56 protein-coding genes and 5 pseudogenes (2 of these 61 only partly in view) are annotated in these 54,561 nt (G+C 69.5%); 28 read left to right on the forward strand and 33 right to left on the reverse strand.

Annotated elements, in window-relative coordinates; all coding sequences use genetic code 11:
- Nucleotides 1-400: pseudogene (locus C6A87_RS14610) on the reverse strand (endonuclease); it reaches 229 nt to the left of the window's first position.
- A 109-nt stretch (nt 401-509) separates the two neighbouring features.
- Entirely contained in the window at nt 510-2,852 is a 2,343-nt protein-coding gene (lon, locus tag C6A87_RS14615) for an endopeptidase La (RefSeq protein WP_311112937.1), read from the reverse strand.
- 96 nt (nt 2,853-2,948) lie between these two features.
- Here lon and C6A87_RS14620 point away from each other — a divergent pair, with 96 nt between their 5' ends.
- Nucleotides 2,949-3,710 (forward strand): SDR family oxidoreductase, encoded by a 762-nt coding sequence (locus C6A87_RS14620; RefSeq protein WP_311112938.1) that lies wholly within the window; start codon nt 2,949-2,951, stop codon nt 3,708-3,710.
- A 66-nt stretch (nt 3,711-3,776) separates the two neighbouring features.
- On the opposite strand, the gene C6A87_RS14625 is transcribed toward C6A87_RS14620, so the two are convergent.
- The 3 genes from C6A87_RS14625 to C6A87_RS14635 form a co-directional block, all read right to left on the reverse strand.
- Nucleotides 3,777-4,781 carry an alpha/beta hydrolase family protein gene (locus C6A87_RS14625; protein ID WP_311112939.1) on the reverse strand — a complete coding sequence of 335 codons (1,005 nt, stop codon included), beginning with the start codon at nt 4,779-4,781 and terminating at the stop codon, nt 3,777-3,779.
- 175 nt (nt 4,782-4,956) lie between these two features.
- Nucleotides 4,957-6,375, reverse strand: coding sequence for a mechanosensitive ion channel family protein (locus C6A87_RS14630; protein WP_311112940.1), 1,419 nt, complete (start codon nt 6,373-6,375; stop codon nt 4,957-4,959).
- Complete coding sequence (locus C6A87_RS14635) at nt 6,372-8,459, reverse strand: adenylate/guanylate cyclase domain-containing protein (RefSeq protein ID WP_311112941.1); 2,088 nt, start codon at nt 8,457-8,459, stop codon at nt 6,372-6,374. Before C6A87_RS14635 ends, C6A87_RS14630 begins: the two co-directional genes overlap by 4 nt.
- Before the next feature lie 125 nt (nt 8,460-8,584).
- Here C6A87_RS14635 and C6A87_RS14640 point away from each other — a divergent pair, with 125 nt between their 5' ends.
- Entirely contained in the window at nt 8,585-9,037 is a 453-nt protein-coding gene (locus C6A87_RS14640; protein WP_311112942.1) for a DUF1810 domain-containing protein, read from the forward strand.
- On the opposite strand, the gene C6A87_RS14645 is transcribed toward C6A87_RS14640, so the two are convergent.
- Genes C6A87_RS14645 through C6A87_RS14665 form a run of 5 tightly spaced genes read right to left on the reverse strand, consistent with a single transcriptional unit; the run spans nt 9,034 to nt 14,095 of the window.
- Entirely contained in the window at nt 9,034-10,359 is a 1,326-nt protein-coding gene (locus C6A87_RS14645; RefSeq protein WP_311112943.1) for an alpha-amylase family protein, read from the reverse strand. The genes C6A87_RS14640 and C6A87_RS14645 overlap by 4 nt on opposite strands.
- Nucleotides 10,356-10,835, reverse strand: coding sequence for a nucleoside deaminase (locus C6A87_RS14650; protein ID WP_311112944.1), 480 nt, complete (start codon nt 10,833-10,835; stop codon nt 10,356-10,358). Before C6A87_RS14650 ends, C6A87_RS14645 begins: the two co-directional genes overlap by 4 nt.
- Before the next feature lie 9 nt (nt 10,836-10,844).
- Nucleotides 10,845-12,518, reverse strand: a complete 1,674-nt coding sequence (locus C6A87_RS14655) for a tetratricopeptide repeat protein (protein WP_311112945.1) — start codon at nt 12,516-12,518, stop codon at nt 10,845-10,847.
- The gene (locus tag C6A87_RS14660) at nt 12,454-13,515 is read right to left on the reverse strand and encodes a hypothetical protein (protein ID WP_311112946.1); all 1,062 of its coding nucleotides are present in this window, start codon (nt 13,513-13,515) and stop codon (nt 12,454-12,456) included. Before C6A87_RS14660 ends, C6A87_RS14655 begins: the two co-directional genes overlap by 65 nt.
- Nucleotides 13,508-14,095 carry a TetR/AcrR family transcriptional regulator gene (locus C6A87_RS14665; RefSeq protein WP_311112947.1) on the reverse strand — a complete coding sequence of 196 codons (588 nt, stop codon included), beginning with the start codon at nt 14,093-14,095 and terminating at the stop codon, nt 13,508-13,510. The genes C6A87_RS14660 and C6A87_RS14665 overlap by 8 nt, the downstream gene beginning before the upstream one ends.
- 108 nt (nt 14,096-14,203) lie before the next feature.
- Between C6A87_RS14665 and C6A87_RS14670 the strand changes: the two genes are divergently transcribed.
- On the forward strand, nt 14,204-14,587 hold the full coding sequence (locus tag C6A87_RS14670; RefSeq protein ID WP_311112948.1) for a cupin domain-containing protein: 384 nt from the start codon (nt 14,204-14,206) through the stop codon (nt 14,585-14,587).
- A 216-nt stretch (nt 14,588-14,803) separates the two neighbouring features.
- On the opposite strand, the gene C6A87_RS14675 is transcribed toward C6A87_RS14670, so the two are convergent.
- On the reverse strand, nt 14,804-16,039 hold the full coding sequence (locus C6A87_RS14675; protein WP_311112949.1) for an FAD-dependent oxidoreductase: 1,236 nt from the start codon (nt 16,037-16,039) through the stop codon (nt 14,804-14,806).
- An 85-nt stretch (nt 16,040-16,124) separates the two neighbouring features.
- Between C6A87_RS14675 and C6A87_RS14680 the strand changes: the two genes are divergently transcribed.
- Complete coding sequence (locus C6A87_RS14680; RefSeq protein ID WP_311112950.1) at nt 16,125-16,688, forward strand: TetR/AcrR family transcriptional regulator; 564 nt, start codon at nt 16,125-16,127, stop codon at nt 16,686-16,688.
- 31 nt (nt 16,689-16,719) lie between these two features.
- Nucleotides 16,720-17,346: a PaaI family thioesterase gene (locus C6A87_RS14685; protein ID WP_311112951.1), complete on the forward strand. Its 627-nt coding sequence runs from the start codon at nt 16,720-16,722 to the stop codon at nt 17,344-17,346.
- On the opposite strand, the gene C6A87_RS14690 is transcribed toward C6A87_RS14685, so the two are convergent.
- The gene (locus C6A87_RS14690; protein ID WP_311112952.1) at nt 17,318-19,276 is read right to left on the reverse strand and encodes an FUSC family protein; all 1,959 of its coding nucleotides are present in this window, start codon (nt 19,274-19,276) and stop codon (nt 17,318-17,320) included. The two genes, C6A87_RS14685 and C6A87_RS14690, sit on opposite strands and share 29 nt — an antisense overlap.
- Nucleotides 19,277-19,357: 81 nt before the next feature.
- Here C6A87_RS14690 and C6A87_RS14695 point away from each other — a divergent pair, with 81 nt between their 5' ends.
- Together C6A87_RS14695 and C6A87_RS14700 are read left to right on the forward strand one after the other, a co-directional pair.
- Nucleotides 19,358-20,077, forward strand: a complete 720-nt coding sequence (locus C6A87_RS14695; protein WP_311112953.1) for an EthD domain-containing protein — start codon at nt 19,358-19,360, stop codon at nt 20,075-20,077.
- A complete protein-coding gene (locus tag C6A87_RS14700; RefSeq protein WP_311112954.1) occupies nt 20,074-20,832 on the forward strand; it encodes an enoyl-CoA hydratase-related protein in 759 nt (252 codons plus the stop codon). Before C6A87_RS14695 ends, C6A87_RS14700 begins: the two co-directional genes overlap by 4 nt.
- A 3-nt stretch (nt 20,833-20,835) precedes the next feature.
- Here the strand turns inward: C6A87_RS14700 and C6A87_RS14705 are convergent, their stop codons facing one another.
- On the reverse strand, nt 20,836-21,024 hold the full coding sequence (locus C6A87_RS14705; protein WP_311112955.1) for a (2Fe-2S)-binding protein: 189 nt from the start codon (nt 21,022-21,024) through the stop codon (nt 20,836-20,838).
- An 8-nt stretch (nt 21,025-21,032) separates the two neighbouring features.
- Nucleotides 21,033-21,665 (reverse strand): fatty-acid--CoA ligase, encoded by a 633-nt coding sequence (locus C6A87_RS14710; protein WP_311112956.1) that lies wholly within the window; start codon nt 21,663-21,665, stop codon nt 21,033-21,035.
- Nucleotides 21,666-21,905: 240 nt separating this feature from the next.
- Between C6A87_RS14710 and bfr the strand changes: the two genes are divergently transcribed.
- The 5 genes from bfr (at nt 21,906) to C6A87_RS14735 (ending at nt 25,952) form a co-directional block, all read left to right on the forward strand.
- Nucleotides 21,906-22,385 carry a bacterioferritin gene (bfr, locus tag C6A87_RS14715; RefSeq protein WP_311112957.1) on the forward strand — a complete coding sequence of 160 codons (480 nt, stop codon included), beginning with the start codon at nt 21,906-21,908 and terminating at the stop codon, nt 22,383-22,385.
- 107 nt (nt 22,386-22,492) lie between these two features.
- A complete protein-coding gene (locus C6A87_RS14720) occupies nt 22,493-24,559 on the forward strand; it encodes an MDR family MFS transporter (RefSeq protein ID WP_311112958.1) in 2,067 nt (688 codons plus the stop codon).
- Nucleotides 24,560-24,569: 10 nt separating this feature from the next.
- The gene (locus tag C6A87_RS14725; protein ID WP_311112959.1) at nt 24,570-25,052 is read left to right on the forward strand and encodes a carboxymuconolactone decarboxylase family protein; all 483 of its coding nucleotides are present in this window, start codon (nt 24,570-24,572) and stop codon (nt 25,050-25,052) included.
- Between the two features lie 55 nt (nt 25,053-25,107).
- On the forward strand, nt 25,108-25,464 hold the full coding sequence (locus C6A87_RS14730) for a metalloregulator ArsR/SmtB family transcription factor (protein WP_311112960.1): 357 nt from the start codon (nt 25,108-25,110) through the stop codon (nt 25,462-25,464).
- Between the two features lie 2 nt (nt 25,465-25,466).
- Complete coding sequence (locus C6A87_RS14735) at nt 25,467-25,952, forward strand: SRPBCC domain-containing protein (RefSeq protein ID WP_311112961.1); 486 nt, start codon at nt 25,467-25,469, stop codon at nt 25,950-25,952.
- 75 nt (nt 25,953-26,027) lie between these two features.
- On the opposite strand, the gene C6A87_RS14740 is transcribed toward C6A87_RS14735, so the two are convergent.
- From C6A87_RS14740 to C6A87_RS14750, 3 genes are read right to left on the reverse strand one after another with little or no spacing between them, the layout of a single operon-like run.
- Nucleotides 26,028-27,791, reverse strand: coding sequence for an amidohydrolase family protein (locus tag C6A87_RS14740; protein ID WP_311112962.1), 1,764 nt, complete (start codon nt 27,789-27,791; stop codon nt 26,028-26,030).
- A 10-nt stretch (nt 27,792-27,801) separates the two neighbouring features.
- Nucleotides 27,802-28,272 carry a nuclear transport factor 2 family protein gene (locus tag C6A87_RS14745; protein ID WP_311112963.1) on the reverse strand — a complete coding sequence of 157 codons (471 nt, stop codon included), beginning with the start codon at nt 28,270-28,272 and terminating at the stop codon, nt 27,802-27,804.
- Nucleotides 28,262-30,052, reverse strand: coding sequence for an amidohydrolase family protein (locus tag C6A87_RS14750; protein WP_311112964.1), 1,791 nt, complete (start codon nt 30,050-30,052; stop codon nt 28,262-28,264). The genes C6A87_RS14745 and C6A87_RS14750 overlap by 11 nt, the downstream gene beginning before the upstream one ends.
- Before the next feature lie 102 nt (nt 30,053-30,154).
- Here C6A87_RS14750 and C6A87_RS14755 point away from each other — a divergent pair.
- The 3 genes and pseudogenes from C6A87_RS14755 to C6A87_RS14765 all read left to right on the forward strand — a co-directional run bounded on the left by C6A87_RS14755 (nt 30,155) and on the right by C6A87_RS14765 (nt 32,122).
- Nucleotides 30,155-31,065, forward strand: a pseudogene (locus C6A87_RS14755) (dienelactone hydrolase family protein).
- 31 nt (nt 31,066-31,096) lie between these two features.
- Nucleotides 31,097-31,495, forward strand: a complete 399-nt coding sequence (locus tag C6A87_RS14760; RefSeq protein WP_311112965.1) for a hypothetical protein — start codon at nt 31,097-31,099, stop codon at nt 31,493-31,495.
- A 126-nt stretch (nt 31,496-31,621) separates the two neighbouring features.
- The gene (locus tag C6A87_RS14765) at nt 31,622-32,122 is read left to right on the forward strand and encodes a hypothetical protein (protein WP_311112966.1); all 501 of its coding nucleotides are present in this window, start codon (nt 31,622-31,624) and stop codon (nt 32,120-32,122) included.
- Here C6A87_RS14765 and C6A87_RS14770 read toward each other — a convergent pair.
- The 3 genes from C6A87_RS14770 to C6A87_RS14780 are packed head-to-tail and all read right to left on the reverse strand — an operon-like array spanning nt 32,119 to nt 34,066.
- The gene (locus C6A87_RS14770; RefSeq protein WP_311112967.1) at nt 32,119-33,414 is read right to left on the reverse strand and encodes a cytochrome P450; all 1,296 of its coding nucleotides are present in this window, start codon (nt 33,412-33,414) and stop codon (nt 32,119-32,121) included. The two genes, C6A87_RS14765 and C6A87_RS14770, sit on opposite strands and share 4 nt — an antisense overlap.
- 17 nt (nt 33,415-33,431) lie before the next feature.
- The gene (locus C6A87_RS14775) at nt 33,432-33,827 is read right to left on the reverse strand and encodes a hypothetical protein (RefSeq protein ID WP_311112968.1); all 396 of its coding nucleotides are present in this window, start codon (nt 33,825-33,827) and stop codon (nt 33,432-33,434) included.
- Nucleotides 33,828-33,862: 35 nt separating this feature from the next.
- Nucleotides 33,863-34,066: a hypothetical protein gene (locus C6A87_RS14780; protein WP_311112969.1), complete on the reverse strand. Its 204-nt coding sequence runs from the start codon at nt 34,064-34,066 to the stop codon at nt 33,863-33,865.
- 252 nt (nt 34,067-34,318) lie between these two features.
- On the opposite strand from C6A87_RS14780, the gene C6A87_RS14785 reads away from it, so the two are divergent.
- Complete coding sequence (locus C6A87_RS14785) at nt 34,319-35,206, forward strand: cyclopropane mycolic acid synthase family methyltransferase (RefSeq protein WP_311112970.1); 888 nt, start codon at nt 34,319-34,321, stop codon at nt 35,204-35,206.
- 7 nt (nt 35,207-35,213) lie between these two features.
- Here C6A87_RS14785 and speB read toward each other — a convergent pair whose 3' ends face one another.
- On the reverse strand, nt 35,214-36,206 hold the full coding sequence (speB, locus tag C6A87_RS14790; RefSeq protein WP_396837101.1) for an agmatinase: 993 nt from the start codon (nt 36,204-36,206) through the stop codon (nt 35,214-35,216).
- A gap of 266 nt (nt 36,207-36,472) precedes the next feature.
- Here speB and C6A87_RS14795 point away from each other — a divergent pair, with 266 nt between their 5' ends.
- From C6A87_RS14795 to C6A87_RS14805, 3 genes are all read left to right on the forward strand, one after another.
- Nucleotides 36,473-37,426, forward strand: coding sequence for a threonine/serine dehydratase (locus C6A87_RS14795; protein WP_311112972.1), 954 nt, complete (start codon nt 36,473-36,475; stop codon nt 37,424-37,426).
- A gap of 17 nt (nt 37,427-37,443) precedes the next feature.
- Nucleotides 37,444-38,058, forward strand: a complete 615-nt coding sequence (locus tag C6A87_RS14800) for a Pr6Pr family membrane protein (RefSeq protein WP_311112973.1) — start codon at nt 37,444-37,446, stop codon at nt 38,056-38,058.
- A gap of 116 nt (nt 38,059-38,174) precedes the next feature.
- Nucleotides 38,175-38,921: a L,D-transpeptidase gene (locus C6A87_RS14805; RefSeq protein ID WP_311117944.1), complete on the forward strand. Its 747-nt coding sequence runs from the start codon at nt 38,175-38,177 to the stop codon at nt 38,919-38,921.
- Between the two features lie 12 nt (nt 38,922-38,933).
- Here the strand turns inward: C6A87_RS14805 and C6A87_RS14810 are convergent, their stop codons facing one another.
- From C6A87_RS14810 to C6A87_RS14820, 3 genes and pseudogenes are all read right to left on the reverse strand, one after another.
- Nucleotides 38,934-39,359, reverse strand: coding sequence for a lipoprotein LpqH (locus C6A87_RS14810; RefSeq protein ID WP_311112974.1), 426 nt, complete (start codon nt 39,357-39,359; stop codon nt 38,934-38,936).
- A gap of 11 nt (nt 39,360-39,370) precedes the next feature.
- Nucleotides 39,371-40,012, reverse strand: coding sequence for a peroxidase-related enzyme (locus C6A87_RS14815; protein WP_311112975.1), 642 nt, complete (start codon nt 40,010-40,012; stop codon nt 39,371-39,373).
- A 70-nt stretch (nt 40,013-40,082) separates the two neighbouring features.
- Nucleotides 40,083-40,894: pseudogene (locus C6A87_RS14820) on the reverse strand (helix-turn-helix domain-containing protein).
- A gap of 72 nt (nt 40,895-40,966) precedes the next feature.
- Between C6A87_RS14820 and C6A87_RS14825 the strand changes: the two are divergent.
- Nucleotides 40,967-41,275, forward strand: coding sequence for a hypothetical protein (locus C6A87_RS14825; protein ID WP_311112976.1), 309 nt, complete (start codon nt 40,967-40,969; stop codon nt 41,273-41,275).
- Here the strand turns inward: C6A87_RS14825 and C6A87_RS14830 are convergent.
- Nucleotides 41,265-41,933: a TetR/AcrR family transcriptional regulator gene (locus tag C6A87_RS14830; RefSeq protein ID WP_311112977.1), complete on the reverse strand. Its 669-nt coding sequence runs from the start codon at nt 41,931-41,933 to the stop codon at nt 41,265-41,267. The genes C6A87_RS14825 and C6A87_RS14830 overlap by 11 nt on opposite strands.
- Before the next feature lie 30 nt (nt 41,934-41,963).
- Between C6A87_RS14830 and C6A87_RS14835 the strand changes: the two genes are divergently transcribed.
- Nucleotides 41,964-43,298, forward strand: a complete 1,335-nt coding sequence (locus tag C6A87_RS14835; protein ID WP_311112978.1) for an FAD-dependent oxidoreductase — start codon at nt 41,964-41,966, stop codon at nt 43,296-43,298.
- Here the strand turns inward: C6A87_RS14835 and C6A87_RS14840 are convergent.
- A complete protein-coding gene (locus C6A87_RS14840; RefSeq protein WP_311112979.1) occupies nt 43,295-44,551 on the reverse strand; it encodes a cytochrome P450 in 1,257 nt (418 codons plus the stop codon). The genes C6A87_RS14835 and C6A87_RS14840 overlap by 4 nt on opposite strands.
- A gap of 132 nt (nt 44,552-44,683) precedes the next feature.
- Here C6A87_RS14840 and C6A87_RS14845 point away from each other — a divergent pair, with 132 nt between their 5' ends.
- Complete coding sequence (locus C6A87_RS14845) at nt 44,684-45,193, forward strand: hypothetical protein (RefSeq protein ID WP_311112980.1); 510 nt, start codon at nt 44,684-44,686, stop codon at nt 45,191-45,193.
- Here the strand turns inward: C6A87_RS14845 and C6A87_RS14850 are convergent.
- The 4 genes and pseudogenes from C6A87_RS14850 to C6A87_RS14865 all read right to left on the reverse strand — a co-directional run.
- Nucleotides 45,193-45,327: pseudogene (locus C6A87_RS14850) on the reverse strand (hypothetical protein); the annotation flags it as partial. The gene C6A87_RS14845 and the pseudogene C6A87_RS14850 sit on opposite strands and share 1 nt — an antisense overlap.
- Complete coding sequence (locus C6A87_RS14855) at nt 45,284-45,901, reverse strand: TetR/AcrR family transcriptional regulator (RefSeq protein ID WP_311112981.1); 618 nt, start codon at nt 45,899-45,901, stop codon at nt 45,284-45,286. The gene C6A87_RS14855 and the pseudogene C6A87_RS14850, both read right to left, overlap by 44 nt.
- Nucleotides 45,902-45,970: 69 nt before the next feature.
- A pseudogene (locus tag C6A87_RS14860) lies at nt 45,971-47,100 on the reverse strand (nitronate monooxygenase).
- A 53-nt stretch (nt 47,101-47,153) separates the two neighbouring features.
- Nucleotides 47,154-47,918, reverse strand: a complete 765-nt coding sequence (locus C6A87_RS14865) for an HAD-IB family hydrolase (RefSeq protein WP_311112982.1) — start codon at nt 47,916-47,918, stop codon at nt 47,154-47,156.
- 204 nt (nt 47,919-48,122) lie between these two features.
- Here C6A87_RS14865 and C6A87_RS14870 point away from each other — a divergent pair, with 204 nt between their 5' ends.
- Together C6A87_RS14870 and C6A87_RS14875 are read left to right on the forward strand one after the other, a co-directional pair.
- A complete protein-coding gene (locus C6A87_RS14870; protein ID WP_311112983.1) occupies nt 48,123-48,506 on the forward strand; it encodes an STAS domain-containing protein in 384 nt (127 codons plus the stop codon).
- A 45-nt stretch (nt 48,507-48,551) separates the two neighbouring features.
- Nucleotides 48,552-48,998 carry an ATP-binding protein gene (locus tag C6A87_RS14875; protein WP_396836872.1) on the forward strand — a complete coding sequence of 149 codons (447 nt, stop codon included), beginning with the start codon at nt 48,552-48,554 and terminating at the stop codon, nt 48,996-48,998.
- Here the strand turns inward: C6A87_RS14875 and C6A87_RS14880 are convergent, their stop codons facing one another.
- On the reverse strand, nt 48,999-50,075 hold the full coding sequence (locus tag C6A87_RS14880; protein WP_311112985.1) for a diacylglycerol kinase: 1,077 nt from the start codon (nt 50,073-50,075) through the stop codon (nt 48,999-49,001). It lies immediately after the preceding gene.
- Between the two features lie 79 nt (nt 50,076-50,154).
- Here C6A87_RS14880 and C6A87_RS14885 point away from each other — a divergent pair, with 79 nt between their 5' ends.
- Genes C6A87_RS14885 through C6A87_RS14895 form a run of 3 tightly spaced genes read left to right on the forward strand, consistent with a single transcriptional unit; the run spans nt 50,155 to nt 52,493 of the window.
- Entirely contained in the window at nt 50,155-50,901 is a 747-nt protein-coding gene (locus C6A87_RS14885) for a glucose 1-dehydrogenase (RefSeq protein ID WP_311112986.1), read from the forward strand.
- A gap of 42 nt (nt 50,902-50,943) precedes the next feature.
- Nucleotides 50,944-52,212 carry a competence/damage-inducible protein A gene (locus C6A87_RS14890; protein ID WP_311112987.1) on the forward strand — a complete coding sequence of 423 codons (1,269 nt, stop codon included), beginning with the start codon at nt 50,944-50,946 and terminating at the stop codon, nt 52,210-52,212.
- Between the two features lie 56 nt (nt 52,213-52,268).
- Nucleotides 52,269-52,493 carry a hypothetical protein gene (locus C6A87_RS14895; protein WP_311112988.1) on the forward strand — a complete coding sequence of 75 codons (225 nt, stop codon included), beginning with the start codon at nt 52,269-52,271 and terminating at the stop codon, nt 52,491-52,493.
- A gap of 7 nt (nt 52,494-52,500) precedes the next feature.
- Here C6A87_RS14895 and C6A87_RS14900 read toward each other — a convergent pair whose 3' ends face one another.
- Together C6A87_RS14900 and C6A87_RS14905 are read right to left on the reverse strand one after the other, a co-directional pair.
- A complete protein-coding gene (locus C6A87_RS14900) occupies nt 52,501-53,421 on the reverse strand; it encodes an alpha/beta fold hydrolase (RefSeq protein WP_311112989.1) in 921 nt (306 codons plus the stop codon).
- A gap of 20 nt (nt 53,422-53,441) precedes the next feature.
- On the reverse strand, nt 53,442-54,305 hold the full coding sequence (locus C6A87_RS14905; RefSeq protein ID WP_311112990.1) for a hypothetical protein: 864 nt from the start codon (nt 54,303-54,305) through the stop codon (nt 53,442-53,444).
- Between the two features lie 143 nt (nt 54,306-54,448).
- On the opposite strand from C6A87_RS14905, the gene C6A87_RS14910 reads away from it, so the two are divergent.
- Nucleotides 54,449-54,561, forward strand: partial view of a hypothetical protein gene (locus C6A87_RS14910; protein ID WP_311112991.1) — the 5' portion only. It continues 406 nt past the right edge of the window; 113 of the gene's 519 nt are visible here — the first part of the coding sequence; it begins with the start codon at nt 54,449-54,451; its stop codon lies beyond the right edge, outside the window.

The following is a 54,561-nucleotide window of genomic DNA, read 5'->3' on the forward strand; positions in this document are numbered from 1 at the left end:
TTGAACTCCTTCAACAGTCGCGTGGCCGTGGCCACGTCCGCTCCGGCGCGGGTAGCCAGCGCCCGCAGGTCGCCGTCGTAGTCGTCGCGCACGGCGGTCGCGATATCGACGAGCCGGGTCGCCGAGCTCTCGTCGTAGCGGGCGTAGCCCGTCCGAACGCGGCGATCATGGTCTGCCGGTCGGCGTCGAGCACAGCGTCCGGCGTGCGCAGCTTCTCGCGGAACAATTCCTTCGCCGCGCGCGTCGCGACCGTCGCATCGATCGGCTTGCTGGCGAGCATGCACAGCACCAGAAGTTCGAACAGCGGCATCGGCTTGTCGGCCAGCGTGATACCGGCCTCTTCGGCAAAGGTCGTCCCTGCCTCGTCCAGCAGCCGGCGAGTGATGTCCTGATGAGTCATGCTGTTCGGCTACCCGGCACGCGCACCCTCATGCGCGAGCAGACACAAATTCGCACGAATCCAGGAGGAAACGTGCGAATTTGCGTCTGCTCGCGGTAAAGCCGCGGGGTCAGGCCGCAGCGGTCACCGCTTCGTCGGCAGGCTCCAGCGCCTGCGCGACGATCTCCGCCACGTCGGTCATCGGCCGGACGTCCAGCGTCTCCAGCACATCGGCGGGGACGTCGTCGAGGTCGGCCTCGTTGCGCTGCGGGATGAACACCGTCGACAGGCCGGCCCGCTGAGCGGCGAGCAGCTTCTGCTTGACGCCGCCGATGGGCAGCACCCGCCCGTTCAGCGTGACCTCACCGGTCATGCCGACATCGGAGCGCACCTGCCGTCCGGTGGCCATCGAGACCAGCGCGGTCACCATGGTCACCCCGGCCGACGGGCCGTCCTTGGGCACCGCACCCGCAGGCACGTGCACGTGGATGCGCCGGTCCAGCGACTTCGGGTCGACGCCGAGTTCGGCCGCGTGGGAACGGACGTAGGACAGCGCGATCTGCGCCGACTCCTTCATCACGTCGCCGAGCTGACCGGTGAGCTGCAATCCCGCGTCGCCGTCGGTGGAGCCGGCCTCGATGTAGAGGACGTCACCGCCGAGGCCCGTGACGGCCAGCCCGGTCGCCACGCCGGGCACCGCGGTGCGTTCGGCCGACTCGGGCATGAACCGCGGACGGCCCAGGTACTCGACCAGGTCCGGCTCATCGATGATGATCGGCGACGGGTCGGCGGCCAGTTTGGTGGTGGCCTTGCGCAACGCCTTGGCCAACAGCCGTTCGAACTGCCGCACACCGGGTTCACGGGTGTAATCCGCAGCGATCTTGCGCAGCGCCGCATCGGTCACTGTGACCTCGTCGGCGGTCAGCGCCGCGCGCTCGGACTGCCTGGGCAACAGGTAGTCCCGCGCGATCGCGACCTTGTCGTCGGCGGTGTAGCCGTCGAGCTGGATCAGCTCCATGCGGTCCAGCAGCGCCGACGGGATGTTCTCGACGACGTTGGCCGTGGCCAGGAACACCACATCGGACAGGTCGAGATCCAGCTCCAGGTAGTGGTCCCGGAAGGTGTGGTTCTGCGCCGGGTCAAGCACCTCGAGCAGCGCCGCCGACGGGTCGCCCCGGTAGTCGGAGCCGACCTTGTCGATCTCGTCCAGCAGCACAACGGGATTCATCGAACCGGCCTCGCCGATGGCACGCACGATCCGCCCGGGCAGCGCACCGACGTAGGTGCGGCGGTGGCCCCGGATCTCAGCCTCGTCGCGGACGCCGCCGAGCGCCACGCGCACGAACTTGCGGCCCAACGCACGGGCGACGGACTCACCCAGCGACGTCTTGCCGACGCCGGGGGGACCGGCCAGCACCATCACCGCGCCGGACCCGCGCCCGCCGACCACGGCCATGCCGCGCTGGGCGCGCCGCGCCCGGACGGCCAGGTACTCGACGATGCGGTCCTTGACGTCGTCCAGCCCGTGGTGATCGGCGTCGAGGATCTCCCGGGCGGACTTGAGGTCCGTCGAGTCCTCGGTCGTGACGTTCCACGGCAACTCCAGCACGGTGTCGAGCCAGGTGCGGATCCAGCCGCCCTCCGGGCTCTGCTCACTGGACCGCTCCAGCTTGCCGACCTCGCGCAGCGCGGCTTCGCGGACCTTCTCGGGCAGGTCGGCGGCCTCGATGCGGGACCGGTAGTCAGCATCTCCTTCCTGGCCGTCCGGACCCAACTCGCCGAGTTCCTTCCGGATCGCGGCCAGCTGCTGACGGAGCAGGAATTCCTTCTGCTGCTTGTCCATCCCGGCCCGGACGTCCTCGGCGATCTTGTCGGTCACCTCGACCTCGGCCAGGTGGTCGCCGGTCCAGTCGATCAGCCGGCGCAGTCGGCTGTCGACGCTCTCGGTCTCCAGCAGTTCGCGCCGCTGCACGTCGGTCAGGTACGACGCGTACCCGGCCGTGTCGGCCAGCGCGGACGGATCGGTGATCTTGTTGACCACGTCGACGATCTGCCAGGCCTCCCGGCGCTGCAGCATCGCCAGCACCAGTTTCTTGTACTCGGCGGCCAGCGCCCGGGTTTCCTCGGTGATGACGGGGTCGGCGACCTCGTCGACGAGGACCCACAGGGCCGCGCCGGGTCCGGTGGCGCCGGACCCGATGTGGGCGCGGCGCTCACCCTTGACGACGGCGGCCGAGCCACCGCCGGGAATGTGGCCGACCTGCACGATCGAGGACAGCACACCGTAGGTGGGGTAGCGGTCGTCGAGCCGCGGCGCGATGAGCAGCTTGCCGGCCTCACCGGTCGGCGCGGCGGTCTGGGCCGCTTCGACAGCGGCACGGGCGGCGTCGTCCAGTTCGATCGGGACGACCATGCCGGGCAGCACGATGGGTTCGCTGACGAACAACACCGGCACTTGCAGAGCTTCAGGCATCAAACCTCCAAAGTTGAACCTGATGCGCTCAACCTTGGCAAGGCGTGATTTGTTCCCGGGCGGAATAGCCGAGCCCGCGGCCGGGTCGTAGCCTGCATGACCCGACCCGAAACCCATCCCGACCCTCTGCACGACACGGTCGTGGCGATCACCGGCGCCAGCAGCGGCATCGGCGAGGCCACGGCACGGCTCCTCGGCCACCGCGGCGCGCGCCTCGTCCTGGGGGCCCGCCGGGCCGACCGCCTGGACGCGCTGGCCGCAGAACTCGGGGCGGCCGGCGTGCAGGTCACCGCGGTCGCCACCGACGTGACCCGCGCGGAGGACCTCGTGCGACTGGTCGGCGCCGCGGTGGACGGCTACGGGCGGCTCGACGTGCTGGTCAGCAATGCCGGCGTCGCCGCGATCGGACCCGTCTCCAGCGGGGACGTGACCGGCTGGGATGCCATGGTGGACGTGAACCTGCGCGGAGTGCTGCACGGATTCGCCGCGGCCACACCAGTTTTCCGGCGCCAGGGCCGCGGCCACTTCGTGACGACGGTGTCGACCGCGGGATTGAAGATCGTGCCGAGCCAGGGCGTCTACGCGGCGACCAAGAACGCGGTGCGCACCGTGATGGAGGCACTCCGGCAGGAGTCCACCGACGGCGTCATCCGCACGACGTCGATCTCGCCGGGCTTCGTGAACACCGAGCTGGACGGATCCATCACCGATCCCGAACTGCGCGACCGGATCCGGGCCGACATGGAGGCCTTCGGCCTGGATCCCGGCGCAGTCGCGCGGGCGATCGCATTCGTGATCGAGCAACCCCACGACGTGGAGATCGGCGACCTGACCATCCGGCCCACGCGGCAGGGCTGACCCCGACACGGCAGAGAGCCTGCCGCTCGGGGGAAACGGCAGGCTCTCTGGGTGTGGGGTGGGTCGCTAGACGGTCGCCTGAGCTCCCAGGACCCGCTGGATGTCGGGCTTCATCTGCTGCAGCTGCTGCCCCCAGTACCCCCAGCTGTGGGTGCCCGCGGCCGGGAAGTTGAAGACACCGTTGGTGCCGCCGGCTGCGATGTAGTTGTCACGGAAGGCGATGTTGGTGCGCAACGTGAACCCTTCGAGGAACTGCGCGGCCATCAGGTTCTGGCCCGGGGTTCCGGTGTCCAGCTCCGACGGGGTGCCGGTGCCGCAGTAGATCCAGACGCGGGTGTTGTTGGCGACCAGCTGGTTGATGTTGACCATCGGGTCGTTGCGCTTCCACGCCGGGTCCGAGGACGGGCCCCACATGCTCTCGGCGTTGAAGCCGCCTGCGTCGTTCATCGCCAGCCCGATCAGCATCGGCCACCAGCCCTCGGACGGGTTCAGGAAGCCCGACAGCGAGGAGGCGTAGATGAACTGCTGCGGGTGGTGGATCGCGTAGGTCAGCGCCGCGCTGCCCGCCATCGACAGGCCCACGACGGCGTTGCCGGTGCGGGACACACCGCGGTTGGCTTCAAGCCAGGTCGGCAGTTCCTGGGTCAGGAACGTCTCCCACTTGTAGGTGTAGTTCTGTCCATTGCCCCGCGACGGCTGGTACCAGTCGCTGTAGAAGCTGGACTGTCCGCCGACCGGCATGATCGTCGACAGGCCGGACTGGTAGAACCACTCGAACGCCGGGGTGTTGATGTCCCAGCCGTTGTAGTCGTCCTGGGCACGCAGACCGTCGAGCAGATAGACCGCATGAGGACCGCCGCCCTGGAATTGAACGCGGATGTCGCGGCCCATCGACGGCGAGAACACGTCGAGGTACTCGACAGGAAGACCGGGCCGGGAGAAAGCCCCGGCCGTTGCCGAACCCCCGGCGAAGCCGATCAGCCCGGGCAGCGCGACGGCGGCCGCAGCGGCAACGGCCACCCGGCGCATCGCCGCCTTTGCGGAACCCCGCCACTTCTCTGTGAACTTCATAACGGCAAACAACCCACCTTTCTCATCAACTCTTGTACATGCGCCGCAATGTGCCGTCGCTGTGCACTGGTAATGAAACACGTTGAGGCCGCGCCGTTGCCGCGTCGACACGGCGGTTCGACGTCGCGTTTGGCTAACGATAAGGACTCACCCCGGACTCGCAGGCGCAGATGTGTCAGTCCTGCGACTCCGCCATCAACCGACGTTCGTGCGCGCGCCGATCGGCGATCTCGGCCCCGATCACCTGCAACAGAATCGGCTTCCGGTGCACCAGGCGCTCGATCTCGTCGCGGCCGATCTCCAGCGCCGTGACCTCCTCCAGCGCCTGCGCGGTGGCCAGTACCGGTTCCCGGGTCAGCGTGGTCTGTCCCAGGAAGTCGCCACGCTCGAGCAGCCGCGACGGGATCACTTCGCCGTCTGGACCGGTCACGGAGAGCCTCACCCTGCCCTCGACGATGAACCTCATCCGGCTCGGGACCTGACCCGGCAGCTGGAGGCGTTCCCCGTTGCCGTACCGGACCAGACGCACCACGTCGGCGATCTCCTGCTGTTCGTCGTCTGTCAGCCGCAGCGTGGACGACACAGCCCGCATCGCCGACGCGATCCGGTCCGGCGTGCCGAAGTCGTCTGCGACACCGTTGAGGCGAAGTCCCTGCCGGCGCGCGGCATACCAGACCCAGCGCAGGAACATGCTTCTGACCGGCTCGTCCACCGCCGGTGTGTACAGCGGGATCGACGTCTCGTATTCGGCCGCACCGAGATAGAGCGTGGCGATCTGTCCGTCGGCGCGCAGTTCGGGCAGCGACGCCGCGACCGACGACAGCATCTCGCAGACATCATCGGGGGTGTCCGCGGCGTCGAAGGTGGTGACGACGGTCAGCCGGTGCTCTCCCACGGGCCGGCTGTAATTGGTGAACGACGCGCCGGCGAGTTCGGCGTTGGGCATCACCAGCAGGTTGCCGCCGGTGTCGATATGTGTTGCACGCCAGTTGACTTCCACCACGCGGCCGTGGGCGGACGGCAGGCCCGCCACGGTGGGGACGGTGATCCAGTCTCCGAGCCGGAAGGGTTGCTCGAACAGCAGCAGCAGACCCGAGATGATCTGACCGACCGAATTCTGCAGGGCCAGGCCGAGAACGATCGACGTGACGCCCAGTGCGGTGAACAGGCCCCCCACGTTGGCGCCCCATACATAAGCCATGATCACGGTGACGCCGACCGCGATCAGCGCGAAGCGCGCGACATCGAGGAAGATCGACGGAATCCGCCTGCGCCAGCTGTCTTCCGGCGCGCCCTGGATGAGCGTGGCGTTGAGCCCGGACAGCACCATCGTCAACAACACCACGCCGAACAGGGTGGCGACCAACCGCACCGACGTGGCCTCGTCGGAGATCTCCATCGCCTGTACCAACAACAGCAGCAACGCGCCCAGCGGCAGGATGTAGGTGCGCAGCAGTTGCACCGGACGGGCCAGCGCGCTGCCGCGCCGGCGCAACGCATTGTGCACCTCGGTCAGCACGACCAGCAGTACCGGGAACCCGACGGCGACCGCGACGGCCCATACCAACCAGGACGAGTTCAGTACGGTGCTCATCGCCGGTGGCCCTGTAACCGCCAGACCGTCTCGGCGCCGCGCTCTCCGACGACCTCGCCCGCGGCAACGAAGTCAAGGCTTTCCTGCATGACCTCGTGCACCCGTGAGGTGACATAGATGCCGGGCTGAGGTGAGCCGCGCTGCACCCGGTAGGCGACGTCGACCACCGAACCCCACATGTCGTAGGCCAACGTGGACCGCCCGACCAGCCCGCTGGCCGCAGTCCCGGTGTCGATGCCCGCGCGGAGCCGGAGGTCATGCCCGGACTCGGCGGCGTGCCGGTCGATGATGCGATCCATCTCGATCGCGAAATCGACCGTACGCCGGACGTTGTCCAGCCGTGGCACGCTCAACCCGCAGCTGGCCAGGTACCCGTCGTGCAGCGTCCGCACGTGGTCGACGCCGAGACTGTCTGCGGCAGCATCGAACTGCCGCGTCAGGTTGTTGACCACCACCATCAGTTCCTCGGAGGTCAACATGCGCGACAACTCGTCAAAGCCGATCATGTCGGCGAAGATCACCGTGACGTTCTTGTGGTCCTGGGCGATCGTCTCCTCCCCGTCGAGGTAGCGATGCATCACCGGTTCGGGCATCAGCGACAGCATCAGGCGTTCGTTCTCGGCGCGCTCCTCACTGAGCAGCTCGTCTTTGATCGACAAATTGCGACTCATGTCATTGAACGCTGTCGTCAGATCACCGAATTCGTCACGAGACAGCACCGGCAGGGCAAGGCGGTAGTCACCACCGCTGATCTGCTGGGCGCCGGCCTGCAGCCGCCGGATCGGGCGGACGAACAGCCGGGCCAGCAGCATCGCCGCCAGGGACACGGCGAAGATGATGAGCACCGTCGACAGCACCAGTGTCCTGGTGAACTGCGACACGGGGGCGAACGCTTCGTCGGTGTCGATCTTGGCCACGATCACCCAGTGCAGCCCCGGCAGGTCCACCGGCGAGTATGCCTGCAGCGCCTCGTGGCCGAGGTAGTCGTCCTCGATCGTCGTCCCGGTGTTGCCGCGTTGCGCCTCCACGACGGAGCGCGTGGTCACCGGCTGGACCAGCGTGGTGCCGCGGCGGTCGACGGATTCGTCGGCGACCTCCGGCGGGGTTCCGCCTTCGACGACATCGGCGAGGAACTTCTCGCGGTCCTCGCGGAACAGCCGAGAGTCCGAGCGCATCAGGTTGTCCGGTCCGACCAGGATGGTCTCACCGGTGTCGCCCATTCCGGTGTCACGCCACTGCCCCCGCGCCGTCATCAACTCGTTGATCCGCGAGATGGGGAACTGGACCGCCATCACGCCGTCGACCCGGTCCTTCAACCCGACGGGGGACAGGAACCACGCGGTGGGTTCCTCGGCGGGCAGATACCACCCGAAATCGGTGACGCCGACATAGTCGATCGAGTTCGACGCGATCGCCTTCTCGTAGGCTTCCGACAGCTCCCGGTTGCGATAGGGGCCGTTGACGATGTTGGTCCCGAGATCCGGGCCTTTGTAGGCGGAGTACACCACGTTGCCCTCGCGGTCGAGCAGCATCAGATCCTCGAAGTTGAAGCGGTGCACGATCTCGCGGAAGAACTCGTTGAATCTGGCATTGGCGGCCGACCACGCGCTGCCGTCTCGCGCGTCGTCGAAGGCGATGGCCTTCTCCCAGTTCTGGAACGGCGCGGTGTAGAGCGCCTGCAGATAGCGCTGGGGATTGGATTTCGGGATGAGCGCGCGGACGTCGACCCGGTTCCCGCTCTCGTCCAGGGTGGTGTTGGCGAACGTCCGGTCGTAGTAGCGGCGCAACGATGCCGCCTGCCCCGTGTTGATCGTCGCGTCGCCGAGCTGGCGGTAACCGTCACTGAATGCCGCGATCGCCTCGGTCGCGGTGGTGCCCCGCGAGTAGATCACCATCGAGTTCTTCAGGTCCGCGAACTGCGTCTCCAGCTGGCGCGACTGCGATTCGCGAATCTCGGTGAGGCGGTCGAACACCGATGCGCGCAGCGAGGACCGGCCCGACTGGTAACCGATGAAACCGACCACCGCTGCGGACAAGATGCTGGTCAACAGCAACATCAGCAGCAATTTGGACTGGATGCTCATTCGTGACAGGAGGTGGTATCGCCCGCGTCTTTTTCTCGGCGGGTGCTCAGACGTTCGCGATTTCCACGGCAGAATTGTCATCTAGGTCACACAGTAGCCCGCAGGCCGAGGAGGCAAACGCCGTCGTGAAAGCTCCGAATGATGACGATTCTTACGACCTGGACAGGTTCGTCCAGGCCCAGCAGCACGCCTATCCGGGCGCCTTGGCCGAACTCCGGGCCGGCGCCAAGCGTGGCCACTGGATCTGGTTCGTCTTCCCTCAGTTGCGCGGCCTGGGGCGCAGCGCGACAGCGCAGCGGTACGGCATCGCGTCAGCGGCCGAGGCGAAGGCGTATCTGGCGCATCCGGTGCTGGGTCCACGGTTGCACGAGTGCGCGCGGGCGCTGGCCGCGCACGCCGGCCGCACCATCACCGATATCGTGGGGCACCCCGACGATCTGAAGGTGCGCTCGTCGATGACGCTGTTCGTCCACGCCGGCGAGGACAGCGACGACACTGCCGACTTCCGCGACGTGCTGGCCGCGTTCTACGGCGGTGTGCAGGATCCCGCCACGCTGGAGCTGCTGGGCGAGGGCTAACGCGGCGCCAGGATCAGCCAGCCTCGGGGCGGCACCACGGTCTCGGTCACGACGTCGGAGGGCGGCGCGCCGGAACCGGCCACCACCTCGGCACGCTCGATGCCGAACTCCGGCAGCGACACCGGCAGCGGTGCGTCGTCGATGTTGAGGGCCACGACCAGCGTGTGGTCGCCGTGGCGTGCGGCATAGACGTATCCGGTGTTGGTGACCTGCAGCGCGGTGGTCCTGGCGGTGTGCAGCCAGGGATGTCTGCGCCGCAGGCCGATCAGGTACTGGTGGGTGCGGAACAGCTGGCGGCCGCGCTCGTCGACCCCGTCGAACGGGGCGCCGAACTCGGGGCGCACGGCGTCGTCGCCACCGAACCTCTCCTCCTTCACCCCGCGGTAGCCGACCTCGTCGCCGGCGTAGACGCTGGGAGTGCCGCCGGTGGTGAGCAGCAGCACCAGCGCGTGCTCGACGAGCGCGGGGTCGGTCAGCCGGCTCGCGATCCGGGTGACGTCGTGGTTGCCGACGAACGTCATCGGCACGAAGGTGTCGAGGAATTCGTCGTGCCGGGTCAGTGCCCAGTTCAGCTCGTGGAAGTTCGCGTCGTTGAGACTGCTCCAGATCGCCTTCCAGAGCTCGTACTGGGTGACCGAGTCAAAGCCCGCGTCGCGCACCTTGCCCTGGTAATCGCCGTGGATGACCTCGCCGACGAACCACGCCTGCGGGTGCCGCTCCCGCACCCGCGGCAGCACCCGGGCCCAGAACCGGTCGGGGACCGCGTAGGCGGCGTCGAGCCGCCATCCGTGCGCCCCCCGGTCCAGCCAGTGCGTCATCACGTCGACGGTGTAGTCGACGACCTCGGGATTGCCGTGGTTCAGCGTGATCAGGCCGTCGTGGCCCTCGAAGGTGGCGAACCCGTCGCCGCGGGGGCGGAACCAGCCCCGGTCACCGCCGGCCAGCGCGTCGCGGTAGCGCGGGAAATCGGCGCCGACGTGGTTGAACACCCCGTCGAGCAGGATCCGGAGGCCCCGCCTGTCCGCCTCGGCGACCAGGTGGTCGAAATCCTCGTCGGACCCGAGCCGGGGATCGATGCGGTAGTGGTCGACGGTGTCGTAGCCGTGAGTGCTCGAGGCGAACACCGGTCCGAGCGCGATCCCGGACGCGCCGAGCTCGATCACATAGTCGAGCCAGTCGACGATCCGGCGCAGCCGGTGCCCATCGGGCCCGGGCGCCGGGTCGGCGGGGTAGGCGCCGACGAATCCGAGCGGATAGATCTGCCACCAGATGACGTGCTCGACCCAGCCCGGCCCGACGACCTCGGGTTGCCGGTCCGTCACGGTCGAAAAGCTCTCGCGTACAACGCTTTCATCTCCTCGCTCAGCTCGTCTGCCGGTCCGTCCACCTGCACGCCGGGTGCCACCGCCCTGACCGGCAGGGGGGCGACCGGGGGCTCCGGTGCGGCCCATTCGCGCAGCCATCCCGTCAGCTGGTCCGCCGACGCGGCGTAGACGACGCGTCCCAGACCTACCCAGGCGTGCGCCGCGGCACACATCGGGCAGTGCTCGCCGGAGGTGTAGACGGTGCAGCGGGCCCGCTCCGCGGGGGTCAGGTGCCCGGCGGCCCAGCGGGCGATCGCGAACTCGGGATGCCGGGTGGCGTCACCGTCCTTGACCCGGTTGTGGTCCTCGAACCGGACGGTGCCGTGCTCGTCGAGCAGGAGCGAGCCGAACGGCTCGTCCCCACCGTCGAGTCCCTGACGGGCAAGGTCGACGCAACGGCGCAGGTACTCGAGGTCGTCATCGGTGACCGGCACAGCCGGAGTCTACGGTCGCGACTGCGACCGGCAGGCGCAGGACGCCTCGATCGGCACGTCCGCGCGCGCGGCGGCCAGCTCGAGCTGCCTGCCGATGATCGCGGCTTCGGCGGCGCGGCCGAGCCGGGTCAGGCATTCGTGGTATCCGTGCAGACTCCACACGTTGCCCGGATGCTGGCACGGTCGTGCCAGCGTCGGGTCCAGGCCGAGGTCGGCGGCGTACACCGCGGTGGCCTCCTCGACCCGGCCCTGCTCGAGCAGCAGCGCGCCGAGCGCGTGCCGGGTGGGCTGCATCCATCCCCACGGTTCGTCGTACGGGAGCCCGTCGTCGAGCTCGACGGCACGCCTCAGGTTGGCGAACGCGTCGTCGAATCGCCCGGCGCGGTAGTCGATCTCACCGTCGAGCATGGCCGCGGCGACCGCCAGGATGTCCCGGCTGGTGTTGTTGAACAGATACCGGCTCTCCGGTATGCGGGCGTAGGCCGCGGCGAACAGTTCGCGTTCTGCGGCGGCCTGATCGAGGTGTCCGCTCGCCGCGTGGGCCACCCCGCGCGCGTAGTGGATGGTGGCCGTGGTGGTGCAGTACAGCTGCTGGTCCCCGGGCAGCGGCGTGGCGATCAGCTCCGCCCAGCGGCCGAACCGGATCAGCACGTGCACCCGCATCGGCACGAACGCTTCCAGCCAGTCGGCCATCGGCGGCGATTCGATGGCCAGCAGATCCGGGGTCAGCTGGGCGGCCAGTTCGTCGGCGGCGTGCAGCGCGACGGTCGAATTGCCTTCGAACATCGCCGAATACACCACGAAGTGCAGGTTGTGGGCGCGGTACAGCGAGTAGAAGTTCAGCGGGCCGCGATCCTCGACGAAGCGTCGATCCACTTGCACCGCAGCCAGGTTCGCCGCCACCGAGTCGTGGTAGTTGCCGCACAGCACGTCGATGTGGCTGGGCATGTGCCGCAGGTGCCCGGCATCGGGCACCAGCCCGCGCAGCAGGTCCGCGGCGGGCAGGGCCTCCTGCGGGGTCGTCGACATCTCCATCGTGTGCAGGTAGAGGTGCAGTATCCCGGGGTGAGCCCGGCCCGCGTCCGTGGCCAGCGCGGCGTCGAGGATCTGTTTGGCCTCCACCACCCGGGATCCGGGCGCCGGGTCACCGGTACGGATGTCCCACAACGCCCACGCGGTGACGTTGACGAGTGCGTCGGCGGCCAATGCCGCCACGTCGATGTCGTCCGGATACGCCTGTGCCAGTGCCGACATCGCGTCGGCGTAGGCGGCGTGACCGGCCTGCAGCGCGTCGGTGTCGGCCGGGTCACCGGTGGGGAAGCGGGCGGTCAGCGCCGCGATCAGCGCTTGTTCGACGGCGTCGGCGCGACCGCGGGCGGCCAGTTCGAGTTCCATCCGGGCCCGCGCGAGGGAGGCCGCGAGGTCCGCCGGGTCGAACGCCTCCCAGCCCTTGTTGTAGTTGGGGCCGATCGCATAGGCCACACCCCAGCGGGCGAGCGCGAAATCCGGGTCGAGTTCGAGCGCTCGGTCGAAGCAGTGGATGGCTTCTTCGTGGTTGAACGCGTACGACCAGACCATGCCGCGGTCGAACCAGATCTGCGCGGCCTCCGACGGCGTGTCAGTCGGCCGGTGAAACGAGCCGAGGTCGTAGTACGGTTCCGCGAGCCCTGGTGAGGCGGTCATGCAGGGCACGGTAATTCACCCGGACGGCGGTGGCGAGGGTAGCGAAAAGACCGCCGACAGCGGCCCATATCCCCAGTGTCACCAGGGGCGTCGCGGCTCCGTGCCCGCCGAAGTAGGAGATGCTGCGCAGCAGCGAGACCCCGGAGCCCTGAGGCACCACCCCGGTCAGGGCCGAGTAGAACCCCGACAGCAGCGGCCGACCCACCGGACCGGCCGCCGCGGCGTTGCCGACGATGACCAGGAACAACCCGAGCACGATCGACGCGCCGGCACCGAAGGCGGCGGCGACCCCGGTGATGGCGCCGCCGACGGCCATCGCGTAGAGCCACAGCGCACCGAAGACCTGCCAGGGGTGACCGGTCAGCGCGCCCAGGACCGGGCCCACGTAGACGGTGACGACACCGGCGAGCACGGCCGAGAACGCGGACAGCGATGCGGTGCGCAGCACGAAGGTCGCCGGCGTGTGGACGGCGCCCATCAACCGGCCCAGGAGCGCCGCGCCCGCCGACGCACCGATCGAGACGAAGATGACGGCGTAGAACTCGACGGTGCCCGACGGGTTGCCCGGTGTCGTCGGGGCGACGTCTTCGACCACGGAGGCCAGACCGGCGCGTTCGGCTGCGGCGCGGCCGACGCCCTCGGCGGCCGCGGCGACGCTGCGCCCGCCACCGCCGGCGACGTAGACGGTCATCGTCCCGCCGTCACCGACCGCCAGTGCGGCGTCGGCGGCGCGTTCGTATACCCGCGCACTCGCCGTGGCGGCGTCGCCGACCTCGTCGACCGACAACGCGTTCTCTGCGCGCAGGCCGTCGACCACCGGGGCCGGCGCGGCGACCGCGACGGTCATCTGATGCAAGGTGGGTTTCGCGAACGCCCCGGCGTAGCTGGCGATCATCGCGAGCACGAAGATCGTCAACGCGGTCAGCGCCAGCACTGTGGTGCGTACTGCCGAGCGGTTGCGGAACCCGGCGGGTTCCGCAGCGTGGTGTCTACCCATCGAGGGGGCCTTTCGGAGTGGGGGAGCCGCCCAGCAGCGCGTCGATGGTGACGAGCGCCGCGCGGACGCGGGCGTGCAGGTCGGTCGGATGCGGATCTTCCATCCAGGACCGCAGGACCTCCATGAGCCCGCCGACCAGGAATCTGGTCACCGCGTCGGCGGGCAGTGGGGCGATGGTGTGCAGCATGGCCATGCCTTGATCGGCGATCTGCCTGCACGGGTCCAGCAGGGCCTCGCGGTAGGTGGCCAGCACGTGCTGGTGGACGGTGCTGGACACCACGTTGTGGCACAGCCCCGGGTGTCTCGCGGCGAACTCGAAGAGGTCGAGGATGTGCGTGCGGGCGTCCCGGCTGCGGGGCCGGGCGGCGGCGAACGCGTGCGAGAAGGCAGTCGCCACGGCGTCGTCGCGGTCACGGAAGTGCCGGTAGAACACCTGCCGGCTGACCTCGGCCCGAGCGACCAGGTCACCGACGGTGATCCCGTCGACCGGGCGCTCGTTCGCGAGGGCCAGCGCCGCGGCCCGGAGGCGGGTGCGGACCCGCTCGGCGCGGGGGTCGGCGCTGCGGCCGCGTTCGGTCATTGGCCGAGACTAGAAGGTTTCATGGACAGTTGTCCACGACAACTTAGGTTATCTAAGTCACTGCGCCGGGGTGTAGCCCTCCGAAACGAGCCGGTCTACCGTGGCGGGATGATCCGATGCGTGCGGCTGTGGACCGGCCCCGACCTCGGTTCACATGTGCAGATCGGCCGCATCGAGATGGCCGCAGGCCGCAACGAGGATTTGGTGACCACGACCATGGGCGCCCGGCACATCACAATCGAGGAGACAGCCCCGGGCGGCACCCTGGCCTGGCACACCGCCCCGGTGCGCCAGCTCGTGGTCACCCTGACCGGGACCCTGCTGTTCACCACCCGCGACGGCGAGGAGTTCACGTTGAGGCCCGGCGACATCCTGCTCGCCGAGGACACCACCGGGACCGGACATCAATGGCGTCTCGACGGCACCGACCCGTGGCGCCGGATGTATGTGATGCTCGCCGACGGCGCCGAGGTCCCGTTCGTCGCCGACTGACCGGCCCGGTCCGTCAACGCGCTGCCGAGACGTCACTGCCGACGAACCAGCGCCGCAGGAAGCGTTCGAGCGCGCCGGCATCGGCGCCCGACGCGGCGAGGTAGCCGTCGGGACGCACCAGCATCCAGCTGTCCGCGGCCCGGCCTGCGCGCGTCGTGACGACCCCGCTCCATCGGCGCGCGGTCGCTTGTACCGACTCGTCGTCGGTGAACAGGGTCAGCGCACCGAGGTCGAGCTCGTCGTAGAGGCCGTCGGCATCCGGGACGCGCAGGCCTCTCCGTCGGGGCCGAAGCCACCGCGGTAGCGCGCCGACAACTGACCGAACATCGCCGCGGCGGCGTTCTGCACCCGCGCGCGGCCCAGTGCGCGCGGCGCCATCCGGATACGCAGCGCGTGCACCACGGGATTGGTGGAGTTGAAGATTCGCGTGCCGATCTCGGTGATCCACACCAGCCGGCGCGCCACGGGTAAGCGTTCCGACGAATACGATTCGAGCAGAACGCGTTCGGCGCGTCCGTCGAGCACCATCGCCAGCTTCCAGGACAGGTTGACCATGTCCTGGATCCCGAGGTTCATGCCCTGACCGCCGGCCGGGCTGTGCACGTGGGCGGCGTCCCCGCCGAAGAACACGCGTCCGGACCGCATGGTCCGCACATGCCTGCTGTTGATCCGGAACCGCGAGCTCCAGTTCGGCGAGTGCAGCCGGACCGGGATGTGCACCACGCGCTCGAAGAGTCGCCGCAGGTCCTCCGTCGCGGGTTCGGCACGCTGCCCGGTGATCCCGTCGGGATCGGTGGCCATCATCCGGAACCGGCCGCCGCCCATCGGGAACGTCGCGACGAATCCGTTGCGGTCCAGGAAGATCGACACCTGATCCTCGGCCAGGTCGCCGTCGATGTGCAGGTCGGCCAGTACGTAGTTGTGGGGGAGGGTGCGTCCGGGGAAGCGCAATCCGAGCGCCTTGCGCAACGTGCTGTGAGGCCCGTCGGCGGCAATGACGTAGGGGGCCCGGACCACCTCCGGCGCGCCCGCGCAGTTCAGCGTCACCTCGACGGCGTCGACGCACTCGCGCAGGGCGGTGACCTCCACACCACGCTCGACCTTGACGCCCTGGCGCATCAGCTGCTCGGTCAGCAGCCGCTCGGTCTCGGACTGGGCGAGCATCAGGATGAAGTTGAACCGGCTCGGCATCCGCTGCAATTCGATCGCGGCCAGGGTGCGGCCCCCGGCGTGCAGGACCGCCCGGTCCGCGCGGTTGCCCAGCGCGAGCATCTGGTCACCCACGCCGCGGACCCGCAGGAGCTCGAGTGTGCGGGCCTGTACGGCCAGCGCGCGTGACTCCGCCGAGGGCGCCTCGGCACGGTCCACGATCCGCACCGGCACCCCGAGCCGGGACAGTTCCAGTGCGGCGGTCAGTCCGGTCGGCCCGGCTCCCACGATCAGCACGTCCATGACGACCCCCTCAAGTCAACAGCTGGTGACTTGAGCTTAGGCCGTGCACGGCATTTGTCAACGGTTGGTGACTTATGCTTTTCCGGTGGCACAGACACGGGCACGCAACGCCGAGACCACCCGGGCGGACATCCTGGCCGCGGCGCGCCGGCGCTTCGGCGCCGACGGCTACGAACGGACCACGCTGCGTGCCGTCGCCGCCGACGTCGGCGTCGATCCCGCGATGATCATCCGTTACTTCGGCACCAAGCAGCAGTTGTTCGCCGCGGCCGCGGAGTTCCAGCTGCACCTGCCCGACCTGCGCGGGCTGGAGCCCGACGCGATGGCCGACGCGCTGATGGAGCGGTTCTTCGCGGTCTGGGAGCGCGACACCACGTTCGTCGCGTTGCTGCGGGCCGCGGCGACCAGCCCGGCCGCCGCCGAGACCATGCGCGGCGTGTTCGCGACGCAGGTGGCGCCGACGCTGGCCGCCGTCGCGCCCGACAACCCCGCACCCCGGGCTGTGCTCATCGGCTCGCTGGTGCTCGGGATGGCGACCACCCGCTATGTCCTGGAGGCCCCGGCGGCACGGTCGCTCGGGCACGACGAGCTCATCCGGTGGGCGCGGCCGGTCATCCGCGATCTGCTCACCGGGCCACCCCCGGCGTGACCCGGCACCTGAAACATGTTCTAGTCGAGGGGTGCTGGACTACACCCCGGTCGACGGCCTCAGCGCCGCCGACGTCGAACGGCTGCGCGCCGTCTACGAACCCCTGACCGAGTCGGTACGCGGCCTGATCGACGCCGCGATCCGCACCGAGGCCGACGGCGACACCGTCGCGGCGGCCAGGGCCGAGATCGACGCGATCACCGAACGGTTGCGCGCGGCTCAGCGCGACGGTTCGTTCGGAATCCAGTACGGCGCGGACGGCATCCCGATGCCGTGGGGCAACGCGGTGATCGGCATCCGCAATCCGAGTGCGCCGCCGGTGGTGATCCGCCGGGACCCCGACGGTTCGGTGCGCAGCGACTTCCACCTCGGCGCGGCGTTCGAGGGCCCACCCGGACACGTGCACGGCGGGGTGTCTGCGATGATCCTCGACCACGTCCTCGGCGATGCGGCCAGCAAGCCGGGCGCCCATCGGCTGACCGGCACCCTCACCGTGCGCTACCGGCGGCTGACACCGCTGGGCCGGCTGCGCTCCGAAGCGCGGATCACCCACACCGACGGGTTCAAGACCTACGCGGTCGGGCACATCGCCGACGCCACCGGGGTGACGGTCGAGGCCGAGGCGGTGTTCATCGAACCGAAATGGGCACGGGGCTGACGCTGATCGAGCACACCGCGCGAGTGATCGCGCTGACCTCGGCGACCAGCACGCGGGCCAGGCCCCTGTGGGATCCCTGGCCGGGCACCGCATCCCGCAGCCGTCGCTCGGCGGCGGCCAGTTCCGCGGCGTCCACCGTCCACGGTGACCCGGCCGTCGGCGGATCCCCGCACAGCGCCTCGACGTATTCGTCGACCGCGACGGCGAAGTCGCGGTCGTCGGTCACCGCGTGCGCCGGCAGATGGTCTTCCAGGGTCGCGCACGAACTGGTGATGGTGTTCAACGCGGTGCGATAGGACCGCAGCCAGTGCCGTAGTTCGCGCGACTCCATCCGCATGGCCCCGGACGTCGCCTCGAACGCCGACCGCGCACGGAAGGCCCGCTGCCAGGCGGCCGTCATCGACTCCCGCGGGTGCCCGACCTCGTGCACGTAGGACTTGATCACCGTGGCGGCGTAATCGAGTTCGGTCTTGAGCAGCTCGCCCGCCCGTTGTGACAACCGGGTCATCGCGTCGTCGGGCAGCACCACGTGGGCCACCAACGCCAGTGCGCCACCGATCAGGGTGGCCAGCAGCGGGTCGCCGAGCGCAGCGGGCACGCCGGGACGACCGCCGTCCACGAGGAACACCGCGGTGGCCGCCAGGCCCGCCGCCATCGCGACATAGCCGGATCCCGACATCAGGCAGGCGATCCCGACCGCCACCACGGCGAACGCGGCCGACCCCCCGACGCCGGGGCCCAGGATCACCAGCACCGTCGACGCCGCGGCGATGCCGACCAGCGCGCCCGCCACCCGGCCCGCGCACCGGGTGTAGGTGTGCGCGGTCTCCGGCCGCAGCACCAGCAACGCGGTCAGCGGGATCCAGACGCCGTACGCCCCGCCGGAGTAGCGGTCGATCGCACATCCCAGCGCGATCACGACCGCCACTCGCAGTGCGTGCCGCAGCACCGGCGAGTCACGCTCGAAGTGGCCGCGGACGGCGTCCAGCGCCGAGCCCACCGAGGTGCGCAACTCGGGCCGGCGCACCCGCACCGCGTCCGGCGCCGACGGCACGAAGTCGCCGAGCCGCATCGCCACCGCCTCGTGCAACAGCGCGGACAGCCGTTGCACCACGTCCTGCTCGTCGCCACCGACGGCCGCCGCGACGCTGTCGAACCGGCCGATCGCCACGTCGGCGCGCACCCGTCCCGACCTTCCGGTGTCCGCGACCGCGGCGAGCGTGTCCGCCGCCTCCTCGAGCGCCAAAGCCAGGGCCTGCGACCGGTCGGGCATCGCCGAGAGCTCGGTGAGCAGCGCGGCGATCCGCTCGGGCAGCGCGTACCACCCGCGATACGACACCGGCCGGTGCTGACGGCCGGTGGTGGTGAACGCATCCCGCAGCGCGGTCAGCGGTTCGGCGTCCACCGCACGGCCTTCGGCGCCTGATGCGTCGCCGATCCGGCGGGCGTCGGCGGCCAGCGCCCGGTAGGCGCCCACGAGCGCGTCGCGCTGCCTGCGCCAGCGCAGCGGCGGCCACAACGAGATGACCCAGATCTGTAGCAGCCCGCCCATCAGAGCCAGCAGCGCCGTGCCCAGCACCGCGGCCGGCCCCGACACCACCGGCGGGACCGAGACCAGCAGCGCGGCCGACGCGGCTCCGACCAAGCCCGCGTTGGCGCCCAGCGCCCACAGCAGCGACGCGCCGAAGCACCACGCGACGGCGACGACGAGGAAGGCGGGGGAGAACCCGGACGCCGCCGTGCCCAGCAGCACCGCCGTCGTCGTCAGCGCCGAGACCAGAAGCAGCACGGTGACGCGCCCGCGGGGCCGGTCCTGCAGCGCGGTCGCGCAGGCCACGGCCGCGGCGCCGACCGCCGGGGTGACGGATCCCTGCGGTCCCCACAGCACCGCCAGCACCGCCACCACCGCGACGCAGAGCAGGCTGCGCACACCGCGGCGAGGTCCGGCATCGCCGGTCGCAGCACCAGGCCCATGGTCACGAGTCCATTCTGACCCGGCTATGTTCGCCGGGTGGAGAAAGTCATGATCGCCCTGCGTGGTGCCCCGGGTGACGACGCCTGGTGCGCGCGGCTTCGCACCGAAGTCGCCGAGGCCCTACTGGGCACCGGGGCACCGGGGCTGACCGTGCATGTGCGCGATGCGCCGGTCCGGGACTCGCTGATGACACTGACCACGCTGGACCCCCCGGTGCTGGCCTTCGTCAGCCTCTGGACCGAGCAGTACTACGGCGATCAGATTCGCACTGCGACAGAGCTGTTGAGCGAGCACTGCGCGCAGCTCGCCGCCTACCTGGTGACCGAGTCGGTGCCGCTCAAGGCGCCGCGCACGGAAGCCGGCGCGCGCACACCGGGTTTCGCCAACATCGCGTTGCTGCGCAGACCGGCCGGCCTGGCCGAGGCGACGTGGCTGCACCGCTGGCACCACCACCACACCCAGGTCGCGATCGACACCCAGTCCACGTTCGGCTACACCCAGAACACCGTGGTGCGGGCGTTGACCGACGACGCGCCGGCAATCTCGGGGATCGTGGAGGAACTGTTCCCGATCGAGGCGACCTCCGATCTGCACGCGTTCTTCGGGGCCGCCGACGACGCCGACGTCGGCGACCGGATGGCCCGGATGGTGGCCAGCACCAAGGCGTTCGGCGCCGACGAGAACATCGACACGGTGCCGACGAGTCGCTATGTGTGGCGTGATCCGTTCGCCGCTGCGGATAGGCTGCCCGCGTGACTCTGCAGATCAGCGACGAGAACCGGGTCCGGACCCTGGTCCTGAACCGGCCCGAGGCGCTCAACGCGTTCAACCAGGAGCTCTACCTGGCCACCGCGACCGCGCTGCGCGACGCGGCCGAGGATCCCGACGTCGCGGTCGTACTGCTCACCGGAGCGGGGCGGGCGTTCAGCGCGGGCAACGATCTCAAGGAGATGCAGGCCGGTATCGCCGATGGCTCGCTGACCAGCGAGGGCAGCCACTTCACCACGATGATCGACGCGCTCACCGAGCTGCCCAAGCCGCTGATCTGCGCGGTCAACGGCGTCGGGCTGGGCATCGGCACGACGATCCTCGGGTACGCCGATCTGGTGTTCATGTCGACGACGGCACGGTTGAAGTGCCCGTTCACCAGTCTCGGGGTCGCACCCGAGGCTGCTTCGTCATACCTGTTGCCGCAGTTGATCGGTCGGCAGAACGCGGCATGGCTGCTGCTGTCCTCGGAGTGGGTCGACGCCGCCGAGGCCCAGCGCATGGGGATCGCGTGGAAGGTCTGCGAACCGGAGGAACTGCTGGCCGAGGCCCGTCGACACGCCGAAGTTCTTGCCGCCCGGTCGATCCCGAGTCTGGTCGCGGTCAAGAAGACGATCGTGGCCCCGTATCGCGACGGGATCGCGGCCGCGACCGAACGGGAGAACGCGCACTTCCAGGAATTGCTCGGCGGGATCGCCAACGCCGCGGCGCTCGCCGAGTTCACCGGTCAGCGCAAGTCCTGAGCGCTACCGCGCGACCCTCTCCGGCCTGCACGCGTAGTGCGCCTCGATGATGGCCCGCAGCGTGCGCCGGCACCGGCCGCAGTCGGCTCCGGCACCGCACGCCTCGGCGATGTCCTTGGACGTCCGGGCGCCGTTGGCCACGACCTCGTTGACCACGTGGCTCGTGGCGCCGGTGCACAGACAGACGAACATCGCGGCCCCTAACCCTGTTCGCCGACGCTCATCAGGTGCGCGAACCGGCCCACGAACCGTTTGGGGTAGGGGCCCATGCCCGCGTTGGTCATCCACTCGGCCGCGGCGTCGGGATGCTCGATCCACTGCCGGGCGCTGGCCTCGTCGGCGATCTCCTGCAGGATCAGCACCTCATGGCCGTCGTCCAGGGCGCGGTACACCCAGATCTTGCGGACCCCGCCCTTCTTGAACCGCTCCAGGCCGTCGTGGACCTTGACCATCAGTTCCGCCACGTCGGCCACCGAGGACATCACGCCGACGACGACCCGGCCGACGTGGGCCGCGTCGCTGACCCCGTCCAGATCGATCTTCTCGACAACCTCGCCGCCGAATACCGGCGGAATGTCGTCGGCGCCGGAAATGTCGAACCATTCGAACATCGCCGGCGAACTCAGCACGTCGCGAATCGAATGCGCGTTGCGGATTCCGATAGTCGCCAGCACGCGGCGCGGCTCCCAAATGGATTCGTAGAGCACGACATGATGGGCGCCGATCTCCGAAAGGGATTCCCGGTGCCGCTTGAGCCATTCCCACATGCGGTCGATGTCGTCGACCCGGAAATCACAGGCAAGAATGAATGAGTGCAGATCGTACTCACCCATTGGTTACCCTTACCTATAGTCGGCCGGAATCAGTTAGCGCAGTCTAACCTTACTTAGCCTAGGCAGTCCAGAGTTGGCGGCTGAACTGGGGTCCCGCCCGGCGGAACTTCGCGGCAACACGCCCCGCACACGCACATTGGCGTTCATTTGCCCTGCGAAATGCACTAGATTGAAAGGGCTCGCACACAGCCCGTGCAGATAGCGCACGCAATCAGCCCGCCAGGCGTTTAGGAGCCGATCATGCAAGGCGATCCCGAGGTCCTCAAATTGCTCAACGAGCAATTGACGAGCGAATTGACGGCCATCAACCAGTATTTCCTGCATTCCAAGATGCAGGACAATTGGGGATTCTCCGAATTGGCCGAGCACACTCGGAAAGAATCATTCGAGGAAATGGTTCACGCCGAGCACATCACCGATCGCATTCTCATCCTGGACGGCCTGCCGAACTACCAGCGGCTGTTCTCCCTGCGGGTCGGGCAGACCGTGCGAGAGCAGTTCGAGGCCGATCTGGCGATCGAGTACGAGGTGGTCGCACGGCTCAAGCCGGGCATCATGATGTGCCGCGAGAAGGGCGACGCGACGTCGGCGACCTTGCTGGAGAAGATCCTGGCCGACGAGGAACTGCACATCGACTATCTGGAGACCCAGCTGGAGCTGATGGCCAAGCTGGGCGAGGAGCTGTACCTGGCTCAGTGCGTGTCCCGTCCGCCGCAGTAGGGGTTCGGGTTTCACGTCGGCGGGAATGCCGGCTGCCTGACTAGCGTAACTTCCATAGCTCACCTAACGATGAGCTATGAGAGCTACGTGCAACCAGGAAGGCAGGCATGACGGCGTCCCCTGCAGCACATCGCGAGGCCACCGAGCCGGCGGAGCCGACCCCCGTCAGTCCGCAGCGGCGCAACATCATCTTCGTCGCGGTGGTGCTCGGCATGCTGCTGGCCGCGCTGGACCAGACGATCGTCGCGACGGCGCTGCCGACCGTGGTCGCCGACCTCGGAGGCGCGGGCCACCAGTCCTGGGTGGTCACGAGCTACCTGCTGGCCTCGACCATCGCCACCGCGATCGTCGGCAAGCTCGGCGACATGTTCGGCCGCAAGGTGATCTTCGCCGTGGCCATCCTGTTCTTCCTGGCCGGTTCGGTGCTGTGCGGCATCTCCTCGTCGATGGAGATGCTCGTTGCCTCCCGTGCCCTGCAGGGCATCGGCGGCGGCGCGCTGATGGTCACCGCGGCAGCGTTGATCGGTGAGGTGATCCCGCTGCGTGACCGCGGGCGTTACCAGGGTGCACTGGGTGCGGTGTTCGGCGTGACGACGGTGATCGGACCGCTGCTCGGCGGGTACTTCACCGATCACCTCAGCTGGCGCTGGGCCTTCTGGATCAACGTCCCGATCGGCATCGTGGTGCTCATGGTCGCGCTGACCACCATCCCGGCGCTGACCAGGCGCGGGAAACCGGTCATCGACTTCGCCGGCATCGCGCTGATCGGGCTCGGCGCCTCCGGGCTCACGCTGGCCACCAGCTGGGGCGGCGGCACCTACGCCTGGTCGTCGCCGCAGATCATCGGGCTGTTCGTCGGCTCGGTGATCGCCCTGGTCCTCTTCGTGCGCGTGGAACTGCGCGCCGCCGAACCGATCCTGCCGATCCGGCTGTTCGCCAGCCCGGTGTTCACGGTGTGCTGCATCCTGTCGTTCATCGTCGGCTTCGCGATGCTCGGTGCGCTGACGTTCCTGCCGACGTTCATGCAGTTCGTCGACGGCGTCTCGGCCACTGAATCGGGACTGCGCACCCTGCCGATGGTCGGCGGGCTGCTGCTGACCTCGATGGGCAGCGGTGTACTGGTCAGCCGCACCGGCCGCTACAAGATCTTCCCGGTGGCCGGCACCGCGGTGATGGTGCTGGGCTTCGTGCTGCTCTCGCAGATGGACGCGAGCACCCCGATGCTGCAGCAGAGCGCGTACCTGTTCGTCCTGGGCACCGGCATCGGCATGTGCATGCAGGTGCTGATCCTGATCGTGCAGAGCACGGTGAAGTTCTCCGACCTCGGGGTGGCCACCTCGGGGGTGACGTTCTTCCGGACCATCGGAAGCTCGTTCGGCGCGGCGATCTTCGGGTCGCTGTTCGCCAACTTCCTGCACGCGCGGATCACGACCGCGCTGGCCGCCGGCGGCGCCCCACCCGAGGCCGCCGAGTCCCCGCGGGTGCTGCATCAGCTGCCACCGGAGGTCGCCGCCCCGATCGTGACCGCGTACGCGGACTCGCTGGGTCTGGTGTTCCTGTGTGCGGCCCCGGTCGCCGCGATCGGTTTCGTCGTCGCGCTGACGCTCAAACAGGTGCCGCTGCAGGAGATCGAGGCGGCCGCGGCGCGGGACATGGGGGAGGGCTTCGGGATGCCCACCTCCGACACCCCGGAGGAGATGTTGGAGACGGCGGTGAGCCGGCTGGTGCGCCAGTCGCCGGAGATCCGGCTGCGCAGCATCGCGGGCACCCGCGGCTGCGAGTCCGACGTGGCGCTGCTGTGGGCGGTGATCCAGATCTACCGGCAGAGTCAGGTTTTCGGGTCGGCGCGGCTCAGCGAGATGGCCGAACGCCTGCGGGTGCCGCCAGAGGTGCTGGAGCCGACCTTCGACCGGCTCATCGAGTGCGGGCTGGCGCTGCGCACCGGAGACCAGCTGTGGTTGACCCAGTCCGGCGCGCGTCAGGTCGACGCGACGTCCGCGGCGCTGGTCAGCCGGATCGTGGCCAAGCTGGAGAGCTCACCGGGTTTCGAGGGCCGCCCGGACCGCGCCGAGGTCGAGGCCGCGCTGGAGAAGATCGCGCAGCGGTTGCTGGTGCAGCGCGACTGGGACGACGACCGGAACCAACTGGCCACCGCGGCGAATCAACGCGGCTAGCATGCGGTTCATGAGCCGAATCGGGGACTTCGCCGACGACGACGTGACCGGGTTCGCGGTGAAGTCGCCCGAACTGGGCACCGCGATGGCCCAGTTGGCCAACGCCGTCTACACCAAGAGCCGGCTGCCGATGCGGGTCCGGGAAGCCGCACGCATCGTCATCGCCTACGCCAACGAGTGCGTGGTCTGCCAGAACACCCGGGATGGCGAAGGCGAGGCCAACGGGATCGACGAGGAGTTCTACGACTACGCCACGCAGTGGCGGACCTGGCCGGGCTACAGCGACCAGGAGCGCGTCGCGATGGAGTTCGCCCACCGGTTCGCCACCGGGCACACCGAACTGCGCGACGACGAGGACTTCTGGCGGCGCGCCGGCGAGCATTTCGACGGCGAACTGCTGACCGACCTGGCCATCTCGTGCGCGATGTGGGTGGGCATGGGCCGCATGCTGCGCACCCTCGACATCGGTCAGGCCTGCAAGCTCACGCTGTAATTACCTGCCGCAGACCCCTTGACAACATGCAACCATTCGGTTGTATGTTGTGGTGGTGATCGTGCAGGACGAGGACAGGGCGGACGCACTGTTCCACGCGCTCGCCGATCGCACCCGGAGGGACATCATGCGCCGGGTGCTCGCCGGAGAGCACTCGGTCTCCGCGCTGGCGGCGAACTACGACATGAGCTTCGCCGCGGTACAGAAACACGTCGCCGTACTGGACCGGGCCGGTCTGCTGACCAAGCGGCGCAACGGCCGCGAGCAACTGGCCAGCGGTGACGTGACGGCGGTCCGGTCGGTGGCGGCCCTGCTCACCGAACTGGAGCAGATCTGGCGTGGCCGGGTGGCCCGCATCGACGCGCTCATCGCCGCCGAACGCCCGAATGAGGACCCCGATCAGGAGGAATGACCATGCCAGTGACCGACGTGTTCCAGGATCTGGAGAACCGGACGCTCACCATCGTCGCCGATTTCGCCGCTCCGGTGCGCCGGGTGTGGCAGATCTACGCCGACCCGCGCCAGCTCGAAAAGGTCTGGGGGCCACCGGACTGCCCGGCGACCGTGGTGGACCACGAGCTGCGGCCCGGCGGCCGCGTGACCTACTTCATGACCGGACCGGACGGGGAGAAGTACCCCGGGTACTGGCAGGTGACGGCCGTGGACGAACCGAACGGCTTCGAGTTCGACGACGGGTTCGCCGACCTGGACTTCAACCCGGACCCCGATATGCCGGTGTCCAAGAACGTCTTCACGTTCGCCGAGCACGACGGTGGCACCCGGTCGACCTTCGTCAGCGTCTACGAGTCCGCCGAGGACCTGCAGAAGGTTCTCGACATGGGCATGGTCGAGGGCGCCTCGTCGGCCATCAATCAGATCGACGGCCTGCTCGCCGGTTGACCTGTCCCGCGAAATTGCATTCCACGCGGCTCTTTTCGCGAAAACACCGCGTGGAACGCAATTTCGGCGGGCAAGTCAGCGGACTCCGCGCAGCAGCAGGCCCGGCCGGGCGCCGGTGTCCGCGCCGTGTCGCCGGGTCACCACGCCGTTGACCACCGTCGCGTCATAGCCCGACGCGCCCTGGATCAGGCGGCGCCCGCCGGCGGGCAGGTCGTAGACCATCCGCGGCACTCCCAGGCGCAGCGCGTCCATGTCGATGACATTGACGTCGGCCCGCTTGCCGGTAGCGATCACGCCGCGGTCGGACAGACCGAAAAGCGTTGCGGTTTCGAGGGTTTGCTTGCGCACCACGTATTCCAGCGAGAACTTCGGGCCCCGGTGCCGGTCCCTGGCCCAATGTGTCAGCAGGAAGGTGGGGTAGGAGGCGTCGCAGATCAGTCCGCAGTGCGCGCCGCCGTCCGACAGGCCGGAAACCGCGGCGGGGCTTTGCATCATCTCGTGGATCGCGCGGTGGTCGCCCTCGGCGTAGTTGAAGAACGGCAGCATGAGCATGGCGCCGGCGTCGGCCTCCAGCATCAGGTCGTACATCGTCTCCAGCGGATTCTGACCGCGGGCCGCCGCGATCGCCGCCACCGTCTTGTCCGGCGTCGGTTCGTAGTCCGGAGGATCGCCGATGGCGTAGATACGCTCGGTGCTGTACTGCGCCAGCGCGAACAGACCGTCGAGCAGTGCGCCCGGCGTCGGAGGCAGATCCTCCTCGGCGAGGATCGCCGCCTTGACCGCGGGATCGGCCAACCGGGCCGCGAGTTCGCCACGGGTCGACCCCGCCGACACCGCGCGGAACGTCGGGCGGTGGGTGAAGGCGTGGTACCCGGGGAAACCCAGCAACATCCCGAACGGGCGGGCGGCGAACTGTGCGTACAACTCGACACCGTTCTCATGGGCCTTCTCGGCTCGGTCGAGCTGTCGACGCCAGAGGTCCGGTGTGTGCGAAGCCTGGATCAGCGTGAAGGACACCGGCCGGTCGATATCCTCGGAAAGCTTTGCCATCCATTCCATCTCACGCATGCACGCCTCGGCCGGACTTTCGCCCGCAGTACCCTGCGGGGCCACCTCGAACACCGCGCGGCCGCCCGCGGCCATCGCGCGGCCCAGTCCGAACAGCTCGGCCTCGGCGGCGTAGGTGCCGGGGACCGCCCGCCCGTCGATCGCGCGGTGCGCCTCGGTGCGCGAGGTGGAGAAGCCCAGCGCGCCGGCCTCGACGGCTTCGGTGACGAGGCGGGCCATCGCGGCGATATCCTCGGCGGTGGCCTCCTCGTTGCGGGCTCCGCGCTCACCCATCGCGTATCCGCGCACCGCACCGTGGGCGATCTGGGTGCCGTAGTCGACGGCGAGGCTGCGCTTCTCGATGGCGTCCAGGTACTGGGGGAAGCTCTCCCACTGCCAGGTGATGCCTTCGGCCAGCGCGGACCCGGGGATGTCCTCGACGCCTTCCATCAGCTCGATCAGCCACTGCTCACGCCCGGGCCGGACCGGGGCGAAGCCGACCCCACAGTTGCCGCTGACCACGGTGGTGACTCCGTGCATGCTCGACGGCTCGAGGGTCTCGTCCCAGGTGACCTGCCCGTCGTAATGGGTGTGCACGTCGACGAACCCCGGCGCGACGATCCGTCCGGTCGCGTCGATCTCCTGTGCCGCCTCCGTCTGCAGTCCCTGGTCCTCGCCGTCGCGGCGGCGCACCTCGACGATGCGCCCGTCCTTGACACCGATGTCGGCCCGGAAGCGGTCGGCGCCGGTTCCGTCGACGACCGTGCCGCCGGTGATCTTCAGATCCAGCATTGTCTGCTCCTCACACCAGTCCGGTCGCGTCGAAGACCCATGACATGTCCGCGTCGGCGAAGTCCGCCAACCAGGTCGGCGGAGCGTGGTCGGCCAGTGCGCTCATGTCCCAGTAGTCCTTCCACAGCGTGATCAGCCCGTCCTGCACCCGGTGCACGGTGACGAACTTCAGCAGCGCGGATTCGCCGCTGGCCCATTGCCATCGCTCGCTGTGTTCGTACATCACGTCGGCGCCGTTGCTGACCATCAGGCCGGGGAAGTTCCGGTAGCCGGCCAGCGGTTCGATGCCGATCTTGAGGCGTTTGACGATGTCCTCCGGCCCGCGGGCCGCTGCGGCCGGGCCGACCGGCACGTCGAGGTAGATGCAGTCGGTGGCCAGGAACGTCTTGAGCGAGTCCCAGTCGCGCGCCGAGAGCGCCTCCCACATCCCGTGCACGGCGGCCTCGACCCGGTCGGTGCCGGGCAGTTGGTCAACCGGCATGAGCGGGCACCTCGTCCCGCAGCGCAGGTGTTCTGTGGGCGGCCCGCAGGAATCGTCCGGTGCGTTCGGCGCCGACGAGCGCGGTGAGCTCGCCGTCCAGGAACACCGCCCGGCCGCCGACGAACACGGCCGAGACGGTGTCGTCGTTGCGGTTCACCATCCGCGACAGCCCGCCGTACTGCTCCACCGGCGCTTCGGCGTAGCGGTCCAGCGTGCCGTCGAGGCGCTCGGGGTCGACGATCACCACGTCGGCGCGGTCGCCGAGCCGCAGATGGCCGGCGTCGAGCCGGTACCAGTCCGCCAGCTCGCCGGTGAGTCGGTGCACGGCCTGCTCGACCGTCATGAACGGCCGCCCGGCCCTGGCCGCGTCCTGCACGTGGCGCAGCAGGCGCAGGCCCATGTTGTAGAACGCCATGTTGCGCAGGTGCGCCCCGGCGTCCGAGAAGCCCATCTGGATTCCGCTGTCGGCAGCGAGTTTTCGGAGCACCTCGGGCCGGTGGTTGGAGATCGTGGTGCGCCAGCGCAGTTCCTTGCCGTGCGCGAGCACGAGGTCGAGGAACGCATCCACCGGGTGCAGGCCGCGCGCCCGGCCCACCTCACCGAACGACTGGCCGATCACCGATTCCTCAGGGCAGGAGACGATCTCGGCGTCGAAGAAGTCGCGGTGCCACACCCGCATGCCGAACTTCGCGTCGTAGTCCTTGCGGAAGCGGCGCCGGTAGGCTTCGTCGCGCAGCAGTTCGTTGCGCTCGACCTCGTCGGCCAGGTGCAGCGCGGCCGCACCGGCGCTGAACTCCTCGAAGATCACCAGGTCGATACCGTCGGCGTACACCTCGAACGGCACCGGCAGATGCTGCCATCGGAAATCGCCACCGAGCCGGTTCACCAGGCGCGCAAGCGGTCCCAGCAGTTTCACGGCTGCCGGGTTGGACTTGATGTCGGCCGCCGAGAGCAGGCTGGTCTTGAGCGGGTTGCGGAACACACCGAGCGACCGGAAGACCTGCGAGCCCACGTCGAGCGGGTTCTCGATGTCGGGTCCGGACTGCAGAACCCGGCCGGACCGGCGCAGCAGGGACTTGAGCCGGCGCAGTTCGCGCGGCTTGGCATAGGTCGAGGGCAGCGTGCGCGAGCGGCACACCTCGCCGTCGAGTTTGTCGAACAGCAGTTGCTGCGAGGACATCCCGACGAACCCGGCGCGCAGCGCCTCGGTGAGCATCTGCTCCATTCGGGCCTGCTCGCCCGCGGTCGGCCGCTCGTCCTTGCGGGTGGCGCGGTCCAGGCCCATGGTGGCCGCGCGCATGTCGGAGTGCCCGAGGAACGCCGCGACGTTGGGGCCGAGCGGGCGCGCCTCCAGCGCGGCGATGTACTCCTCGCCGCTGGACCAGTTCTTGTGCCGCTCCACCGCGGCGATCACGTGCTCGCGGGGGATGGCCTCGACGCGTCCGAAGATGTCGCCGGCGTCGGGGCCGTCCACGTAGACCGTCGACAGCGAGCACGAGCCGAGCATCACCGTGGTCACGCCGTGGCGCAGCGACTCCGCCAGGGCCGGTCCGCCGAGCACCTCGATGTCGTAGTGGGTGTGGATGTCGAGCATGCCGGGCAGCACCCATTTGCCGGCGGCGTCGATCACCTGCGGGCAGCCGGTCTCGTCGAGGTCGCCGTCACTGATGGCGGCGACGTGCCCGTCCCGGATGCCGAGGGTGCGCACCGCCGAAGGAGCGCCGGTGCCGTCGAACCAGCGGCCGCCGCGAATGATCGTGTCGTAGGTCACAGCCCTCATCGAACAGCGCCGTCCGACGGGTGTCAACGAAATCGGTGAACAGAATTCGGCGTGTGTCTACTCGGCACCGGTGAACTGGCCACAAGCGCATAATCGGGCCTTGTGACGCCGTTGCAGCGCTACATCGCCGAGGAGATCGCGACCGACCACGTCGACGGCCTGATGTCGCGCCGGGAGGCGCTGCGTCGGCTCGCCCTGCTGGGCGTCGGCACCGCGGCCGCCACCGCGCTGATCACCGCGTGCGGGCAGAACAGGCAGGAGGCCCAGAACAGCGAGGCCCCGGCCGGCGACGAATCGTCCACGTCCGCACCGCCGCCCGGCATGGACAAGGCACTGCCCACCGTGCCGGTGACCTGGGCGGCCCGCGCGGTGACCTGCAGGGCGCGTGGGCCCATGCCGACGATGCCCGCGGCGGGATCCTGGTGATCCACGAGAACAAGGGACTCAACGACTGGGTGCGTTCGGTGGCGGGCCGCCTCGCCGGGGCCGGCTATTCCAGCCTGGCTGTCGACCTGCTGTCCGAGCAGGGCGGCACCGCGCGGTTCGCCGACCCGGCCGAGGCCACCGCGGCGCTGGGCAACCGGGCGCCGGAGGACATGATCGCCGATCTGAGGTCGGGCATCGCCGAGGTCACCCGCCGCGCCCCCCGGCGCAAGATCGCCGCGATCGGGTTCTGCATGGGTGGCGGGCTGGTGTGGCGGTTGCTGGCCGAAGGAGCGCCGGAATTGGCCGCGGCGTTCCCGTTCTACGGACCCACCCCCGACAATCCCGACTTCGCCGGATCGCGCAATGTCGCGGTGCTGGGTTTCTACGGCGAACTCGATCAGCGGGTCAACGCCACCGAACCGGCAGCCAGGGCTGCGCTGCAGAAAGCCGGGATGGTGCACGAACTGGTCACCGAACCCGGCGCCAACCACGCCTTCTTCAACGACACCGGCGACCGCTACGACCCCGCTGCGGCAGCCGATGCCTGGTCGCGCACCCTGGGCTGGCTGGGGACCCACGTCGGATAGCCGGCGCGGCGCGGTGCCCTACGATCCAGGGATGTTCCGGACGTTCGCCGTGCTGGCCGCCACCGCCTCGTTGCTGGGATCCACGACTGCCGTCGCCGCCGCGCAACCCGCTCCGACCGCCGCGTGCGACTACGAGCTCAGCGCGCCGACCGTGGTCAACGTGTCCGGCACCGACATGGTCACCGCCACCGTCACCACCCGCGGCTGCGACGGCGGCACGACCTACTCGACCACCGCGTGCCTGCAGATGCAGGGCGACGCCGGGCCCGGCCTCTGCGCCCAGGGCCCCGGCATCGTTCCCGCCCAGGTGTTCTTCCAGCCCTATCGCCCCGGAGCCACCTACACCGCGACCGGGCGCGGGTGCGCGACCAAGGGCAATCCGCCGCAGAAGTCCTGCCAGGAAAGCGGTCCGCGCACCGCCACGCTCTGACCGAAATGTGATGCGACTATGACGGAACCCTGACGGCGTCACGGTTTAGCTCGTCCGCTGCCCGGGCATCCGGCCAATCAACGGGGCCGTCAACCGTGGCTGCCCCCGTGACTCTAGGAGCCGGGCATGGACACCAACAATGTCGTGTGGATCGTGATCGCCGCCATCATCGCGCTCATCGTCGTCGGGGTGGTGGTCTTCCTGGCCCGCCGTACCCGCAACCGCCGCCGTGCCGAGGAAGCCGACCGCATCCGCCAGGAGGTCCACCAGGACAGCAAGCGCGTGCAGCGTCAGGCCTCGATCGTGGAGGAGACCGAGGCCAAGGCCCGTGCCGCGCAGGCCGAGGCGGACGCCAAGGCGGCCGAGGCCGCACGTCTGGCCGATACCGCCGCGAGCCGTCGCGACTCGCTGAGCCACTCGCAGGAACACATCGACGCGCGCCGTGAGCACGCCGACAAGCTGGATCCCCGCAGCACCTCGAACGCCAAGAACGACACCGCGAAGACCTTCGACGCCAAGAACGACGACGCCGGTCTCGGCGGCAAGCACGCCGTCACCGACCGCGACGGCACCACCGGCCTGCACGACGGCGACCCGCAGGTGCGCCCGGACGTGCGCAGTCGTTAACCGTCCCAGGCCACCGGCAGGCGCTTGATCCCGTGGATGAACGCCGAGTGCAGACGATCGGGCTCGGCGACGGCGCGGATGTCTGGCACCTGCCGGTGCAACTCCTCGAATGCGACCGTGATCTCGCGGCGAGCGAGATTGGCCCCCAGACAGAAGTGCGCGCCGCCACCCCCGAAGCCCACGTGCGGGTTGGGGTGGCGGCCGACGTCGAACGACCACGGATCGTCGAACTTCGTCTCATCCCGGTTGGCTGACCCGTACCACAGCGAAACCTTGTCGCCCGCAGCGATTCTCACCCCGGCCACCTCGACGTCACGGGTGGCGGTACGGCGCATGTAGGCGACGGGAGAGGCCCATCGGACCACCTCCTCCACGGCAGTGGGTGCCATGCCGGCGTAGTCGGCCCACCAACGCTCACGCTGGTCGGGGTATCGGCTCAGCGCCAGCACCCCGTGGCTGATCGCGTTGCGCGTGGTCTCGTTGCCGGCCACCACCAGCAGGATGAAGAACGACGCCACCTCGGCCGAGGTCAGGCGCTCGCCGTCGAGCTCGGCACGGACCAGGCTGGTGGTCAGATCGTCGCCGGGGCGGGCGCGCCGGTCTTCGGCCAGCGCGGTCGCATAGGCACCGATGTCCATCGCCACGCTGACGAATTCGTCGAAGTCGGTGGCGATCTCGGGGTCGCCGAACCCGAGGATCACGTTGGTCCAGTGGAACACCTTCTGGTGGTCGCGCTCCGGGATGCCCATCATGTCGCAGATGATCTGCAACGGCAGCGGGCCGGCCAGCTCGGCGACGATGTCCCCGCGGCCGTCGGGGTGGGCGGCCACCATGTCCGCGACGAGGCTGCGTCCGCGCTGACGCACCGAATCCTCGATCATCGCCAGTACCCGCGGAGTGAACGCGCTGCGCACGATGTTGCGGAGTCGGGTGTGCCACGGGTCGTCCATCGCGATCATCGAGCCGAAATACTCGGCGAGCTCAGGGGTCTGGTCGCCGATGACGATTCCCAGCGCGGAGCTGAAGATCTCGGGGTGCCTGCTCGCGAAGAACACGTCCTCGTGACGGGTCAGTGCCCAGTGCCCGGCCACCGGGTCCTGAGCGTCGACGACGTAGGCCGAGTGGAAGGAGACCGGCGCCTCACGGCGCAGCGTGGCGAACGCTCCGTCGCGGTAGTCGTCATCGCGACCCCAGAAATCCCAGGAGCCCAGGTCGACGTCGGCCAGCGGCACCTGCGGCGGAGCGACCCCGTTCGTCCGGGTGACGGTTGCGTTGTCTGCGCCCGGGCCCATACGGCCCAAGGGTAGCTTCAGGGCCGCCGTTCATGACCCTCTCTGCCGTGCGTGCGCCGGTCCTCTTTCATCCGGGCTTCGTGCAGGTGCCGCGCCCCGCCGACCAGCTCGTCCCGGACGCGGGCCTCGTGCTCGCGGAACAGGGACCAGTAGTCGTCGTCGAACTCCTCGACGACCTGGAACGTCCACCGCCCGTTCAGCACGTTGCGGCCCACGATCTCGTTTTCCAGGCGCTCGGCCACTGCTTCGTGTCCAGCCTCGCGCAACGCCTCGCAGGCTTCGCCGAGCACCAGGTCCGCGTGGCCCATCAACTGATGGAAGGAGTACAGATGCCCGCGGGCCCGCTCCACGAACTCCAGCGCCTCGGTCACCTTGCCGACGGCGTCGATCGTCTCGTCAGTCGCGTCCTTCACCGAGCCGACATACCCGCCGACCGGTGACGGCAACCTCAGCGGTCGAACTCGGACTCGTCCTCGGGCACCGGGATGGACTGCTCGATCAGATCGGCCTCGCTGGCCTGCCAGCTGCGGTCCGCGCCGATCTGTGCGGCGTCGGCCCAGCTCTCCTCGTCGACGTCGGCGGCGGGGGTCAGCTGTTCGACCACGTCGGCCTCGGGGGCGTCTCCGAGCGGGTTGCGGTCGGGGGTGGTCATCGGTGATCTCTCCGGGAGGTAGGGGACAGGGGGTGTCGTTTCACCATATGCGCGGTCGGGCCGGACGCGGCCGGACCGTGCACCGGGTACCCACTCCGGCGCGTCGCACGCACCCCGGGGCCGGCATGTGGTCTGCTGCCGGCCGGCCGTTGCTGTGCGGTACGATTCCGTAACTGCGCGAACGGGACAGGTCCTCGAAACACGGCGGGGCCGTCCCCGACCAGATTCCCCAAATCTACGAGAGCTCCTACCTTGCCTGAAAACCCGAGCGGCTCTTCGGACCTGCAGCCTCACTTCGAGGACGTCCAGTCGCACTACGACCTGTCGGACGAGTTCTACCGTCTGTTCCTCGACCCGACCCAGACCTACAGCTGCGCCTACTTCGAGCGTGACGACATGACGCTGGAAGAGGCGCAGCTCGCCAAGATCGACTTGTCGCTCGGCAAGCTCGGCCTCGAGCCCGGCATGACGCTGCTCGACATCGGCTGCGGCTGGGGCGCCACCATCAAGCGCGCCGCCGAGAAGTACGACGTGAACGTCATCGGCCTGACCCTGAGCCGCAACCAGCAGGCCCATGTCCAGAAGGTGCTCGATGGACTCGACAGCCCACGCAGCAAGCGCGTGCTGCTGGCCGGCTGGGAGCAGTTCGACGAGCCCGTCGACCGCATCGTGTCGATCGGCGCGTTCGAGCATTTCGGCCGTGACCGCTACGACGAGTTCTTCAAGAAGGCCTATCAGGTGCTTCCCGAGGACGGCGTGATGATGCTGCACACCATCATCAAGCCCAGCGACGAGGAGTTCGCGGCAAAGGGCCTGCCGGTGACGATGAAGCTGCTGCGGTTCTCGAAGTTCATCATGGACGAGATCTTCCCCGGCGGTGACCTGCCCAAGCCCGAGGTCGTCGAAGAGCATGCGACCAAGGCCGGGTTCACGGTGCAGCGTCAGCAGCGGCTGCAGCCGCACTATGCCAAGACGCTCGACATCTGGGCCGACGCGCTGCGCAAGCGCGAAGACGAAGCCGTCGCGATCCAGTCCCGAGAGGTCTACGACCGGTACATGAAGTACCTGACCGGTTGCGCGGACCTGTTCCGCGACGGTTACACCGACGTGTGCCAGTTCACTCTGGTGAAGAAGGCCTGACCGGCGGTCAGGGGCGCGCCGGCGGTCCCGGCCGGGCCCCGGCCGCGTCGCGCCGCTTGGCCGCCATCCCGGCCAGCGCCTCGAACACCACGCGGTGCGCCGCGTTGACGGTCAGTTCGGCGTGGTCGTAGGCGGGCGCCACCTCGACCACGTCCACCCCGACGACGTCGTGCCGGTGGCAGAGTTGCCGCACCATTCGCAGCAGGTCGGCGCTGGTGATGCCGCCCGGCTCCGGGGTGCCGGTGCCGGGGGCGTGCGCGGGGTCGAGCACGTCGATGTCGACTGAGACGTACAGTTTCTCGGCCTTGGCCAGTGCCTCGCTCACCGCGTCGGCCATCACCGCCTGAAAGCCCCGCTCCCAGATCTCCTGCATCGTGTGCCAGGTCATCTGCTGCTCGAGCATCCACTCGAAGGTGTCCTGCGGCGGCCAGTAACCGCGCAGACCGACCTGGACGAAGTGTGATCCGGGCACCGCGCCGGACTCGATCAGCCGTCGCATCGGGGTGCCGTGGCTGGCCAGATTGCCCTCGATCTCGTCGGCGGTGTCGGCGTGCGCGTCGAAATGCACGATGCCGACGTTGCCGTAGCCGTGCACATCGGCCACCGCCGTCGCCGCGGGCCAGGTGATCGAGTGGTCGCCGCCCAGGACCACCGGCACGATGCCCCGCGCGGCCACCGCGTGCACACGGTCCCTGATGTTGCGGTGGGACACCTCGGTCTGGCCGTGCGGGCAGTACGCGTCACCGAAGTCGACGACCTCGAGCCAGTCGAAGATCTCCAGCCCCAGATCCATGTGATAAGTGCCGGGCTCGTAGGCGGTGGCCCGGATGGCCCGCGGCCCGAAGCGTGCACCAGGCCGGTTCGTGGTCGCGATGTCGAACGGGGCCCCGACGATGGCCACGTCGGGTCGCCAGGAATCGAGTTGGCCGACTTCGGTGAGGAACGGCCGCTGACCGAAGGACGTCATCCCCGCGTGCGCCAGATCCAGCTGTTCGGCCATGCCCGGCGGAACTTCGCGGTGAGGTCCGTGCTCGTGCCCCATCAGGGTGACGGTACCGGCCGGCCGCCGTCGGGAACGCGCAACGGCCGACACCGTCACCGCGGCCCCGCGGGCCGCGGCCAAGGCAGCTCTGACCGGTCCACCGAACGCGTTCGTCGACCGCCTGCGGGAGCGCCCCGGAAATCCCGAGGCTCCTGGACGTGGCCGGAAGGCCTAGGCACCACCCGGAACGTCGGCGCCGACGGCATGCACCAGACTTGGACCTCGTGAAACTGGTGACGATCGACGATGTCCGGGCAGCGGCCGACCGGATCCGGCCCCATGTGGTGCGCACGCCGCTGCTGGCCGCTCGCTGGGGCGATCCGGACCGGCCGCTGTGGATCAAACCGGAGAGCCTGCAGCCCATCGGCGCGTTCAAGGTGCGCGGTGCGTTCAATGCCGTGGCCGCGGTCAAGGACGACGCCACCGACGTGGTGGCCTATTCCAGCGGCAATCACGCCCAGGCCGTGGCCTATGCCGCGGCGGCCTTCGGGTTGCGGGCGCACATCGTGATGCCGGAGGAGACCCCGGCGGTCAAGATCCAGTCCACCCGCGACCTCGGTGCGCGGGTGGTGCTGTGCGCGGCGGGACAGCGCGAGGCGGTCGCCGAGCAGGTGCTGCGCGACACCGGAGGGGCGATGATCCCGCCGTTCGACCACCCCGACGTGATCGCCGGCCAGGGCACCATCGGCCTGGAGATCGCCGAGGACCTGCCCTCGGTGCGCACCGTGCTGGTCCCGGTCAGCGGCGGGGGACTGGCATCGGGCATCGGCACCGCGATCTCCGCGCTGTGCCCCGACGCCGCCGTCTTCGGTGTCGAGCCGGAGCTCGCCGCCGACACCGCGGAGGCGCTGCGCGTCGGCCACCGGGTCGACTGGCCGATCGAGGACCGCAACCGCACCATCGCCGACGGGCTGCGGTCGCAGCCCTCGGAGCTGACCTTCGCCCACTTGCAGCGGGTGCTGGCCGGAATCCTCACGGTGTCCGAGGACGAGATCCGCGCCGCGGTACGCGAACTGGTGTACCGCGCGCATCTGGTCGCCGAGCCGAGCGGCGCGGTGCCGCTGGCGGCCTACCGGCAGGGCAGCACACCGCCGGGCCCGACCGTGCTGATCCTGTCCGGCGGCAACGTGGACCCCGGGATGCTGACCGGGATCATGGCCGAGCGCACACCGGGGTAACGCATACCCTGGCGGGAGTGAATATCCCGGCCGCACCGTCAGCGCTGCGCACCGGCTTGCGGCTGGCGATCGTCGGGTGCGTGCTGGCCGCACTGGTGCTGGTCGAGCTGACGTCCAGCCGGGGCGTGGGCTGGCGGCTGATCACCTTCACCTACCAGGCCAACCTGCTGGCCGCCGGGTACTACCTGTGGACCCTGGCCTCGCCGCGGGCCGACGCCCGCGTCGGGCTGCGCGGCGCGGTGGTGCTGTACGTGGTGATGGCAGGCGTGATCTGGAACCTGTTCCTGACCGAGTACAGCATGGGCTACACGCCGGCCAACATCCTGTTGCACGTCGTGGTCCCCGCGCTCGCGTTGGCCGACTGGCTGGTGGTCGGGCGCGGGACGGTCCCGGCGCCCCCGGTGCCGTGGTGGCAGCCGGTGGCCTGGCTGGCGTACCCGGCGGCGTATCTCGCGTTGGCGCTGTTGGTGCTCAACCGCGCCGGCCGCCGTCCGCCCTACTACTTCCTCGACCCCGACACCGTCGGCGCCGCCACGGTGGCGCTGAACGTCGCCGCGCTGTCGGCGTGCGTGCTGGCGCTCGGGTACACGCTGCTGGCGCTGCGCCGCGGCGCCTCGACGGTGCGTGCATGAAACGCGACGCCCGGGCGGACCGATACACCGAGAAAGAGCAGGTAGCGGCTGTGCCGGGCCTGCTCTCCGGCAAGAGCAACTAGGATGGCAACGTGCTGAGACCCCGTCTGCAGCAAATGCTGACCACGCTGGGATGCGCGTCGCTGCTCGCAGCCGTCGCGCTGGTCGGCCCGGTACCCACAGGGACCGCCGGGTCCGCGCGCGGGATGCAGGTGGCCGCCGTGTCACCGGCGCCCGGCCAGACCGTCGGCGTCGCCCACCCCGTCACCGTCACGTTCACCGGCGACGTGCCGGACAGGACCGCGGCCGAGCGGTCGGTCGCCGTCGTCCCCGCCGGCGCGCCCGCCCCCGTCGACGGATCCTTCACCTGGCTCGACGACCGTGTCCTGCAGTGGACGCCCGCCGAGTTCTTCCCCGCGCACACCCCGATCGACGTCTCGGTCGGTGGCTTCGCGGCGGGCTTCCAGACCGGGTCGTCGGTCGTCAGCGTCGCCGACATCGGTGACCACACGTTCACCGTCAGCATCGACGGCGCCGTCGCCCGGCAGATGCCGGCGTCGATGGGCAAGCCGAAGTTCCCGACGCCGACCGGCAGTTTCACCGCGCTGGGGAAAGAACGCAACGTGACGTTCGATTCCCGCACCATCGGCATCCCACTCGACGACCCCGAGGGTTACCTCATCAAGGGGGAGTACGGCGTGCGGGTGACGTGGGGTGGGGTCTACGTGCACTCCGCCCCGTGGTCGGTCGGTTCGCAGGGGTATTCGAACGTCAGCCACGGCTGCATCAACCTCAGCCCCGACAACGCGGCCTGGTACTTCGACACGGTGAGCATCGGCGACCCGATCATCGTGCAGGCCTGAGCCGCGGGCGGGTCAGCAGTTCGTCTGGATCCGGAAATCCGCGGTGACGGCGTCGCCGGGCTTCTCGCCGAATGAGCCGTCGGCTTTGCCGGTGATCGTGTATCGGCCGTTGTCGCCGGACACCTCGGCCTCGCCGAGGTTGCCACCCCAGAACGAACCGGTGAAGCCGCCGAGGTCGCGGAAGTCGACGGACTCTGCGGTGACAGGCCCGTCCATCGACAGCACCGCGGTGAAGCCGTTCCCCTTGCCGGGTGTCTCGATGTACCACGACCAGCCGGTCTGACTGCACCGGACGTCGAGCGCGCCGCCGGTGTCGTTGCCGTCGATCATGACCGTCGCCGTGGTGCCGCCGAGGGCGGGTTCGGGAGTGGAGCAGCCGGCCAGGCCGAGCGCGGCGACGCCGCCGACGACGGCCGCCATGAAGTGTCGAGTCACCATGGCGCCCGACTCTATTCGCTCGTGTGCCCCCTCCCGGCAGGAATGCCGGTGTATTCGGGATTGGGCGGCACCGACAGCGCGATCCCGATGCGGTTGGTGGCGCCGATGAACGCCGCGATCGAGATGCCTTCCAGGATCTGGTGATCGTCGAGGCCCAGGCTTCGCAAGTGCGCGAGGTCGGAATCCCGGATCGACTGCGGGTTGTTGTTCACCGCCACCGCGAGGTCGGCCAGCGCCCGCTCCCGGTCGGTCAGTTCGGCGACCTGATGGTGGTCGATGGCGACTCGCTGGGCGAACGACCAGTCGCCGGCCACCTTGCCCAACTTGTTCGCGTGGTTGGTGTGGCAGTACGCGCAGCGGTTCTCGCCGGAGACGACGGTGGCGATCACCTCACGCTCGCGGGCGCTGAGGCCGCCGCGGCCGTCGGCACCCAGCAGCGGCAGCAGGTAGGCGTTGAGCCGCTCCAGATCGCCCTCGTTGAGCGACAGCGCCCGGAACCAGTTCGAGGTCAGGCCCTCGTCGCGCAGCTGCCGGTTGAAGAAGCCGCGGACGCCAGGGGATTTCAGCGCGTCGAGGTCCGGCACGGCAAGGCGGGAGATGGTGGCGGGGGCATGCCCGGCGGTCTGCACCGGGACGTCTGCGGTTGCGGTCATGGCCCTGACACTCCTGTACACCCGGACCGGGGCCAACAGTTCGGCACGCCGAGATGCGAACTCTTGCGCGTCACCGCAGGGCGGCGGCGGTGGCGTCGTCGGCGGGCAGGAACGCTTCGATGCTCAGCTCGGCCGCGGTCAGGTCCAGCGCGGTGCCGAAGGTGGTGACCATGCTCAGGAACCGCAGCACACCGCCGTCCGCTGTTTCCAGCTCCAGGGGCACCGCCACCCCGCCGAGATCGGGGGAGTCGTCGAAACCACCTGGGTAGCACTCGATTTCGGCGAGCAGCCGGCCGAGCTCGGCATGGCCGGCGCGCCGGCCTCGCGCCGTAGCCGCTCGAGCAGGTGGGTTCGCCACTGCGGAAGGTTACGGATCCGCGGGGCCAGCCCGTCGGGGTGCAGCGAGATGCGCAGCGCGTTGGGCTGCTCCAGCAGGTGCGGCGCCACGCCGTCGAGCAGCACGCCGGCCCCGGAGTTGGTCTGCAGGATCGACCATCCGCGGTCGACCACCACGCAGGGATACGGGTCGTAGGCGGCCAGCACTGTGCGCACACCGTCGCGCACCGCGGCCATCTCCGGCGCGTCCAGCGGCCGCTCCGCGTACACCGGGGCCAGTCCCGCCGCGACGAACAGCCGGTTCTGTTCCCGTTGCGGCACACCGAGAGCCGCGGCCAGTCGCAGCACCATCGTCTTGCTGGGGCTCGATCGTCCCGTCTCGATGAAGCTGACGTGGCGGGCCGACACGTCGGCGGCCAGAGCGAGGTCGAGCTGGCTGAGCCTGCGCCGCAGGCGCCAGTCGCGCAGCAGCGCCCCGATCGTGGCCGGTGGCTGATCGACAGTGGTCACGGTTCCAGTCTGGCCCGTACACCGGCGCCGGGCCATTACCTCGGAGGTAATTGCGGCCGTTACCTCGCCGGCGCACCGTGAAGGCAGGCACACGAGGAAGGCGACGACATGGCGAGGCCCCGACCGAATCCCGGCGTCCCGATCCCGCGATGGTTGCGATGCGTGCTGATCTGTGACCGCGCCGGGTCGTCCTGGTACATCGGTACCGGTTTCTTCTTCGCGCCGGTGCTGGCACTGGTGTCCCCGTGGCCGGCGCTGACCGCGGCGCTGTGGGTGTTCATCGCGCTGGCCGGGTTGTGGCTCGGCCTGCTCGGGGTCGCGATGGCCACCGGGCTCGCGCTGGTGATGCGCGCCAACGCCGAGATCCCGGAGGACTATTGGCGCTCGCTGCTGGACTACCCGAGCCTCACGCGGTGAGCAGCTGCTGCTGAAGCGTGCCGGCCAACCAGGTGGCGAAGCGCCTGCCGGACCAGCCGTGCACGCCGACAAGGTGACGGTGCCACGACGGGTCGCTGAACAGACACGCAAGATCTGTTGCCGCCGAGCGGCTCAGCCCGTCCCGCAGCGGTCCGAGCGCGGCGACCGCCGCGACCACCGCACGCGCTCCGTCGCGGCGTTGCGCGTGCAGCTTCTCGAACAGCTCGCGAGCACCCTGGTCCGCGGAGGACGCGGCGTCCAGCGCTGCGAACAACGCTCCGACCCGCGCGTCGATGTCGGTGATCAGCTGCGCCCAGGCGGTCAGCAACGCACCGGCGTCGTCGAGTTGCATCAGCTCGGCCACCTCGGGCCGTTCGGCCAGCGGCACCGGTGCGTCGTCACCGGCGATGGCGAAGTCCAGCGCCGATGACAGCAGCTCCGCCTTACCCCCGACCACGGTGAACACGGTCTTGCGGCTCACCCCGGCGGCCGCGGCGATCGCATCGACCGAGGTGCCGCCATACCCAGTGGCGACGAACAGGTCGGCGGCCGCCGTGACGACTCGGCGCCTGGTCTGCTGCGCCTGTGCGGCGCGCAGATCCGAGCGGTAGCCGCGCTTGACAGTCTCACCATTCGGGGTGACCCTTGGTGTATTCATTACACCACATGTTACTCGAATTGAGGTGCGATGCGCACTCTCGTCGTCGGCGCCGGCCCGGCCGGACTGTTCACCGCGATCGCACTCGCCCGCCGGGGCAGGGTGGTCACGGTCCTGGACCGCGACGCCGGTCCCGGCCGGAACGGAGGCTGGCGGCGCAGGGGGGTGATGCAGTTCGACCACGCTCACACGTTCCGCGGCCCTGTGGTCGACGCTCTGGAGGCCGAGATCCCCGATGCGCTGCGGCAGATGCGCCGCGCCGGGGCCACCGTGGCGGCCGACGCCGACGGCGCACCGGTGTCCCTGCGCATCCGCCGGGCCACCTTCGAACGTGTGCTGCGCGCCGTCGCGGCGCGGGAACCGGGGGTGACGCTGCGGCCCGGAAGTCAGGTCGACGCGGTGCTGCGCGACGCCGCGGGCCGGGCGGTCGGAGTCGACGTCGCCGGCCTTCACCTGTCCGCCGACCTGGTGATCGCTGCGTCGGGCCGGGCGAGCCGGGTGGTGCGCGGCCTGCTCGGCCCCGCCGAGACCAGACCCTGCGGCGCGGCGTATGTCAGCAGGCAGTACCGGCTCGCCGACGGCGCGCAGGAGGGGCCGGTGAACTCGCCGGTCGGACTGTCGCTGAGCCCGGCCGGCTACTTCGCCGTCGCGTTCCTGCACGAGGACCGGACCTTCTCGGTCACCCTCGCGCACGACGGAACCGACGAACGTATGCGGATGTTGAGGCATGAGCCGGTCTACGAGGCTGCCGTCCGGGCCGTCCCCCTGCTGGCCGACTGGATCGACCCGGACCGCGCCCGGCCGCTCACCCCGGTGCTGGTGGGAGGACGCCTGGACAACACCTACCGCGGTCAGCTCGGCGGCGATGGTCGACCGGTCGTGCCCGGGCTGCTCGCGGTGGGCGATTCCGTCTGCACCACAACGCCGATGGCCGGACGTGGCGTCACACTGGCCTTCCGGCAGGCACAGACCCTGGTGCAGCTGGTGACCGCAGACGACGTCGTGGCCGCGACCGTGGCTTTCGACCGGTGGTGTCAGGCCCAGATACGGCCGTGGTTCGTCGACCACGTGCACTGCGACGCCGACCGGCTACGCCGCTGGGGCGGCGGCGACGTGGACCTGACCAGGCCGCTGCCGTCGGATCTGGTGGTCGCCGCGGCGGCGGTCGATCCGGCGCTGGGAGCGGCGGTCGCCGGGTACGAGCGGATGACCGCGCTGCCGTCGAGTCTGGACGCGGTCCAGGAGCGCGCGCGGGCGGTGTACGCCACGGGCTGGCGGCCGCCGGTGGCCGCCGGCGCCGACCGGGCGGAGCTGGCCCGGCTGTGCGTCGCGCTGCGCGAGCGCAGACCGGTGGCAGTCTCCTAGTGCGTCACCGGGCAGCCCGACCCACCGGAGTAGTCGACGGGCCAGTGCTTGATGCCGTTGAGCCACCCCGACCGCAGCCGGTCCGGGGTGCCCGCCGAGGTGAGATCGGGCAGGTGGTCGGCGATCGCGTTGAACATCAGCTCGATCGTCATCCGGGCCAGGTTGGCGCCGATGCAGTAGTGCGCACCGGTGCCGCCGAAACCGACGTGCGGATTGGGATCGCGCACGATGTCGAACGTGAACGGGTCGTCGAACACCTCCTCGTCGAAGTTCGCCGACCGGTACGACATGACCACCCGCTGCCCCTTCTTGATGGGCACACCGGAGAGTTCGTAGTCGGCCAGCGCGGTGCGCTGGAACGACGTGACGGGGGTGGCCCACCGGACGATCTCGTCGACCGCGGTGACCGGGCGGTCGCGCTTGAACAACTCCCACTGGTCGGGGTGCTCGGTGAACGCGATCATGCCGTGGGTGATCGAGTTCCTGGTGGTCTCGTTGCCCGCGACGGCGAGCAGCACCATGAAGAATCCGAATTCGTCGTCGGTGAGCTTGTGCCCGTCGACGTCGGCCTCGATCAGTTTGGTGACGATGTCCTCGCCCGGTTGCTCGGCGCGCAGTGCCGCCAGCTGCATCGCGTACACGATGAGTTCCGTTGCGGCATTGCGGTTGTCGTGGTGGGCGAACTCCGGGTCGTCGTCGCTGACCATCTGGTTGGACCAGTCGAAGAGCTTCCTGCGGTCCTCGATCGGCACCCCGAGCAGCCCGGCGATGGCCTGCAGCGGCAGCTCGCAGGAGACCTGTTCGACGAAGTCGCCCGCCCCGGCCCCGGCCGCGCTCTTGGCGATGTTCTGCGCGCGTTCGTTGAGGTCGTCGCGTAACCGCTCGACCGCACGGGGGGTGAATCCACGCGAGATGATCTTGCGCAAATGGGTGTGCCGTGGGGCGTCCATGTTGAGCAGCACGAGGCTCCCGGTCTCGATCTGCTCGCCGGTGGAGCCCTCCGGGTACCGCGGCAACGCAGTCTTGACCTGACTGGAGAACACGTCGCTGCGCTTGGAGATCTCTTTGACGTCGTGGTGTCTGGTGACCACCCAGTAGCCGCCGTCGCCGAAACCTCCGACGCCGCCGGGTTGTTCGTTCCACCAGATCGGGGCGCATCTGCGCAACTCGGCGAGTTCTTCCACCGGCAGACGTTCACGGTTGAGGTCCGGGTCGGTGAAGTCGAATCCGGTGGGGAGCGTGGGAGTCGCCATACGTTGGCTCCTAGACGTCGATGGCCGTAACCCATTGCTACACCACGGGGGCCTCCCGGCGAGCGCAGATGAGCGAAGAATGCGATGGTGCCTGTAACGAATCCGCTGCGGACACGGATGGATCCTGTGACCATGAAGAAACCGGGAGGGTGCCACGTGAAGTTCGGTTTCCGCGCAAAGACCGCGTCCATCGTCGGGGCGGCAGCGTTCGCCGCTCTGCTTGCCGGCGCGCCGTCGGCCGCCGCCGACCCGGCTGCGCCGCAACCGGTGCCCGCGCCCGTGCCGGCGCCGGTGCCGGCTGAGGTGCCCGCGCCGGGGGAGGCGCCGGTGCTCGCAGTGGCCGCCGGATCTTCCGCCCCCGCACCCGCCGCCGAGGGGGTGCCCCATCTTGCCAGCCCGGAGAATCTGCCCCCGGGCACGTCGATCGCCCCGGCCCAGCAGACCCGGCTGACCTACCTGCGCGACCTGTGGCATGCGATGCAGACCCAGGAGGTCAGCGGAAGCAACGCGCTGCTGCTGCTCACGCAGCGCCCGCTGAGTTCCACCCCGTCGCGGGGCCTGCCCGCCGGGCCGCAGCCGGTGGCGCCGCCGGCGCCCATCGCCCCTGCGGCCCCGCCCGCTCCCGCCCCGGTCGCGCCTTAGTTCGGCAGCGACGCGTGCCCCGTCGGCATCGCGGCGCTCACCTCGACGGTGGCCTCGGCGCTACGCGCGGCGGTGGTGATGCGGGCCCGGTCACCGTCGCCGAGCCCCAGCGTGGTCGCTTCCTCGACGCTGATCCACTGCGGCCTGCGCGCTGATCAGCTGCCGAAGCTGGTCGGCGACCAGGTGCAGCGGCTGCAGGTCGCGCGACGCCCGCGCGACGACGATGGCGCCCTCGAACGAGGTGAGCACCAGCATCGCCAGGGCGGCCGCGTTGTCGGCGGGGACACCGTCGTCGACAAGCCGCTGGGCGATCACCTCGCGCCAGCGCGCGAACGCCGCGGCAGCACGCTCGATCACCGGGGCGGACTGGTCGGGTTTCGCCGGATCGCCGGATTCGACGGCGACTGCGACGACGGGGCAGCCGGCGCGGAAGTCGCTGTCCTGCAACTGTTCGGCGTATCCGGCGAAGAGCCGGTCCAGAGCCTCCAGTGTGGAGGAGGCCTCCGCCAGCTGCGCGGCCATGAACTCGCCGGCGTAGTCGACGGCCTCGCAGAGCAGTTGTGTGCGGCCGCCGGGGAAGTAGTGGTAGGCGGACCCGCGCGGCGCGCCGCTGTGGGCGAGCACGTCGGCGATGGCCGTCGGGTGCGCACCGCGTTCCCGGATCAGCAGTGCGGTGGAGATGACCATCCGCTCGCGAGGAGTCGTCACCGAGCAGCCCCCTTCCCTGGCTATGTATGTAACTCTACATAACCGGGAAGGGGTTGCCCGGTGAAATCGCTACACGCTGGCGGCCTCGTTGAGTTCGTTGAGGGTGTTGGTGGCCTCGAGGTACTCCTGCACCCAGCGCTCGATGACCGCCGAGGTCTTCTCGACCTTGGTGAACTGGCCGACGACCTGGCCGATCGGGTTGAAGGCGACGTCGACGGTCTCGTTCGGGTACTTGTGCGTCGCGGCCACGGCCATCCCGGACACCATGTACTGCAGCGGCATTCCGAGCGGCTTCGGGTTCTCCGGGTTCTCCCACGCGTCGGTCCAGTCGTTGCGCAGCATGCGGCCGGCTTACCGGTGAACGACCGGCTGCGCACCGTGTCGCGGCTGGAGGCCTTCGCGTAGGCGGCGTGCTGGACGGCGGTGTTCTCCGACTCCTCGACCATCACCCACTGGGAGCCGGTCCATGCGCCCTGCGCACCGAGCGCCAGTGCCGCGGCGATCTGCTGGCCGCTGCCGATGCCGCCGGCGGCCAGCACCGGCACCGGCGCCACCTCCTTGACGACCTGGGGCCACAGCACGATCGAGCCGACCTCGCCGCTGTGCCCGCCGGCCTCGCCGCCCTGGGCGATGATGATGTCCACGCCGGCGTCGGCGTGCTTGCGCGCCTGTGAGGGCGAGCCGCACAGCGCGGCGACCTTGCGACCCTCGGCGTGGATGTGCTCGATCATGTCCTTGGGCGGGGTGCCCAGCGCGTTGGCGATCAGCGTCATCTTCGGGTGCCGCAGCGCGACCTCGACCTGCGGTGTCGCGGTCGCCTCGGTCCAGCCAAGCAGCTGCAGCGCGTTGTCGTCGCTGTCGTCGGTCGGCACCCCGTGGTCGGCCAGGATCTTCTTGGCGAAGTCCAGGTGCTCCTGCGGAACCAGCGCGTTGAGCGTCGACTTCAGGTCGTCGGCGGACATGTTCGCGTCCATGCCCTCGTACTTGTTCGGGATCACGATGTCCACGCCGTACGGGTGGTCGCCGATGTTCTCGTCGATCCAGTTCAGCTCGATCTCGAGCTGCTCGGGGGTGAAGCCCACCGCGCCCAGCACACCGAACCCGCCGGCCTTGCTGACCGCGACGACCACGTCACGGCAGTGGGTGAAGGCGAAGATCGGGAACTCGATACCCAATTCGTCGCACAGGGGAGTATGCATAGTCCGCTCCTGGTGGGCTCATGACGGTGAAAAGCAGAAAACTGAAACGTGTTCTACTTTAGTACACGGCGCAGTCCGCCTGCGGCGCCTTTCCCCGGTGTGCTGACCCGGAGCACCGGCCAGCCGCGCTGCGCGGCCACCGCCGCCAGTTCCCGGCGCGGGTTCACCGGCCGGGGATGCCCCACCAGCGACATCAGCGCGATGTCCTCGTTGCCGTCGGCGTAGAAGAAGCTGCGCTGCAGGTCGACGCCCGCGCTGGCGCTGAACCGTTCGACGGCCGCGGCTTTCTGCTTGCCCCAGATCACCGGCCGCGCGATCCTGCCGGTGAGCAGGCCCTGCTCGTCGAGCTCGAAGTGGTTGCACAGCACGTGCCCGATCTCCAGATAGCGGGCGACCGGTTCGGCGTGGATGGTCAGCGCCGACGAGCTGAGCACCACGGTGTGCCCGCGCCGCTGGTGCGCCAGCACGATGTCGCGCATCACCGGGAACAGGCGTGACCGCACCCGCTCGGCGAACAACCGGTCGCCGATGGCGTCGAGGTCGGCCAGCGACTCGCCCCTGAGGTAGCCGGCGGCACGCTCGAGCAGTTTGCCGAAATTCACCCGGCCGATCTTGTAGCGCATCGCGGCTTCGATGACCCCGGTGACCTCGCCGATGCGGGCCTGGCGGCGCCGGATGCGGTCGCCCGCGTGCGCGGTCGCGGTGAAGCCGTCCACCAGCGTGCCGTCCAAATCGAAGAACGCGCCGACCTGCGGACCTGACGGTCCGGCGGCGATGTCGGCGACCGGATCACCCGGAGTCGCGGGGTCGGCGGTCACATTGCGCTCCTCATATCACGGCTCGCGCGGGGGCTGACAAGCCATGCTACGGGCGTCGCGGGCCCTACTGGTTTAATCTGTGCCCTGGTCGCTGCCGCAGACGGCCACGGTAGTTTGGTCTTGCCGGGTTGAGACGCAGCCTGTGTGAGTAGCACTATGTGCCCTCGCAGAGTGCGGTGAGCGGCCTGATACGGAAGGTGAACCTTGGACGAGCAAGCAGCCGAAGGCACGGGCGCCGCAGGAGCGTCGAACTGTGTCGTCACGCAGCGGTGGGTCGACCGGACGGCCGTCGTCGGAGTGTCCGGAGTTGTCGACATGCTCACCTCGCCCCAGCTGGAGACGGCCATCGACACCGCGCTCGGCCAGCAGCCCACCGCGGTGGTCATCGACTTCACCGACGTCGAGTTCCTGGCCTCCGCCGGGATGGGCGTACTGGTGGCCGCCCACGACAAGGCGGGCGACGACGTGACGATCAGCGTGGTGGCGGACGGTCCCGCGACGAGTCGTCCGCTGAAGCTCGTCGGCATCGCCGACATCGTCCGGCTCTACCCGAATCTCGACGAGGCGCTCGCGGCGCGCGACACCTAGGAAGTCCGCTTAAGAAGATCCTTTGAGGGGTAGCCAGCGACTGCCATGATCGATTCCATGCCTCCGGCTGAGGTAGCCAACGCCGATCGCTTCGAGCGGGTCGGGCTCGAAGCCGACGCAGGCGCGGTCGCTCGGGTACGCCAGGACTTCTCACTCTGGTTGAAGCGCTTCTTCGCGCTGGACGAGATCCGCACCAGCGACATGGTGCTGGCGATCAACGAGGCGTTGGCGAACGCGGCGGAATTCGCATACCTGCAGTCGGACCAGCCGGGCACGATCGACATCCAGGCCGTCCACGACGAGCGGGCCGGCACGCTGACGGTCTGCATCTACGACCAGGGGGTGTGGCGTCAGCGCCAGATCGACCCCGCACCGCGCACCCGCGGCCGCGGCATCCCGTTGATGGAGACGCTGTCGGATTGCGCGACGATCGAACCGTCGACCAGCGGCACCACCGTGCGGCTGGAATGGCGCGGGGTCAACCGGGCCTGATCACCCGGCCCGGTAGGTGCCCCTGCCGGTCGCCAGCGGCAGATTGAGCGTGCTGCGGATGCCCGGAGCTGCCGCGACGACGTCCGGTATCGCGTTGACGATCCGCGCCGCCGCCGCCAGGATCGCGGCGTAGTTGTGGTCACCGTTGCGGCTCGTCGGGCAGATGTCCATCACGTACGACGGCTCCCCGGTGATCTCCACCCGGTAGGAGCCGCCCTCCTGGGCCGGCTGCGCCCAGTCCGGCCGCAGATCCCCGCGCAGACGCGTGATGTGTTCGACGACGATCGCAGGCTGACCGTCCACCAGTCCCTCGATCAGGAATCGGACCGCCGCGACGGTGCCCTTCTTGATCGTGCCGACCGCGACGTCGAAATCCTCGGGCGCCGGCTCCTGCTCGACCGAATCCCGGATCTCGTCGACCTCGACACCGAGACCCGCGGCGAGCTGACGGATGCCCACACCCCAGGCCGCGCTGAGCATGCCGGGCTGATAGAGGAACGGCAGATCGCCGATCTCGTTCCCGAAGCCCATCACGTCGAACATGACGGTGGCGCCGTCGTAGGTGGCGTAGTCGGCGATCTCCATGGTGCGGATCTGGCTGATGCTCTGGCAGGTGCTCGCGAGCGCCAGCGGCATCAGGTCGGTGACGAAACCCGGATCGACGCCGGTGATGAACAGGCTCGTGTTGCCTTGCCGCGCTGAATCTTCCACGCGGTCGATGGCGCGCTCGGGGATGACGCCCCACGGGTACTGCAGGGACACGGGGGAGGAGCCGACCACGTTGATGCCGGCTTCGAGCAGAGCGCGGACGTCGGCGAGCGCCTCCCTGGTCCGCACGTCGCCCATCGCGCAGTACACCGCGCAGTCCGGTTTGGCCGCGATGACGGCGGCCAGGTCGTCGACCGCGGTCACTCCGGTCGTCACGTCCAGCCGGGCGAGCTCACCGGCGTCCCTGCCCACCTTCGCCGCCGAGGACACCCACACCGCGGCGAGGTCGAACCGCTCGTCCTCGATGAGCTGGCGCAGTGCCAGGCTGCCGCAGTTACCCGTCCCGATCAGTGCCACGCGAATCGCCATGGCCAGCAGTATGCGTGCCCGGAAACCAAATAGGAACAGGTTCTAGTTTGTGTCTACCCGTGCGGTAGCCTGTCGCCCCATGGGACGCGTGGACGGAAAAGTGGCACTCATCAGCGGCGGGGCGCAGGGCATGGGCGCCGCGGACGCGCGGGCGCTGATCGCCGAGGGCGCGAAGGTGGTGATCGGCGACATCCTCGACGAGAAGGGCCAGGCGCTGGCCGACGAGATCAACGCCGAGACGCCGGACTCGATCCGCTACGTGCACCTCGACGTGACCCAGGCCGATCAGTGGGAGGCCGCGGTGGCCACCGCGATCGACGCGTTCGGCTCGCTCAACGTGCTCGTCAACAACGCGGGCACGGTGGCGCTGGGCCAGATCGGCCAATTCGACATGGCCAAGTGGCAGAAGGTCATCGACGTCAACCTGACCGGGACGTTCCTGGGCATGCAGGCCTCGGTGGAGGCGATGAAGGCCGCGGGCGGCGGCTCGATCATCAACATCTCCTCGATCGAGGGGCTGCGCGGTGCCGTGATGGTGCACCCGTATGTCGCGTCCAAGTGGGCGGTGCGCGGCCTGACGAAGTCGGCGGCGCTGGAACTGGGCGCGCACAACATCCGGGTCAACTCGGTGCACCCCGGTTTCATCCGCACGCCGATGACCAAGCACTTCCCGGACAACATGCTGCGGATCCCGCTGGGCCGGCCGGGCCAGCCCGACGAGGTCGCCACCTTCGTGGTGTTCCTGGCCAGCGACGAGTCCCGGTACTCCACCGGCGCCGAGTACGTGGTGGACGGCGGCCTGACCAACGACGTCCCGCACAAGTAGCCGCCGCAGGCCCGCATCCGGGCCTGCGTAAGGTCGTCTCTCGTGAGCGCACGCGCCGGAATCGTGGTGACGGGAACCGAGGTCCTGACCGGACGCGTCCAGGACCGCAACGGACCCTGGCTGGCCGACCGGCTGCTCGAGCTCGGCGTCGAGCTCAGTCACATCACCCTGTGCGGTGACCGGCCCGCCGACATCGAGGCGCAACTGGATTTCCTGGCCGCCCAGGGGATGGATCTGATCATCACCAGCGGGGGCCTCGGGCCGACCGCCGACGACATGACCGTGGAGGTGGTGTCTCGGTTCTGCGGCCGCGAGCTGGTGCTCGATGCCGGGCTGGAAGCCAGGATCGGCGACATCGTGACCGGCATGATGGCCCGCTTCCCCGGCGTCGACGCCGACGCGGTGCTGGCCGCCAACCGCAAGCAGGCCCTCGTCCCGGCAGGCGCGGAGATCCTGGACCCGGTGGGCACCGCACCCGGGGTGGTGGTGTCCGGCGCCCCGACGGTCGTGGTCCTGCCCGGACCGCCCCGCGAGCTGCAGCCGATGTGGCAGGCGGCGGTGGCCACCGACGCGGTGCAGGCCGCGATCGCCGGCCGCACCCGGTATCAGCAGCAGACGATCCGGATGTTCGGGCTGCCCGAGTCCGGCCTGGCCGACACGCTGCGCGAGGCCGAGACGGCCGTCGCCGGCTTCGAGCGGCTGGAGATCACCACCTGCCTTCGGCGCGGCGAACTGGAGATCGTCACCCGCTTCGAACCGCAGGACGCCCCGGCCTACGCCGAGCTGGTCGCAGTGCTGCGCGCCCGGCACGGCCGCGAGATCTTCTCCGAGGACGGTGCTTTCGTCGACGACCAGGTCGCCGGGCTGCTGGCCGGACGCAGCATCGCGACCGCCGAATCCTGCACCGCGGGACTGCTGGCCGCCCGCCTGACCGAGCGGCCTGGCTCGTCGGCGTACGTCGCCGGCGGCGTGGTGGCCTACTCGAATGCGGCCAAGACCGAACTGCTCGGGGTCGACGCCACGCTGATCGAGCGGCACGGTGCGGTGTCGGAGCCGGTGGCCGAGGCGATGGCCGCCGGGGCGCTGCGCCGGTTCGGGGCCGACACCGCGATCGCGATCACCGGCATCGCCGGACCCGGTGGCGGCACCCCGGACAAGCCGGTCGGCACGGTCTGCTTCTCGGTGGCGTTTTCCGACGGCGCCGCGGTCACCAGGACCACGCGACTACCGGGGGACCGGTCCGATGTCCGCGAACGCTCGACGACCGTGGCGATGCATCTGCTCCGGAGGGCCCTGGCCGGTGACGGCTAGGGTGGTCCGCACAGGGATGACTTTCCGGACGTCCAGAGCACATGGAGAACTCACCGATGGTTGACACCGACGAGCGGCAGGCGGTCTCGGAACTCGCCGAGCAGGCCGGTTGGCATCACCGCGTCACCGACCGCAGCGACTACTTCGACAAGGGCGTGGTCCGGGTCCACATCGTCTGGCAGGGCGACGCCGACATCAGCGGGGGCACGCTGTACCACGACGACATGATGCAGACCTACAGCAAGGATCTGCCGACGGTGCGGGGCTGGCTGAAGCGGTAGGCGCGGGTCACCGCTTCGCGTCGTAGTCGTCCCACAGGTCGCTCATCGTCTGCATGATCGCCTCGGCCTCGCCGAGCCCGCCGAGGTGGGACTCGCCGGGCAGCGGCAGGAACTCGGCATCCGGCAACAGCGCGACGACGTGCTCACCGTGGGCGAACGGCACGATGTGGTCGCAGTCGCCGTGCCACCAGCGCACGGGCACCTTGACCTCGTCGAGCCGGAAGCCCCAGTCCCGGGCGAACACCACGACGTCGGCGAACGGGGCGGCCAGCTGGCGTCTGCTGCCGTTGAGCAGATCGTCGAGGAACATCGCCTTGAACTCCGGGCGCACCAGCAGCCTGCGGTCGCCTTCGGGTGAGATGCTCGCGTACAGGTAGAGGACCGGCTCGGCGACGGGCTTGATCAGCCGGATCAGCCCGGTGGCGACGAAGCTCAGCGGCGCACCGACGTGTTCGAGCACGGGAGCCACGGGCAGACCGACGGTGCCCATGATGCCGCCGCCGATTCCGTCGGGGCCCTGGGTCGGGGCGACGCCGCCGAGTATGCCGACCGCGACCACCCGCTCCGGCATCACCGCGGCGCAGGCCAGCGTGTACGGGCCGCCGCCGGAGAGCCCGATGATCGCCATCTTGTCGATGCCGAGGGTGTCGGCGACGGTGCGCAGATCGGAGGCGAAGTCGACGACCCGGTGGTATTCGTGCGGGGTCGACGATCCGATGCCGGGCCGGTCGACGCCGATCAGTCGGATACCGTTCTTCTCGGCGAACACCCGCGCCTCGACCGGGATCTGCCTGCGTGCGCCGGGTGTGCCGTGCAGCCAGAAGATCGCCCGGCCCTGCGGATCGCCGAACTCGGCGAAACCGAGCTGGCGGTCGGCGCCGACCAGGACCTTGCCTTCGAGCTTGGGACGAGCGATGTCGACAGCCATGCGCGAAAGTGTCGCACGCCTCAGTCGGCGCCTTGAGTGGCTCTGTCGAACAGATAGGAACCGACGGTGATCAGCCGGTCGGCGGCGCCCTCGTCGTACATGGTCGCCCGTACCGCGATGCGGCCACCGGCACCGGGCAGCGGTTCGGTCTCCACCCGGAACGGCCCCGTCTTGCCCCGCGCGACGAACATGACGTGGGAGGCGACCCCGTGCAGGCGGGTGGTGCCGGCCAGCTCGGTGGCCCGGTGGATCGCCGCGGTCTCCAACACCACGAACTGCGGACCGATGTGCAGCGCGGCGTCGGGGGAGGCGACGTCGGCCGACAGTTCGGGCAGCGCCCAGCGGCCGTCGGTGCGCAACCGCGCCCCGAACACCTCCCACAGCGGTGGCAGATCCGGGGAGTCCGCGACCTCCAGCGGGTTGGCCTCCATCTTCTGCAGGCCGACGGGCGGGGTGCCGATGCTGATGCCCTGCCCTTCGGTCAGCGCCAGCACCCGGCCGGGGTCGTCGGCGTCGACGATCTTCGAGCGGCTGTACCCCATCTGCCGCCCGCGCTTGAGTTCCTCGGAGACGATCTCGATGCGGCCGACACCGACGCCGGGATCGAGCACCTGACAGGAGTGAATGACCGGGTTGGGCACGGCCTCCAGGTCCGACATGTGCCCGCCCTCGGGCGAGGTGATGCCAAACACGGCCAGCAGCAGCCCGCCGGCCCCGTCGCGCATGTCGCGGCGGACGGCCACGGTGTCGTCCGGCGGGCCCAGGTCCATCTGCGCGTAGCTGCGCCCGAGGTAGCGGTAGCTGAGCAAACCTCCCCAGCGCCTGCGCAACTCCTCGGCGTACTCCTGCGGTGAATCCGCGAGTTCGCGGATGTCTCTGAGCATGTGGCCCCCAAGTCACGGTCCGCCGGCCCGGCCGACCCACGGTACCGCCGGAATGGGCCCCGTCGGAGGGCTTCGGCGGAGGGCTTCGGCATGGGATGCCCCGACGCGCTCCGCGCACCGGGCCCAGGTGAGACAATCCCCGGATGTTCCGCGTCGCACGCATCTTCCTGGCCGCACTCGCCGCCGTCACCGCCGCAGGGTTCGGGCTCGGACCCGGCCCGGGCGGGACCGGAGTCGCCGTCGCCCAACCGGACCT

Source organism: Mycobacterium sp. ITM-2016-00317, assembly GCF_002968295.1.
GTDB lineage: Bacteria > Actinomycetota > Actinomycetes > Mycobacteriales > Mycobacteriaceae > Mycobacterium.

Bases quoted from the DNA above. Each gene is read 5' to 3' on its own strand.
- C6A87_RS14780 (WP_311112969.1), bottom strand. From the start codon at position 34,066: ATGACCACCCCCGACCGCAACCCGCTCGGAGACGCCCCCGAGGCCGAC.
- C6A87_RS14670 (WP_311112948.1), top strand. From the start codon at position 14,204: ATGATCCGATGCGTGCGGCTGTGGACCGGCCCCGACCTCGGTTCACAT.
- C6A87_RS14885 (WP_311112986.1), top strand. From the start codon at position 50,155: ATGGGACGCGTGGACGGAAAAGTGGCACTCATCAGCGGCGGGGCGCAG.
- C6A87_RS14880 (WP_311112985.1), bottom strand. From the start codon at position 50,075: ATGGCGATTCGCGTGGCACTGATCGGGACGGGTAACTGCGGCAGCCTG.
- C6A87_RS14675 (WP_311112949.1), bottom strand. From the start codon at position 16,039: ATGGACGTGCTGATCGTGGGAGCCGGGCCGACCGGACTGACCGCCGCA.
- C6A87_RS14720 (WP_311112958.1), top strand. From the start codon at position 22,493: ATGACGGCGTCCCCTGCAGCACATCGCGAGGCCACCGAGCCGGCGGAG.
- C6A87_RS14830 (WP_311112977.1), bottom strand. From the start codon at position 41,933: ATGAATACACCAAGGGTCACCCCGAATGGTGAGACTGTCAAGCGCGGC.
- bfr (WP_311112957.1), top strand. From the start codon at position 21,906: ATGCAAGGCGATCCCGAGGTCCTCAAATTGCTCAACGAGCAATTGACG.
- speB (WP_396837101.1), bottom strand. From the start codon at position 36,206: ATGGCCGAACAGCTGGATCTGGCGCACGCGGGGATGACGTCCTTCGGT.
- C6A87_RS14740 (WP_311112962.1), bottom strand. From the start codon at position 27,791: ATGCTGGATCTGAAGATCACCGGCGGCACGGTCGTCGACGGAACCGGC.
- lon (WP_311112937.1), bottom strand. From the start codon at position 2,852: ATGCCTGAAGCTCTGCAAGTGCCGGTGTTGTTCGTCAGCGAACCCATC.
- C6A87_RS14895 (WP_311112988.1), top strand. From the start codon at position 52,269: ATGGTTGACACCGACGAGCGGCAGGCGGTCTCGGAACTCGCCGAGCAG.
- C6A87_RS14735 (WP_311112961.1), top strand. From the start codon at position 25,467: ATGCCAGTGACCGACGTGTTCCAGGATCTGGAGAACCGGACGCTCACC.
- C6A87_RS14900 (WP_311112989.1), bottom strand. From the start codon at position 53,421: ATGGCTGTCGACATCGCTCGTCCCAAGCTCGAAGGCAAGGTCCTGGTC.
- C6A87_RS14655 (WP_311112945.1), bottom strand. From the start codon at position 12,518: ATGACCGCCTCACCAGGGCTCGCGGAACCGTACTACGACCTCGGCTCG.
- C6A87_RS14750 (WP_311112964.1), bottom strand. From the start codon at position 30,052: ATGAGGGCTGTGACCTACGACACGATCATTCGCGGCGGCCGCTGGTTC.
- C6A87_RS14875 (WP_396836872.1), top strand. From the start codon at position 48,552: ATGATCGATTCCATGCCTCCGGCTGAGGTAGCCAACGCCGATCGCTTC.
- C6A87_RS14835 (WP_311112978.1), top strand. From the start codon at position 41,964: ATGCGCACTCTCGTCGTCGGCGCCGGCCCGGCCGGACTGTTCACCGCG.
- C6A87_RS14840 (WP_311112979.1), bottom strand. From the start codon at position 44,551: ATGGCGACTCCCACGCTCCCCACCGGATTCGACTTCACCGACCCGGAC.
- C6A87_RS14725 (WP_311112959.1), top strand. From the start codon at position 24,570: ATGAGCCGAATCGGGGACTTCGCCGACGACGACGTGACCGGGTTCGCG.
- C6A87_RS14745 (WP_311112963.1), bottom strand. From the start codon at position 28,272: ATGCCGGTTGACCAACTGCCCGGCACCGACCGGGTCGAGGCCGCCGTG.
- C6A87_RS14665 (WP_311112947.1), bottom strand. From the start codon at position 14,095: ATGACCGAACGCGGCCGCAGCGCCGACCCCCGCGCCGAGCGGGTCCGC.
- C6A87_RS14805 (WP_311117944.1), top strand. From the start codon at position 38,175: ATGCTGACCACGCTGGGATGCGCGTCGCTGCTCGCAGCCGTCGCGCTG.
- C6A87_RS14705 (WP_311112955.1), bottom strand. From the start codon at position 21,024: ATGTTCGTCTGTCTGTGCACCGGCGCCACGAGCCACGTGGTCAACGAG.
- C6A87_RS14635 (WP_311112941.1), bottom strand. From the start codon at position 8,459: ATGAGCATCCAGTCCAAATTGCTGCTGATGTTGCTGTTGACCAGCATC.
- C6A87_RS14825 (WP_311112976.1), top strand. From the start codon at position 40,967: ATGGCGAGGCCCCGACCGAATCCCGGCGTCCCGATCCCGCGATGGTTG.
- C6A87_RS14760 (WP_311112965.1), top strand. From the start codon at position 31,097: ATGTTCCGGACGTTCGCCGTGCTGGCCGCCACCGCCTCGTTGCTGGGA.
- C6A87_RS14660 (WP_311112946.1), bottom strand. From the start codon at position 13,515: ATGGGTAGACACCACGCTGCGGAACCCGCCGGGTTCCGCAACCGCTCG.
- C6A87_RS14810 (WP_311112974.1), bottom strand. From the start codon at position 39,359: ATGGTGACTCGACACTTCATGGCGGCCGTCGTCGGCGGCGTCGCCGCG.
- C6A87_RS14905 (WP_311112990.1), bottom strand. From the start codon at position 54,305: ATGCTCAGAGACATCCGCGAACTCGCGGATTCACCGCAGGAGTACGCC.
- C6A87_RS14770 (WP_311112967.1), bottom strand. From the start codon at position 33,414: ATGGGCCCGGGCGCAGACAACGCAACCGTCACCCGGACGAACGGGGTC.
- C6A87_RS14765 (WP_311112966.1), top strand. From the start codon at position 31,622: ATGGACACCAACAATGTCGTGTGGATCGTGATCGCCGCCATCATCGCG.
- C6A87_RS14620 (WP_311112938.1), top strand. From the start codon at position 2,949: ATGACCCGACCCGAAACCCATCCCGACCCTCTGCACGACACGGTCGTG.
- C6A87_RS14845 (WP_311112980.1), top strand. From the start codon at position 44,684: ATGAAGAAACCGGGAGGGTGCCACGTGAAGTTCGGTTTCCGCGCAAAG.
- C6A87_RS14710 (WP_311112956.1), bottom strand. From the start codon at position 21,665: ATGGGTGAGTACGATCTGCACTCATTCATTCTTGCCTGTGATTTCCGG.
- C6A87_RS14625 (WP_311112939.1), bottom strand. From the start codon at position 4,781: ATGAAGTTCACAGAGAAGTGGCGGGGTTCCGCAAAGGCGGCGATGCGC.
- C6A87_RS14815 (WP_311112975.1), bottom strand. From the start codon at position 40,012: ATGACCGCAACCGCAGACGTCCCGGTGCAGACCGCCGGGCATGCCCCC.
- C6A87_RS14630 (WP_311112940.1), bottom strand. From the start codon at position 6,375: ATGAGCACCGTACTGAACTCGTCCTGGTTGGTATGGGCCGTCGCGGTC.